Origin of the sequence: Methylobacillus caricis, from assembly GCF_020532705.1 — a bacterium.
GTDB lineage: Bacteria > Pseudomonadota > Gammaproteobacteria > Burkholderiales > Methylophilaceae > Methylobacillus > Methylobacillus caricis.
Genome location: NZ_JAJAVD010000003.1, coordinates 57,672 through 115,342, shown reverse-complemented (window position 1 = coordinate 115,342; position 57,671 = coordinate 57,672). Strand labels below are relative to the sequence as shown.

Here is a 57,671-nt window from a genome sequence, read left to right as displayed (position 1 = left end):
CTCGGAAACCGGCTGGCTGACTTGATGGAACTGGGCAAACTGGCCAAGCACACGGTTCACGTCTGCCAGGGTGATTTTCTCGCCTAATGAAGTCTGCACCAGATTGCGAATCACGCTATCCAGCTGAGCCAGGTTGCCGGGCCAATCCGCATTGCGTAAACCATTGAGCGCTGCAATATCAAACTCGCGATAGGCAGTCTCTCCGGTCTCCACCATCAATGTCACCATGGAGCGCGCAAGGTCAGGAATATCTTCACGATGATCTTCCAGGGCAGGGACGCTGACAGTTGTAACCGACAATGCCTGCAGCAGGCTGCCATCAAAACTGCCCTCCTGTACCAGTTGCGGCAATGCCCGCGCCGTACCACAGATCACCTTGGCATCATATTTCTCGGCCTTGGCAATCAGGAGCAACAAGCCCTTTTGTTCCGTTTTGCTGAGATCCGCCACTTCAGGCACAAACACCACGCCATCCGTCGCATGCTCCAACAGTTCCAGTGGCGCAATCGCCAGACGCTCGGTTTCGGTCACCACTGACCAAGGCGTACCCGGTTGATGGAGAAAACGGGCACAAAGCTCGACACCACTGCCTTTTGCCCCAATGATCAGCAGGGCGCTGTTCAACAGAGCAACCTGCTCCAGCCGCTGGCGCAATTCTGTAATGACTGCACTTTTGCCAAGATTGAAGAGATTGATATCGGAGCGTGGCAACTGTTCACCATGCTTGAGCGCCGCATTGACCGTCTTCAGCAGCTTCTGCAATGCAATGGGTTTTTCCAGGAAATCGAACGCGCCTATGCGGGTAGCCTCGACGGCAGTATCGATAGTGCCATGGCCCGACATCATGACCACCGGCATTGTCAGCAAGCCGGCATTGCCCCACTCTTTCAGCAGGCTGATGCCATCACAGTCAGGCATCCATATATCCAGCAATACCAGGTCCGGGCGTGCCTGCTGGCGCCAATTGCGTGCTTCGGCTGCATTTTCTGCAAGCCGCACCTGGTAGCCCTCATCCTGCAAAATATCCCTTAACAACTCACGGATGCCGATTTCGTCATCCACAACTAGGACCTGCCTTGCCGTCATTGCTTACGCTCCGCTATTGGTATGGTAACGGTGACAATTGCACCACCCTGTTCAAGGTTTTCAACCTTGATATTGCCTTTATGTTCTTCAATGATTTTCTTGACGATTGCCAGCCCGAGACCTGTGCCATGGCGCTTGGTCGTCATGTAAGGCTCAAAGGCATGCGAGAGGATTTCCATGGGGAACCCGTCTCCATTGTCCTTGACACACAACTTGACCCGATCATCCACCACAGAACAGGCAATAGTAATTGTCGGATCACTGGCGTCCACCAACGCATCCTGTGCATTTTGCAGCAGGTTGTGCAGCACCTGGCGCAACATGGTCGCATCGCCTTGCACCTTGGGCATATCCGGTGCCATATCCAGCCTGATCTCCACATTGCCTGCCTCATAAAGCGCCAGCACATCCTCAATCAATTGATTGAGGTCAACAATGCCCAGGTTCAAGGCGGGTGAACGTGCATACTCGCTGAACTCATTCACCATGGTTTTCATCGCGTTCACCTGGTTCACAATAGTTGCCGTGGCACGGCTCAACATTTCGGCATCGCTCGTATCCAGCTTGGAAGCCAATTTATGCTCCAGGCGTTCTGCAGAAAGCTGGATAGGTGTCAGCGGGTTCTTGATTTCATGGGCCAGTCGTCGCGCCACTTCAGCCCAGGCGGCATCGCGCTGGGCTTGGGCCATTTGGGTAATGTCATCAAACACCACGACAAAACCACCATCGGGGCCATCAGGCAAGCGTGTGCCGCGCACCAGCAATACCTGCTTGCCTTGCGTCGTGTTGACCTCCATCTGTTCCTGCCACTCGCCGGACGCATCTGCCTTGAAATAGACCTGGATGCGATTGACGAAGCCCGCCAGTGTTGCCTGCTGGTGTGCCAGCATATCCAGCGGCTGGTTCACGGTTTGCTCGTCCAGGCGTACACCCAGGATATGCGAAGCGGCATAATTGAATGTGCGCAATTGACCATGCTCACCAAGCACCAGCACGCCGGAAGACAAGTGCGCCAATATGGTTTCAAGGTATCCGCGAGCTGCTTCCAGCCTGGCTCTGTTACGGTCAGCGGCCTGGGTGGCATCATTCAGCTGTCGCGTCATGCTGTTAAAGGATTGCACCAGAATGCCCAGCTCATCCTTGCCATGAGCAGGCAGGGAAATGCTGTAATCGCCACGTTCAATCGCGCGTGTCCCCTCTGCCAGTATGCCCAGGGGCGCAGAAAGTCGCCGGCTCAGGACAAAAGCAATCGCAATGGATGACAACATGGCCAGCATCAGGACCAGCGTCAGTGTCAGCGCAAATACCTCTTTCAGCGATTCGCGACTGAATGAAAGCTCCTGGTAATCCTCATAGACATCCTGCACGGCTTCCGCCGTGGCGGATAGACTCTTGGGCACAGGTTGCAACAATTGCAATATGCGCGTTTCACCAGCCATATCCGTCATCGTGACGGGAGCCAGCACCCGCAGATAAAGACCTTTGCCCAGTATGGGCTCAATGACGCCATAGACATGCTGACGCCCTTGTCTCAATTGCGGCACGCTGGGCAGCTCCGGCAGAAAGCTGGAAGGATCACTGCTGGAAAAAGCCAATATGCGTCCCTGCAATGTCAGCAGCACAGCATCCCGTACGCCACTTTTTTCACGCAGGTCATTCAGCACACTCAAATGAGCATTGCCTGGTTGAAAAGCCAGTGACAATGCCATTGTCTCGCCCTTGTCTTCTAGGTCTGACAGCATGATATCCAGCGCACTCTGCCCTAGCCGGAGCCCTCCTTCAAGCGCAGCTTCCACCTTGACGTTGAACCATGACTCAATGGAGCGGGTCAGGAAATTGACAGATACCGCATATACCACGACTCCGGGAATCACCGCCATCAGGGCAAATCCCCCCAGCAGCCGCAATGTCAGGCGGCTTCCCATGACGCTGTTGCGCATCTGACGGTAAAGCCGCCAGAGCTGGACACCAATCAGCACTATCAAAACCAGTGCCAGTGCAACATTCAACACCAGCAAGACCGTGTAATAACTCCCGGATGCTGCTGTTGGCGTGCTGGCATGCGAAAGTAGGTACAGCAATACTGCACCCAGCGCCGCACTGATAAAAACAATGTATTTCATTTAGTTACCGAGTACAGGTGTCCAGCGGAAACGCTCGGAAATCATGTTCCAGTCTTCCGAGCTCAGGGTATCCACCTGCAAAGCCTTGGGCAGTTTGGACTGGTCAAGGCGCATACGCACTGCAGCCTGATAAGCCTCTTCCTTTTTCAGCAGGTCTTTTTCCAGGACTTGCCATCCCTTGATACTGGACAGCTCTTCCTTGGCCTCCTGAATACTGGTGAACGACAACTGGTGCCCATCCCGATTCACCAGATACTGGCGCGACAGGGCGTGATAACTCAAGGAAACTTTACTGGTCAAGCTGACAATCTCATCATCAAACCAGTAACGACGCGGAGAAACCACCTGGAACTCCACCAAAAAATTCAGCGGCATGCCTTTGTTGACCGCGTCTTCCACCGCAGGACTGAGAGTCAGCTCAAAATCGGCGTCCAGCAAATAGGCCTCTTCAATCGGCAACAATTCGGCAGACTTGATCTGCAAACTGCTTTGACCGGCCCATACTGCAATTGAGGCCAACCCGAGGCAGAGCAATGCAAATAAGCTAAACCTTTTGCAGCAAAGCATAAAAGAAGCCGTCATGTTCCTTACCGGGGTAAAGTTGTCCTTTGGTTAATTCCAGCTGTGCATGCCTGTAGGGTAGCAGTCTGGCATCTGCCTGAGTATGCAGAAACTGATCGATTTGCTGCTGGTTTTCTTCATGAAAAACCGAACATGTCACATAAAGCAATTTACCACCCTTTGCCAGCAACCGCCACAAACCCTGCAAGATAACGGCTTGTTGCCTGGTAAAGGAAGCAATATCCTGCTCTCGCCTCAGCCACTTGATATCCACATGACGGCGCACAATACCGGAAGCGGTGCAAGGAACATCGGCAAGAATGCGGTCATACGGCACCCCATTCCACCAGTTGTCAGGCGTAGCCGCATCCCCTGTAATCAAATCAGCCTGAAGGTGCAGCCTGTCCAGGTTTTCCCGTACTCGCTGCAAGCGCTGTGGATCATGATCGATGGCCGTCATGGAGACATCAGCAAGCTCCAGCACATGTCCTGTCTTGCCGCCGGGCGCGCAGCAGGCGTCCAGTACACGCATGCCATCACTCACATCAAGCTCTAGTGCAGCAAGCTGCGCACCAAAATCCTGGACCGAAACTCGTCCCTCGCTAAATCCTGGTATGCGGCCCACAGGCGTCGGCTGCTCAAGCACCACAGCCTCTTCACTCAACAATGTCGCAGACAGGCCAGCACCGTGCAGCTCCTCAAGATATCCGCTTGCATTGCCATGGCGGCGATTCACACGCAGCGTCATCGGAGGATGCTGGTTGCCAGCTTCCAGCATGGCTTGCCAATGTTGAGGATATTGCTGCCTCAGCTTGCTGATCCACCATCCGGGATAAGAATAAAGGGCAAGCTCATTGCCTTGCAGACGACCCTCAAGCTCGGACTGCTGACGCAGGAAATTGCGCAATACCGCATTGACCAGGCCCTTGGCCCATGATTTCTTGCTCTTGGCCGCAGCCAGCACTGCCTGATTCACTACAGTATGAGAAGCTGCACGGTCAAATGAAAGCTGATACAAGGCCACCAATAACAGGTGGTGAATATACTCGTCCGTCAGCGGCTTTTGTAACAGCATATCGAGTACGGCCTGCAAACGGCCGTAAAAACGTAACGTGCCGTAGCTCAAATCCTGCGCTACGGCACGCTGCTGTGGGGTGATAGCATGGTGTCTGCGAAAAGCATCTTCCAGCACAATGGAAAGATTACGTCCGGCCAGCACCTGTCCGACTGCTTGCGCGGCAAGCTGCTGCGATATATGCACGGGATCAGCTCGCCATCGCCATCAAGCGGGAAATACGTTCCTCTGTGTTGGGATGGGTACTGAACAATCCCTTGATCCCATCAGTCGACAAGGGATTGATGATCATCATCTGGGCTGTCTCGGGATGTTGCTCGGCGGTCTCCATGGGAATCTGGTGCGCATAACTGTGTATCTTCTTCAATGCCGCAGCAAGCGCTGTCGGGTCACGGGAAATCTCGGCGCCTGCACGGTCGGCTTCAAATTCGCGCGCACGGGAGATCGCCATCTGAATCAGCATGGCCGCAATCGGCGCCATGATCATGATCAGTATTGCCACGGCAGGATGCACACCGCGATCCCTCCCATGGGAAAACAGCATGCCAAATTGCGCAATCGATGAGATGGCCCCGGCAACCGTGGCAGAAATTGTCGAAATCAGCGTATCCCGGTGCTTCACGTGTGCCAACTCATGCGCCATCACCCCTCGCAGCTCACGCTGGCTCAGTATGCGCATTATGCCCGTGGTGGCAGCCACTGCGGCATGCTCGGGATCACGCCCGGTAGCAAATGCGTTCGGCTGTGCCTCATCAATAATATAAACCTTGGGCATGGGCAGCTGGGCGTTCTGTGCCAGCTCTTTCACCATGTTGTAAAACTCTGGGGCGCTGCTGGCATCCACTTCCCTTGCGTTGTACATCTTCAGCACAGCCTTGTCAGAGAACCAGTAAGCATACACATTCATTGCGGCAGCCAGGAGCAGCGCAATCATCATGCCGCCAGCACCACCAAGCGCAGCCCCGACCGTCCCGAAGAGCACGACGATCCCTGCCATCAGGATGGATGTTTTCAACCAATTACCTACCATGTGCCCCTCACTTAATACGGTTAATTATTCCCTACTTAGATAGTGCCTAAATAGAAAATTTCAAGTCCGGCAAAGATTGCGCACCAAACGCTTAAACACCAAACCGTTCACCTATGCTCAAAATACGGCCCGCCAGGAAATCCCTGGCTTTCAGGCGCTTGCCTCCCGGCATCTGCAACTCATCAATCCTGAGCAATCCACTACCACAACCAACTGTGATGCCGTCACCCACCGCCACGATCTCCCCTGGTGATGCACGACCGGGCAAAGCATGGGCCATCCATATCCTGCAGACTTCACCATGCAGCAGGCTCTGTGCTACCGGGAATGGATTGAACGCGCGCACCTGGCGTGAAAGCATTTCCGCGCTTTGATCCCAGTCAATGGCGGCCTCTGCCTTGCTCAGTTTTTCTGCATAGGTCACCAGTGACTCATCCTGCGGCACTGCAGCCAAACGGCCATTGGACTGCAGCTGATCCATCGCCTGCACCATCAGCGTCGCACCAATAGTGGCCAAGCCATCATGCAGGGTTTGGGCTGTGTCGCTCTCGGTAATGGGCAGCACACCACGCGAGATCATGGCTCCTGCATCCAGTGCCGGGACAACTTCCATAATGGTCACGCCAGTCTCACTGTCACCTGCCAGTAATGAACGTTGAATAGGCGCAGCACCACGCCAGCGCGGCAGTAGGGACGCATGAATATTGAAACAACCATGGAGAGGCATGCCAAGTACGCTGGTCGGAATAATCAACCCATAGGCGGCCACCACCATTGCATCTGCATTTTCTGCAGCAATTCGCGCCTGCACATCTTCATTTTTCAAGGTTTCGGGTTGGAAGACTGCTATCCCGTGCCGCAGGGCCAGCTCCTTGACGGGACTGGGCCTCAATTTCATGCCACGCCCGGCTGGCCTGTCAGGCTGAGTCAGCACCAGGCTGACTTCATGGGATGATGCAATCAATGCATCCAGAGCGGACACCGCAAACTCCGGGGTACCGGCAAATATGATTTTCATAGGGGTATCTTTGCTTCAACAGCGTTGCTCAGACCCGCTCACGCTGACGCTTTTTCAGCTTGTTCCTGATGCGGTTCTGTTTAAGGGGCGATAGGTATTCTACAAACACCTTGCCGAGCAAATGATCAATTTCATGTTGTATGCACACTGCCAGCAGACCCTCTGCCTCCAGGGTGAATCGCTTGCCATGCTCATCCAAGGCCTCCACTGTGACCTTCTCCGCACGCGTCACGGTATCGTAAACCCCCGGCACTGAGAGGCAGCCTTCCTCATAATCCTGGGTGCCGCAGCTGCTGAGTATCTTGGGGTTAATAAAGACCCTGAGCTCACTTTTGTCCTCGGACAAGTCCATGACGATCACCTGCTTGTGTACATCCACCTGTGTGGCGGCGAGACCAATGCCCGGCGCATCATACATGGTGTCTGCCATGTCACGTACCAACCGTCGGATGTCATCATTAACGTCATCCACAGGCTTGGCCACCTTGTACAGGCGGGGATCTGGGTAAATCAGAATGTCTAAAATTGCCATAAAAGCTTGATTGTTTAATAGATTAAATGCAGAATCCAGTGCAAGTTACAGAATATTAATATTAAATCTGCGCCCACCGGCTAAGGTTACCCTTATGTATAGACGCATTATAACGCCGCTGTTGCTTTGTTGCCTGATTTTGCCAGCCATGGCCGACGAAGTGAAGCTACAGGACCATCACCCAGACCGTTATGTCGTCGTCAAGGGAGACACCCTCTGGGGAATCTCCGGTCGCTTCCTCAAGGACCCATGGCAATGGCCCAAGGTCTGGAAAATGAACCAAGACCAGATCAAGAACCCCCACTGGATATATCCTGGTGACGTGGTGGTGCTGGATACCAGCAGCGGCTCCCCGGAACTGCGCCTGCTGCGTGAAACCATTGCTAGCCAGACCTTGACTCTGGAACCAGGCATCCGTACCGAGAACCTGGAAGGGGAAGCCATCCCGACCATTTCCCCTAACATCATCACGCCATTTCTCAGCCAGCCCCTCATCATCGAGAGCGAAGCCCTGAAAGACGCACCTAGTATCATTGCAGGCCCTGAAAACCGGGTAGTACTCAGCCCAGGTGCACGAGTCTACGTGGACAAAATCGCAGAGGGCGAAAGTGTATTGTGGAACATCTACCGCCCAGGAAAGACTTATGTGGATCCTGAAACCAAGGCGGTTCTGGGCACAGAAGCCATCTATCTCGGCGATGCACGGATTACCAAATATGGTGAACCTGCCAGTGGCACCATCGTCAGCGCCAAAGAAGAAATTTTTGCCAACGACAAATTGGTGGCAGCCCCAGACAATCCTCAAACCAACTTTATCCCACGTGCCCCTGAAACTGAAGTCAAAGGTCGCATCCTGTCGATTTATGGCGGAGTCGCCGAAGCTGGGAAAAACACTATCATTGCCATCAGCCGCGGGGAAACTGACAGCCTGGAAAAAGGTCACGTACTGGCCATCAACCGAACCGGGCGCGTGATCAAGAACCCCAAGTATGACAAGAAAAACAAGGATGCCTCCGCCGAACCTGAAAACATCAAGCTTCCCAGTGAGCGAATCGGATTGGCCATGGTGTTCCGTACCTTTGACAAGGTTTCCTATGCATTGATCATGCAGGCAACCGAACCAGTCAATGTTCTCGATATTGTGGAGACGCCATAAGCAGCACGGCAGACAACCAGGAAGCAGCTCTCTGGATCAGCCTAAGCCGGATTCCCGGCCTGGGCAGCCAGACGCTCTGCCAGTTGCTGGCCGCATTCGGAACCCCTGCCAGCATTTACGCGGCATCACTCAAACGCCTGCATGATATTGTCAGCGAAAAAATCGCGCAACACATCAGCACCGGACCAGACATTGAAGCCTGCACCAGCACCCTGGAATGGCTGCAGCAGCCCGGAAACCACCTGCTGACACTGGCAGACTCCAGCTATCCTCAAGCACTTCTGGAAATTCCCGATCCACCTGCCCTGCTCTATGCAAAAGGGGATCTATCACTGCTTCATATGCCAGCAATTGCCGTGGTTGGCAGCCGCAACGCAAGTCCACAAGGTGAAAAGAATGCAGAAGAGTTCTCTGCATCGCTCAGCCAGCATGGCTTATGCATTATCAGCGGCATGGCGCTTGGCATAGATGGTGCAGCACATCGCGGCGCACTTAGGACCGGTGGCAAGACTATCGCCGTAGTTGGCACCGGGCTTGATATCGTGTATCCGGCCAGGCATAGAGACCTAGCGCACCAGATCGCGCAGCATGGCCTGATTATTTCCGAGTTTGCCCTGGGCACGCCTTCAAAACCCCAGAATTTCCCGCGCAGGAACCGCATTATCAGCGGCCTCAGCCGCGGTTGCCTAGTGGTGGAGGCAAATGTCCAAAGCGGCTCCCTCATCACGGCAAGGCTGGCGGCAGAACAAGGACGCGAGGTATTTGCCATTCCCGGCTCCATACACTCCCCTTTGTCCAAAGGCTGTCACCAGTTGATCAAGCAAGGGGCAAAGCTAGTTGACCACACCAAGGATATCCTTGAAGAACTGCATGTTCACAGCCTCACTCAATTCAGCAGCCAAGCAGAGCGCAGTGAAGAAAGCCCATTGCTTGAGGCCATGGGTTATGATCCGGTCAGTATGGATATATTGGTTGAGCGAAGCGGCTTGACGAGTGATCGGCTTTCCGCCATGCTGTTGGTGCTGGAGTTGGAAAATCAAGTAACCTCTCTACCGGGAGGGCGTTTCCAGCGCATCGCCTAACTCTGTGAATAATATAAATAAAGACACGACGGCGATTCTATTGAAGTCATAGAACTTGCCTGAAGTCGAATTTATCCTTGCAGCAGGGTCACCCGGGTCATTATTGATTGGGGAATGTATGTTCGAAGTCCTGGTGTACATGTTTGAAAACTACTTTGAAGCAGATATCCATCCCGACCACGATACACTTTCAAAAGAACTCTTTGCCGCTGGTTTCGACCAGGATGATATAAACGGCGCTTTCGACTGGTTCAGTGCACTTGAAACCATGTCGGCAAAAACAGGTGAGCAAGTGACTGGTTTTGGCGTGGGGCTGAGGGTCTATAGTGATATCGAAATCAAGAAGTTAAGCAGCGAAAGTCTGAGTTTCATGATGTTCCTGGAACAGGCCAAGGTGCTGAGCCCTGCCCAGCGCGAGTTAGTGATTGATCGTGCCATGGCATTACCACAGACCGAAATAGGCATTGACGAGACTCGCTGGATTGTCTTGATGGCTTTATGGAACCAGGACAAGGCTAGCGACTACCTGTTTGTCGAGGATGCCATGTTCAGCGACAACCGGCCCACGCTGCATTAAAAACCAGACTATCAACCAAAAAAAGCACAGCCGGAAGGCTGTGCCTTTAGCACATCAATGCTTGTCCAAGCCCAGCTGATCCAGAATGCCGGAAATGATCCCCGCCTGGTTGAGGGTATAGAAATGCAAGCCCGGGGCGCCTCCCGCAAGCAACTGCTCACAAAGATCTACCATGACATCTGCACCAAATGCTCGCATGGAGGCCAAGTCATCGCCATAATCCTGCAACCTCAAACGTAGCCAGCGTGGAATTTCAGCCCCACAGACACTGGAAAAACGTGCCAATTGTGTGAAATTATAGATAGGCATGACGCCTGGCACGATAGGAATGCTGACCCCCAGTTTCTCAGCTTGATCCAGAAACTGGAAATAGGCATCTGCATTATAGAAATACTGAGTAATGGCTGCATTGGCACCTGCATCCACCTTGCGCTTGAAATATTTCAGGTCGGAAGTGGGTGAAGTGGATTCCGGATGAAATTCGGGGTAAGCCGCCACCTCGATCTGGAACCAGTCCCCGGTTTCAGCACGGATGAACTCCACCAGTTCGCTCGCATAACGAAAATCCCCTGCGCTCACTTCGCCCGATGGAATATCGCCACGCAAGGCCACCAGCCGCTTGATGCCTTTTTCCTGGTATTGCTTGAGCAGCTGGCGGATTTCTTCTTTATCCGCAGAAATGCAGGAAAGGTGCGGTGCTGCTTCATAGCCCTGCTCATGGATATCCAGCACGGTTTCCATGGTACGGTCACGAGTAGACCCACCGGCGCCAAAAGTCACGGAAAAGAACTTGGGAGCAAATACCGCCAGCTGTTCACGAGCAGCTCTCAGCTTGGCAATGCCTTCCGCCGTTTTTGGCGGAAAAAATTCGAAACTAATCACAGATGCAGCTTTCATTTTAATCTTTGTCACCCAGCACCAAGGCAATCAATACCCAGGAAATCAGGCTATACAATATGGCGCCCAGTATCCCGGCCAGGAGGCTCTGAACCTCAAAACCATTAAGCAGGTGACCGACAAAGAAGAAAAGCAGGCCATTAATCACCAGCAGGAACAGTCCTAGCGTCAGCACGGTTACTGGCAAGGTAAGTATCACCAGTATCGGCTTGATCAGGACATTGACCAGGCCGATCACAGCAGCTGCAATCAGCGCGCCACCAAGCCCAGATACATGAATTGAAGGCACCAGATAGGCAACAGCCAGCAGGGCCAGGGCGTTCAACAACCAGACAATCAGCAGCTTCATAGACCAATCTCCTTAAAAATGGCCCGACAAAGCGGGCCCTGTTTACTTGCGATCAATAGCGGTAGTGCTCGGGCTTGAACGGGCCATGCTTGTCCACGCCGATATAAGTCGCCTGTTCATCGGTCAGCACAGTCAGTTGTGCATTGAGTTTTTTCAACTGCAATACAGCCACCTTTTCATCCAGGTGTTTGGGCAAAGTATAAACGCCAACAGGATACTTGGTTGTATTGGTATAAAGCTCGATCTGCGCAATAGTCTGGTTGGCAAAGGAGGAACTCATGACATAGCTTGGGTGGCCGGTGCCACAACCCAGGTTGACCAGACGCCCCTTGGCCAAGAGGATAATGCGCTTGCCGTCTGGGAATATCACGTGATCCACTTGGGGCTTGATTTCATCCCACTGGTATTTCTCAATAGAGGCAACATCGATCTCGTTATCGAAGTGACCGATGTTACAGACAATGGCCTGATCTTTCATCCTGGCCATATGATCATGAGTGATCACATGGTAATTACCAGTCGCCGTTACGAAAATATCGCCATGCTCGGCAGCATAATCCATGGTCACTACCCGATAGCCTTCCATCGCCGCCTGCAGGGCGCAGATCGGATCGATTTCAGTGACCCAGACCTGGGCAGACAAGGCACGCAATGCCTGGGCAGATCCCTTGCCCACGTCACCATAACCTGCCACCACGGCAATCTTGCCAGCCACCATTACATCAGTGGCACGCTTGATACCATCCACCAGGGATTCACGACATCCATAGAGGTTATCGAACTTGGACTTGGTCACCGAGTCATTGACATTGATTGCGGGGAAGGCCAGCTTGCCTTCCTTGTGCATCTGGTAAAGCCTGTGCACACCGGTAGTAGTTTCCTCGGTCACGCCAAGGATCTTGGATAGGCGGGAGGAATACCACTTTCCGTCTTGCCCCAGCTTGGCCTTGATTGCCTTGAATAAACTCACTTCCTCTTCACTGGCAGGATGATTCAGGATAGTGGCGTCAGTTTCCGCACGGGTACCAAGGTGGAGCAGCAATGTGGCATCGCCACCGTCATCCAGGATCATGTTGCTATAACCACCATCAGTCCATTCGAAGATGCGGTGGGTATAGTCCCAGTATTCATCCAGGGTTTCTCCCTTCACAGCAAATACTGGAATATCCTGTGCTGCAATGGCAGCAGCAGCATGGTCTTGGGTGGAATAGATGTTGCATGAAGCCCAGCGTACTTCAGCACCAAGATCACGCAGTGTCTCGATCAGCACTGCAGTCTGGATGGTCATATGCAACGAACCAGTGATGCGCGCACCACGCAAGGGCTTGGTTGCTGCATACTCTTCACGAATCGCCATCAGGCCAGGCATTTCAGTCTCGGCAATGGCAATTTCCTTGCGGCCCCATTCAGCCAGACCGAGATCGGCAATTACATAATCTTTAGTTTCAGCCACAGTATTCATCCTTGAGAAAAGTTTGAGTGTGGCCGGCAGGGAGAGGGGTTGAAACGGTAGTCACGACATTTTCACCATCATCCCGTGTCCGGCACGAGTTAGTCTGGTGAACGCCGTTCTACGAAAGCCATGCTTTCGCCAACCGAGCCTGGGGATTGGGTTTCGTCCTTGCAACGTTCCTCGGTAGAGGCTGCATTATAGAGGTTTTATATCGCTTTGTAACCAGACAAGCATTCTCAGAGATAAGGTACGCCGTCCGACCACAACTGGTTGAAGTCCGGAAAGTTCCACTCTATGGGGTCTTCAATCGCAACGACTTTATCCGTGCTACCTGGTTGCGAAAGATCTATGACTTCAGGCAGTATCCGCGCATTCGATTTGGTAGAAAAGAATACCTTGACCTTGGGCTTCAGCAATGAAGACTGGTTCTTGTCCACGACAACCGCAAGCCGGCCTGACTCCAGACGCACCAGCGATCCAATGGGATAAATACCCAGACTTTTGACAAATGCCTGGAAAACCCCGGCATCCAGATGATCGCTGGTCCACTCTGTCATCTTGCGCAAGGCGTCTGCCGGATGCCAGCCTCTGCGGTAAGCGCGATCAGAAGTAATGGCATCGTAAACATCACAGATTGCGCCCATGCGGGCATACAGGCTGATCTGGTCGGCACTGAACTGATGCGGATAACCGGTACCGTCTATCTTTTCATGATGATGCAAACAGACATCCAGCACGATGGGATGGATGTGATGACTGGCAGACAGTAACGCATGTCCAGTTTCCGGATGACGCTTGATGGCCTCAAACTCTTTCTCCGTCAGGCTTCCTGGTTTATTGATAACGGTCATCGGGATATCCATCTTGCCAATGTCATGCAACAGGCCAGCCAGCCCACAATAGCGCACATCCTCTTCACTCATCCCCAGCTGCATGGCGAGTGCAATCATGAGTCCACATACCGCCACCGAGTGCATGTAAGTGTAGTCATCCTTGTTCTTCAACCTTGCCAGGCTGATGAGTGCACTGGGATTACGTGTCACAGAAGAGGAAATTTCGCTGACCAGGGCCATTGCCTGGTTACCATCCAGCGCCTTGCCCATGCGTGCCTGATGAAACATCAGCTCCACTTCGCGCTTGGCCTTAGTACATATTCTGGCAGCTTGCTCCAGCTCTTCAGTGATTTCGACTTTACGCGGTGCCTTGGGAACCGGGGCAGGAGGCGGTGGTGATGCCTTAACCTCGCGTACGACGTCAAGGCCTTTCTTGGTATCAATGGTGACTTCTGTCACCCCGCTACTGATCAAGTCATCAATCTCAGACTGTAAGCTAATGCGGAAAGCACTACGCCAGAATGGATGGTTAATCCAGGTAACGTCAAGCTTGTGCAGATACATGCCGATACGCAGCTGACCAATGGGTATTTTCTTGAGCATCCCTTAATCCGCTTCGTATCAGCCTGGCATTAAATACCTGCCGCCGCGCGCAATTGCGCCGCTTTGTCGGCGGCTTCCCAAGTGAACTCGGGCTCGTCACGTCCAAAGTGGCCGTAAGCAGCGGTCTTGGAATAAACCGGGCGCAACAGGTCCAGCATCTTGACGATACCCTTGGGACGCAGGTCAAAGTGGTCAAGCACCAACTGGGTCAACACTTCATTGGAAACCTTGCCAGTACCATAGGTTTCCACCATGACGCTGGTCGGTCTTGCCACGCCAATCGCGTAAGACACCTGTACCAGGCAACGTGAAGCCAGGCCCGCCGCCACGATATTCTTCGCGACATAGCGGCCAGCATAGGCAGCAGAACGATCCACTTTTGAAGGATCCTTGCCGGAGAACGCACCACCGCCATGAGGAGCGGCGCCGCCGTATGTATCCACAATGATCTTGCGACCAGTCAGTCCACAATCCCCTTGTGGACCGCCAATCACGAAACGGCCGGTCGGGTTCACCAGATACTTGATTTCACCCTTGATCAGTTCTTGCGGCAAAGTAGGCTTGATGATTTCCTCAATCACGGCTTCCCGGACAGAATCAAGTGTGACATCAGGCGCATGCTGGGTGGAAATCAGCACAGTATCAATCTTGTGTGGCGCGCCATCCACATATTGTATGGTGACCTGGCTCTTGGCATCGGGACGCAGCCATGGCAAACGGCCATCCTTGCGCAATTGCGACTGGCGCTCCATCAGGCGATGTGAAAGCCAGATTGGCAATGGCATCAATTGGGGCGTTTCATCACAAGCGTAGCCGAACATCAGGCCCTGGTCGCCAGCACCCTGGTCGAGAGGGTCATCATTGGCATTATCGACCCCCTGGGCAATATCTGGAGACTGCTTGTCATAAGCCACCAGCACTGCGCAACTCTTGTAGTCTATGCCGTAGTCGGCATTGTCGTAACCTATGCGCTTGACGGTATCACGCGCAACCTTGATGTAGTCCACATTGGCAGTCGTGGTGATTTCACCCGCCAATACGACCAAGCCAGTATTGGTCAGGGTTTCAGCCGCCACGCGGGCAGTTGGATCCTGCTCAAGAATGGCATCAAGAATGCTGTCCGAAATCTGGTCGGCTACCTTATCAGGATGGCCTTCGGATACGGACTCGGATGTAAACAGATATTCGCTCATTAGCTCCTGCCAATTCAATCGTGCAAAAAGATTGCTAGAATAACAAACTCATTGTGTTTCAAAAAGAAGTTCATGCTAAAAGCATTTCTACGTATCCTGGCCGAATTACCTTTGCCCTTCATTAACGGCATGGGGGTATTGACTGGCTGGATACTCTATTTCTTCTCCATCAAGACCATGCGCCGCACACGCAAGAACCTCACTATTGCGGCCATCAGCACCAGTACCAAGGACTATCAGCGCCTGGTCAGGCAAAGCATTATAGAAACCGGAAAAGGCCTGGTCGAAACTTTTGCCATCTGGTTTCGTCCCCAACAACGGGTATTGAAGTGGGTCAGGGAATGCAGGGGCTGGGAGCATGTGGAAGCAGCACACGCAAACAACCAGGGCATTATCTTCCTGACGCCGCACCTGGGCTGTTATGAAATCACTGCTCTTTATTATGCCGCCCGCCGACCCATCACCGTGCTATACCGGCCCGCGCGCCAGCAATGGTTGGCACCACTGATAGACGAAGGCCGCAACCGCAGCCGGATCAAGCAGGCCCCCACCAGCTTGCGAGGTGTACGCAGCCTGCTGAAAGCCTTGAAACAAGGTGAAGCCATCGGCATCCTGCCGGACCAGGTGCCCGAATTTGGTGAAGGCACATGGGCCAATTTTTTCGGCACCCCCGCCTATACCATGACCCTGGTCGGCAAGCTTGCTGAAACCACTGGAGCAACCGTTCTCCTGGCATTTGGCGAGCGGCTATCCTGGGGGCGGGGCTATGTGATTCATATTACCCCGTTATCCATGGAACCAACGGCTGAGAATATCAATCTCGGCATCGAGCAATTGGTTCGGCAATGCCCTACCCAATACCTCTGGAGCTACCGGCGTTTCAAGCGGCCGAAGCCACATGGCAAGACGGGGAGTGAGTAATCTCTTGCGGCTACCCATCCAACCGATGACTATCAAGCCGGTCATCAATGGCCTAAAATAGCCATATCACCAAGAGAACAACTTCAATGAAGCTGAAATTTACCAAGATGCAGGGTATAGGAAATGATTTCATCGTCATTGATGGCTATACCCATCCCGTCACTCTGAGCCCAGCGCAAATCTGCAAGCTGGCAGACCGTCATTTTGGCGTTGGTTTTGACCAGCTGTTACTGGTAGAACAGGCAAGCAATCCAGATGCCGACTTTCGCTACCGTATCTTCAACGCTGATGGCGGCGAGGTGGAACAATGTGGCAACGGCGCACGCTGCTTTGTACGTTTTGTGCATGACAAGGCATTGACTGAAAAAATGGAAATTAAAGTAGAGACAGCACGCGGGATTATCTTCCCACGCCTTGAGTCTAACGGACTGGTTACAGTCAATATGGGTGAGCCCCGATTTGCACCCAGCGAGATCCCATTTGCTGCGGAACAGGAAGCCACTACCTATACGCTACAGGCAGGGAGTGAGTCCTTGACAATTTCCGCAGTTTCCATGGGGAACCCCCATGCCGTCACTGTAGTCAGCGATGTAGATAGTGCGCCCGTGGGCGTTCTGGGACCGCTGGTGGAAACGCACACCCGGTTTCCGCAACGCGTCAATGCCGGCTTCATGCAGGTGGTCGACCCTCATCATATCCGCCTGCGCGTCTATGAGCGCGGCAGTGGAGAAACCCTGGCCTGTGGCACCGGCGCATGTGCTGCCGTCGTCAGCGGTATCCGGCGCGGATTATTGCAATCACCGGTCAAGGTGACCACTCGCGGCGGCGAACTCAACATCGCCTGGGATGGCGGTCATGCGCCGGTTTGGATGACCGGCCCAGCAGAAACAGTCTTTGAAGGCGAAATCGATATTTAACCGGCTTAACAACAAGCCCTAAAGGAATCATATGGACTTTAACAATCAGGATAGCGAACCCCAGGCCAGCGAATACCAGGTCACCAGTTATCTGCGTGCGCACCCCCAGTTTTTCGAGCATCACACCACCCTGCTTTCCGAGCTTTACCTCCCAAGCCCGCATGGTCATGGCACAGTCTCACTTGCAGAACGCCAACAACTGGCCCAGCGTGATCGCATACGCGTGATGGACGTCAAGCTTAACCAGTTGATAAAGCACGGTGAAGAAAATGATGTCATCAGCGACAAAGTGCATCGACTCAGCCTTGGATTGCTCGCAACCCAAGACTTGGAAGTCATGATTCGCCTACTGGAACACAGTTTGCGCGAAGATTTCCAGATTCCACACGTGGGCTTGCGCCTGTGGGGCACGCCCGCACATCAGGAGCATAGTACGTTAGCCACGTTCAACAGCGTTGATGACGAACTGAAACACTGGGCTCAAAGCCTGGCAACCCCTTACTGCGGAAGCAAACCAGGCTTGCCGCTGGAAAGCTGGTTTGGCGAAGGCGCGCAGCCTGCTTCATTTGCACTCATTGCCTTACGCAGCGAAAAGGTTTTCGGCCTGCTGGCCCTGGCCAGCGATGATGAGAAACGCTTCTACCCTGACATGGGCACGCTTTATCTCAAGCGTATTGGGGAGCTGGTCAGCGCTGCCCTATTGAAACACATTGCCTGACGCAGATGGTCGCGCGCCAGCCGGTAGATTATTGTCAGCAATACCTGGAATATCTCCAATTTGAACGCGGCCTGAGCCGACTGACGATAGAAAATTACCGCCGGGATATCAAGCTGCTGCTGGAGCTGTCATCTGAACAGGCGCTGGCAGCATTGCAACCCAGCCATATCCGCAGATTCATCGCTACCCTGCACGGCCGGGGCCTTGGCGGCAAAAGCATTGCGCGCCATCTTTCAGGCTGGCGCGGTTTTTTTGATTACCTTGCCCAACGTCACGGCTACAGTCACAACCCTTGTCATGACATGCGTGCCCCCAAGGCCCCCAAATCCTTGCCGCATGCGCTTTCGATAGACCAGGCAGTCAAGTTGGTTGATATCAAGAGCGAGGACACACTTGCACTGCGCGATCACGCCATACTTGAATTGTTCTATTCTTCCGGTCTTCGCCTCTCTGAACTGGTAGACCTCGACCTTCACGACCTGAACATGCAGGAAGGCACCGTCACCGTTACTGGCAAGGGCAGCAAGACGCGTATCGTCCCCATGGGCGGTCATGCCATCAAGGCCATCAATACATGGCTGCCAGCACGCACGGCATTGGCTTCTGAGGCCGAACAGGCCTTGTTCCTCAATCGCAATGGTCAGCGCATCAGCGGAAGGGCCATTCAATACCGCATCAAGCATTGGGCGCTCAAACAAGGTATCAGCAGCAATGTACATCCGCACATGCTGCGCCATAGCTTTGCCACCCATGTGCTGCAATCCAGCAGTGATTTAAGGGCGGTGCAGGAAATGCTAGGGCATGCCAATATCAGCACAACCCAAGTGTACACTCACCTGGACTTTCAACATCTGGCAAAAGTCTATGACGCTGCCCACCCCAGGGCGCGAAAGAAATAGCCTATTAAGTTACGGCTTGTCCCGCTCCATGCCCCAACTGGTTTTCAAATGATCTCGCTACTTCATAAAACTAGGATTTTGAACAACCTGATCAAGGATACAGAGTTCGAAAATGCCGCCCTGTAGGAAATCGTTTTCAAGCCTTCAGATAGTATTTTCAGCAATGCAGCAAGATAGGAAACCACTTATTCTGCTGGAATGGTTTCAAGCCAAATGGCGACAGCAAACCAACGGGTGAACTAACCAATGCAATTAACCAGGCTTTTGGATCGTTAACAACAGGACTTACAAGGGAGCACCTCTCACAATAGCTAGGACTTTTATAGTCCTGGCCGTTTCTTTTTTTCATCACTTGCTGGTAAAATTGCAACCATGTTGCGTAAATTCTTCCTGAGCTATGTGCTATCCATCTGCCTGCTGTTAAGCCAGCAAGGTGCATTGGCGCATCAGATTTCCCACCTTGAAGACTACGCTCCTTATTCAGAGCCGCAAAAACAATCCCCTCACAGCCCGTTCTGTGAGAAGTGCCTGAATTATGGCAGTCTCGATAGTGCCGTTACGGCCTTCCAGGCTGAACCGCCTGTTTTCATCGATAACTGTACCGCAGACAATCAGCAGGCGCATTCTCTGCCTCATGACTCTCTTGCCGCCTATTCCTCGCGTGCACCGCCTGTGGCCTGCATTGGCTGAATTCCTTTATGCATTGCCCTGCAGCCGTGCTGCATAGTCTTTGCATGATCGTATCGCCAAGCTTCCCATCCAGTCATGCCTATATGCAATGACCGGTAGCCAATCCACAGTATTCAAGCGAGACTCTTATGCAGAACCATCACGCGGTACATTCTTTAGTACCGAAAAAAACCTTTATGGCTGTTGCCCTGGCATGCGGCAGCTCTTTCCTGTTTGGTATCCCATCGGCGCACGCCGCAAGCCCCAGTCCTGATATTTCCCTGCCCACGATTGCCGTAACTGCCAACCCACTGGGCGTAGCCTCGGATGAATTGGTGGTACCGGTTTCCACGCTGAGTGGACGCGAGTTGTCATTGCAACGTGAAAGCACCCTGGGGGAAACCCTGAAGTCCATTCCTGGGGTATCGTCCACTTATTTCGGCCCTAACGCCTCGCGTCCGGTGATCCGTGGGATGGATGGAGAACGCGTGCGCATCATGCAAAATGGTGTTGGCATCCTGGATGCCTCCAGCCTGAGTTTTGATCATGCAGTGGCCATAGACCCCCTCGTCATTGAGCAGATCGACGTTGTGCGTGGACCAGCGGCGCTGCTTTATGGTGGTAGTGCCGTAGGCGGCGTGGTCAATGCCATCGATCACCGTATTCCCAAAGAAGCTATAGACGGCGTCACTGGCCGTGGGGAAGTACGGCTTGGAGGTGCAGAAAACCAGAAAAATGGCGCTATCGTCTTGGATGCAGGCAATGGTGTTTTAACCGTGCATGCCGATGCATACAAGCGCAAGACTGACGACCTTGATATTCCCGGTTATGCCGTTTCAAGCCGCAAGAGCGCCAGGGATGGCGACGCGCGAGAAAGCAAGGGCCGCCTGGTCAATAGCGGCTCGGATGCAGATGGCGGTGCCATCGGTGCCTCGATTGCGCTGGATAGCGGCTATGTTGGCCTGTCCTACTCCACCTTCAATAATAAATACGGTACCGTTGCCGAACCCGATGTGTTGATCGACATGAAGAGTGACCGCTGGGATTTTGCCTCAGAACTGCGAGACCTTGGCAATATCATCAACAAGGTCAAGGTGCGCATGGCTTATACCGATTACCAGCATCAGGAACTGGAAGACGGCGAAGTCAGCACCACCTTCAAGAATCAGGGTATAGAAGGCTCCATTGAAGCCTCGCATGGCAATATAGGTCCATTGAGCGGCGTGATCGGATTGCAGTTCCACAATTCAAAATTCCAGGCGCTGGGTGAAGAGGCGTTCGTTCCGAGTAACCGCACCAACACCCGGGCACTATACATATACGAGGAACTGCCACTCGATGCACTCAAGTTGACGTTTGGCGGACGGGTTGAACATGCCAAGATAGAGTCAAACGGCGGGGATGATTTTGGCCCTGCACAATCTCGCTCCTTCACACCGTACAGCTTGGCAACAGGTGCATTGTTCAATCTGGACAAGAACTGGTCGCTCACCGCCAACCTGTCGCACAATGAGCGTGCGCCCAGCTATTTCGAGCTTTATGCGGACGGTGTCCATGTTGCCACTGATCAATATGAAGTCGGCTCCGTTGACCTGCAGAAAGAACGCTCCAACGGTATAGACGCGCAGATCCGCTGGAAGGAAGGCCATAACTCATTCAGCTTTGGCACCTATTACACCCGCTTCAGCAGTTTTATTGGCCTTTTCAACAGCGGCACTTTGGTGAATGAAGAAGGAGAAGCGGGACAACTTGATTCCGATATTGCAGAAGCACAATTCCGCTCCGCCAAAGCCGTTTTCAAAGGTCTGGAAGCTGAGGGTAAATTCCGGGTTTATGACACCATAGGCTCGCTTGACCTCAACTTGCGCGGGGACTATGTACGCGCCACCAACCGCGACACGGGTGACTCGCTACCTCGCATTTCACCATTGAAGCTCGGATTTGGCCTGGACTACCGTTTCAATCGCTTTGGTTCCAGGCTGGATGTGCTCCGAGCCTTCAAGCAAAACCGTACCGATGAAAACGAGCTGGTCACCGATGGTTACACATTGGTCAATGCCACACTCACCTACAAGCTGCCGACTCCGGAAAAATTCCAGCTTGAAGCCTTTGCCAAGGCTTATAACCTGCTGGATCAGACCATACGTGACCACACTTCCATCCTCAAGGATATTGCCCCTATGGGTGGCAGGTCAGTACTGGTAGGGCTCAGAGGCGAGTTCTAACCAACAGACCGCATGCCTGCGGCGCGAGGTTATCGCGCCGCGGTGCAGCTTGCGCTATCATGACGTTCTTATCAGCAACTCTTTAAGATCCGATCATGGCACGTACCGTTTTTTGCATCAAACTTGGCCGCAATGCTGATGGCCTGGACTTCCCGCCCTATCCTGGCGAACTCGGCAAGCGTATTTTCGAAAACGTCTCCAAGGAAGCCTGGGCAGGTTGGCTCAAGCAGCAAACCATGCTAGTGAACGAAAACCGCCTCAGCCTGGCAGACCCGCAAGCGCGTAAATACCTATCGCAACAAACTGAAGCGTATTTTTTCGGTGAAGGGGCGGACACTGCTTCCGGCTACGTTCCGCCAAGCCCTTGAACAAATTTTTCATATAAATGTCACATTACGGGCATAGAGTGAGGTTTTTATCTTGTTGCCCGTAAAATTGAGTCCAGAATACTTCATCAACCGCGAGCTGGGCATTCTTGCCTTCAATCGCCGCGTTCTGGCCCAAGCTGAAGACGACCGCGTCCCACTGCTTGAGCGCCTGAAATTCCTCTGCATTTTCAGCAGCAACATGGACGAGTTTTTTGAAGTGCGCGTTGCAGGCCTCAAAAACCAGATCAAGTACAACTCACCACAGGTGGGCGCCGATGGCATGCTGCCTAAACAGGCTTTTGCCAAGGTCAGCAGTGTGGCGCATGAGCTGGTTGATCTCCAGTACAAAGTCCTGAATGAAGTAGTCCTGCCGCGGCTGGCTGAGCAAGAGATCCATTTCATCCGGCGCGGGCACTGGAATGAAATACAGCGCGAATGGATCGCGGCCTATTTCTTCCGTGAGCTGATGCCAATCCTTACCCCCATCGGTCTTGATCCCGCACACCCCTTTCCTCGCGTCCTCAACAAAAGTTTGAATTTTGCTGTTGAACTGGAAGGAAAGGATGCATTTGGCCGCAATTCTGGCGTGGCAATCGTGCAGGCACCCCGTGCACTTCCACGCGTTATCCGTCTGCCGCGTGAAATTGCCGGGTGCGATCATGGATTCGTTTTCCTGTCTTCCATCCTGCATGCCCACGTCAATGAGCTATTTTCAGGCATGCAGGTCAAAGGTTGTTACCAGTTCCGTGTTACACGCGACAGCGACTTGATTCTGGATGATGATGAAACCAAGGATTTGCGCCTGGCGCTTCAGGGTGAACTGACACACCGGCAGTATGGCGATGCCGTCCGGCTGGAAGTAGCAGACAGTTGCCCCGCAGAAATGTCCTCGTTCCTTCTGGGCCAGTTCGGCTTGACCCAGGACGATCTCTACCAAGTGAACGGCCTGGTGAATTTGGTACGCCTGATGCAGATTCCTGACAGCGTGGACCGGCCTGACCTGAAGTTTGCAAACTACACACCCAGCCTGCCCAAGGAGTTTGTCAAGGATGCGGATATTTTCAAGGCCATCCGCAAACAGGACATCCTGCTGCATCACCCTTTCCAGTCCTTCAATCCTGTCATTGAGTTTATCAAGCAGGCTGCAGAAGACCCTCAAGTACTCGCCATTAAGCAGACTTTCTACCGTACCAGCGCCGACTCCACTCTGATGAAATCGCTGATCGAGGCTGCCCAGCGAGGCAAGGAAGTTACCGTTGTGGTGGAGTTGCTGGCGCGTTTTGACGAAGAAGCCAATATCAACTGGGCTGCCCAGCTCGAAAATGCGGGCGCCCATGTGGTGTATGGAGTAGTAGGTCACAAGACCCATGCAAAAATGGCCATGGTGGTACGCCGTGATGAAGACAAACTGCGTCGTTATATCCATCTGGCCACTGGCAACTATCACCAGCGCACTGCCAGACTGTATACCGACTTCGGCCTGCTCACCTGCCAGGAAGAAATCAGTGAAGACGTGAATGATGTATTTGCCCAGTTGACCGGCCTTGGCCGCGCAAGCAAGCTGCGTCACCTATGGCAATCACCATTCACCCTGCATCAGCGCCTGGTCAAGGCCATACAACATGAAGCTGAAATTGCAAAATCCGGCAAGAAAGCACGCATCATCGCCAAGATGAATGCCTTGCTTGATCCGGACGTCATTCGTGCCTTGTACGACGCCTCGGTAGCCGGGGTACAGATTGATCTGATTATCCGTGGCGTCTGCGCCTTGCGCCCAGGCATTCCGGGAATCTCCGAGAATATAAAGGTCCGCTCGATTGTGGGACGCTTCCTTGAACATACCCGTATTTTTTACTTCTACGATAATGGTACCGAACAGACCTACCTCTCCAGTGCGGACTGGATGTACCGCAATTTCTTCCGCCGCATCGAGGTATGCTTCCCCATACTGGATGCCAAGGTAAAGAAGCGCGTGTTCAAGGAAGGCCTAGAACCTTACCTCAGGGATAATATCAACGCATGGGAAATGCTGGCCGATGGCACCTACGAGTCAAGGCCAAGTAAGCGCACAAGTTTCGGTGCGCAACAATTCCTCATGACCGAATTTGGGCAGGAAGTATTGCCAGAAGCGTGACCTCATCCTCATCATCCCAAGATGAAACAAAAGGGCCAAATATTGGCCCTTTTTCTATCAAGCAATAGTATCAGCATTCCCTAACCCCTGAAAAATCTCAGGATGAAAACGTAAGGCTAAGGCCGATCTCTTTCCAATACCCCACTTCATTCACCAACTCGGCCTCAGTCAAGGGGTTGTCGGCCAACCAGCCGCGCTCAATCAGGAGCCTGTATCCTGTTTTATCGGTGGCAAGCTTCAGTTCCGGCCGGTTATCAGGCAAACGGTTACGGTGGAACAAGACAGCCAGCCTGAGAATCAGAATAATCAGCAACCGGTCAGAACTGACAGGTAAACCGCCTTGCAGCTTGCTGAGTGATCGCCTGTGGGCCCTGACCAATATTCCCAGGGTTTCCTGTTCCATTTTGGAAAACCCCGGCATATCTGCATTTTCAACAATATAGGCAGAATGCTTATGATAGGCTCCATGAGCGATCGAAATTCCGATCTCATGCAATTTGGCCGCCCAGGTCAGATATTGCGTCGCACTTTCCTCATCCACTTGCTGCAGCCTGTCAGCAGTCTGTTCCAGCAGTATCAGCGCCATCTGACGTACTCGTTCTGCCTGATCCGCATCTACATGATAGCGCCGCATGAAGCTATTGACAGTGACCTCCCGGACGTCCTGGTCATGCAAACGGCCCAGCAACTCGTATAAGACTCCCTCACGCAGGGCACTACTGGCTGAGGTCATACGTTCTATCTTCAGCGCATCAAAAGCAGCAGTCATGATGGCAAGCCCGCCGGGCAGGACGGCTGCACGGTCAACGCTCAAGCCTGGCAACTCGATCTTCTTGATTTCCTTGGCCTTGAGCAATTGCTGTCGCAGGAACTCCAGTCCTTCCCGCGTAATTTCACCTTCACTGAGGCCACTCAGGCGTATGATCTCACCCAGCGCTTTGGCCGTGCCGGAAGAGCCTACGGCCTCATCCCAGCCTTCAGCAATAAAATGTTTCCGTATACTCTGGATTTCAGCGGCAGCCGCGATACGGGCGCGATCCATGGCTGTTTCCGTCAACTTGCCATCAGGAAAATACCGCATGCTGTAACTGACACAGCCCATATAGAGGCTTTCCATCTCGACAGGCTCCAGACCCTGGCCGATGATGAATTCTGTAGAGCCGCCCCCAATGTCAATCACAAGACGCTTATGTGTTGCAGGTGGTAGGCTGTGGCTGACGCCGACAAAGATCATGCGCGCTTCTTCCCGACCTGCAATGATCTCTATGGGAAAACCCAGGGCGTCCTGGGCTTCTCGCATCAATTCAGGCGCATTGCGCGCCACGCGAAAAGTATTGGTAGCCACGGCACGAACCGCTTGCGACGGCAAACCGCGCAAGCGCTCGCCAAAACGCTTCAGGCAGTCAATGGCTCGACGCTGGGCATCTGCATCAAGATTGTTTTTTTCATCCAACCCGGCACCGAGGCGTACCGCCTCGCGCAGGGAGTCGTGAAAGATCAGATGCCCATCCGACACGCGTGCCAACTGCAGCCTGAAGCTATTGGATCCCAGATCGACCGCTGCAATTTCGGGGAACTCCAGTTTTTTTGTAACCAACGTCGACCTTATGCCATGAATAATGAACTAAACCGCCATGACGGGATTAGGGCTCTTGAGCTTCGCGCTCCATCTCCTGCACCGTGGTATGACGCACGTCTTTGCCTTTTACCATGTAGATTACATATTCGGCAATATTCTTGGCATGGTCACCGATACGCTCAATCGCCTTGGCGACAAACAATACTTCCAGCGACATGGAAATCGTACGTGGATCTTCCAGCATGAAGGTGATCAACTGGCGCATAGCGGCGCGGAACTGCTCATCCACCTGCTCATCCTGGCGCGCCACATCCACTGTCTTGGTCACATCAAGACGTGCAAAGGCATCAAGCGCAGTACGCAGCATTTCGCGTACATGGCCCACCATGGTCTTGATCTCGTTGAAACGTGGTGTATAAAGACGTCCAGACTCGGATACCTTCTGTGCCACACGGGCAATCTTGGTCGCTTCATCACCAATCCGCTCAAGGTCGGTGATGGTCTTGACCACCATCATGATCATGCGCAAATCACCCGCCGCAGGCTGGCGACGCGCAATGATATGGCTGCAGTCTTCATCCACCTGGACTTCAAGCGCATTCACCTTGTGATCATTGGCGATCACTTTGTCCGCCAAGGTCAGGTTAACAGTCACCAGGGCTTCCAGCGCATTGACTATCTGCTGCTCTACCAGACCGCCCATTTCCAATACTTTTGCACGCACCGATTCCAGTTCGGCATCGTATTGCTTATACGTATGTTCAAATTGCATAACGCGATCCCTTCCGTGATTGATGCCGACCAGTCTGCGCGAAAACCGGCCAGGCTTATGAGTCAACTCTATAGCTTAATTGCCGATTGTGACAATTTAATGTTGGGTTCGCTTGCGTTACTGCCCTTACCTGGCGGTCAGTGTCTTGACGCCATCTGCGGTTGCCAGGAGCAGCACGTCTGCCGGACGGGCAGCGAACAAGCCATTAGTGACTACGCCGACGATCTGGTTGATCTTATTTTCCAGTTCAACCGGATTAAGGACTTCCAGGCCATGAACATCAAGAATGACATTACCATTATCCGTTGTAAAATCACGCAATTTTGGCTGGCCACCAAGCTTCACCAGTTCACGCGCCACATGGCTGCGTGCCATCGGAATCACTTCAACTGGCAACGGAAACTTGCCAATCACTGATACCAGCTTACTCTGATCGCAGATACAGATAAACTGCTTGGCACAGGCAGCAACAATTTTTTCACGGGTCAGGGCGCCACCGCCTCCTTTGAGCATATGCATGTGCTCGGTAATTTCATCAGCACCGTCCACATAAATTTCCATGCCATCGACATCGTTCAGGTCAAACACTTCAATCCCGTGACCACGCAAACGTTGTGCTGTTGCTTCAGAACTCGCCACTGCGCCATCGATACGTTGTTTAACCTTGGCAAGCTCATCAATGAAAAAATTGGCGGTTGAGCCAGTACCAACACCGATAATGCCACCCTTCACATACTCAACTGCCGCCTTGGCAACCTGTTGCTTCAATTCGTCTTGTGTAGCCATTTTTACTTTAACCCTTATGTTTTCTTTATAATTCAGGTTCATTAGAACCAAACCCTGAATAATACACTGCTGCATCACATACTGCAGCCTTGGACCGCATCACCCCAATGAAAATCAACTACCTGCAAAAAATTCAATCCGCCCGCGTATATGACGTAGCCAGCAAAACTCCGCTTGATCCGTTATCCAGCATTTCCAGCCGCATCCACAACACCGTGTTGCTGAAGCGCGAAGACATGCAGCCCGTGTTTTCATTCAAGCTGCGTGGCGCTTATAACAAGATGGCCAACCTATCCAAGGAAGCGCTCGCACGTGGCGTCATTACAGCCTCTGCCGGCAACCACGCTCAAGGCGTGGCACTAGCCGCCAAGAATGCTGGCTGCCGGGCTGTGATCGTGATGCCGGTGACCACCCCACAAATCAAGGTAGACGCCGTACGTAACCGCGGTGGCGAAGTAGTGCTGGCAGGTGAGTCTTATACGGATGCCTACAATCATGCGCTGCGCCTGGAACAGGAACAGCAGCTCACCTTTGTGCACCCGTTTGATGACCCGGATGTGATCGCCGGTCAAGGCACAGTTGCGGTAGAAATCCTGGAAGACCATCCCGAACCTATAGAAGCCATTTTCTGTCCAGTCGGTGGCGGCGGACTGATCGCAGGCATGGCCGCATATATCAAGCATGTACGCCCAGAGATCCGCATCATAGGAGTCGAGGTCAATGACGCCAATGCCATGACCATATCCCTGCAACAAGGCAAGCGAGTCACACTGGACCAGGTTGGACTGTTTGCAGATGGCAAGGCCGTTAAACTAGTGGGGGAGGAAACATTCCGCCTGTGCCAGGAATATGTAGACGAAATGATCCTGGTGGATAACGATGCCATATGTGCAGCCATCAAGGATGTATTTGAAGATACACGCGCTATCCTAGAACCTACTGGCGCTCTTGCACTTGCAGGGCTCAAGGCGTATGCGCAGGCACATCAGTTACAAGATAAAACGCTGATCGCGATTGCTTCTGGTGCCAATATGAGCTTTGACCGCCTGCGTTTTGTTGCGGAACGTGCCGAAATAGGTGAAAAACGTGAAGCTGTACTCGCGGTCACCATCCCTGAAAGCCCCGGCTCTTTCAAGCAGTTCTGCCGCCTGATCGGCAACCGCAATATCACCGAATTCAACTACCGCTACGCCGATGCCAGCGCTGCACACATCTATGTGGGCATAGCAATCCAGGACCCTAGCGAATCTGGCAAGCTGGTCGAGCAACTACAGCAACACGGGCTGCCAGCACTGGACTTGAGCGAGAATGAAGTCGCCAAGCTACATCTGCGCCACCTCGTAGGCGGCCATGCACCACAGGCCGAACATGAGCAGGTATACCGTTTTGAGTTCCCGGAGAAACCGGGCGCCTTGATGAACTTTCTTGATAGCATGCGCCATGACTGGAATATCAGCCTATTCCATTACCGCAACCATGGCGCTGATTTTGGCCGTGTGCTGGTTGGCATGCAGGTGCCGCCAGGAGAGGAAAGCGAATTCAGGAGATTCCTGGAGAATCTTGGCTATCCATACTGGGATGAGAGCAATAACCCTGCCTACAAACTGTTCCTGGGCTAACCAGAAACAGTAAAAGCAATGCCCGCCAACCGGCGGGCATTTTCATTGATACCAGCCAGGGTTACATCAACCCTTGGGCGTCGGTGTGCCATAGGCTGTAATATCGTAATCGGTCAGCTCGTAGCCCAGTTCGCGCACAATCACCTTGAGGCGCTCCTCTATGCCCTGGTCATAAAATTCACGGACTTCGCCAGTACTAGTGCTGACCAGGTGGCCATGGTGCTCTTCACCGTCATTCAATTCGTAGACGGCCTTGTTGTTACCAAGCTGGCTACGCTTCAGCAAACCAGTCTGCTCAAACTGGGCCAGCACGCGGTACACCGTTGCTAGGCCGAATTCTGAATGATCGGTGATCAGGATGCGGTAAACATCTTCTGCAGCAAGGTGGCGCTGTTCACTATTACGAAAAATATCCAGCACTTTTAGCCGTGGCAAAGTAATCTTGAGGCCACTATTCCTGAGATCCTGATGTGGATCGAGTGCCCCGTCCTCTTTTTTTATGCCCATAATCATCTCCTTTTAATTTGAGTCAGCGCTCGATAATTGAATCATATCATGCATAACATGCACGTTTGTTGCAGAGCTACGCCTGGAACTATGCCAGCAACTTCATGATGGTATCCCAGTCCCTCGGATCCACTGGTGTAATTGACAACCGGTTACCGCGCTGCAGAATCCGCAGATTCTCCAATGCCGGCATATCGCGCATCTCCTTCAGGCTCAACAAGCAAGTCTTGCGCACCAGCTTCACATCAACATTAAACCAGCGTGGACTCTCCGGCGTCGCTTTCGGGTCATAATACTTGTGCCCCTCAATGAACTGCAAACGATCGGGGTACGCCAGCTTACTCACTTCGGCAACGCCAACGATACCAGGTTCCGCACAATTTGAATGATAGAACAATACACCATCACCAACCTTCATCTGATCCCGCATGAAGTTACGCGCCTGATAATTGCGTACACCATACCAGTCCACAGTCTGATTGGGGAAGGCAGCCAGGTCATCTATCGATACATCGCCAGGCTCAGACTTCATTAACCAATAACGCATGAGTTTCTCAAATCAATCCAGATTCCGTATCATAACCCGACTTACATTTCATTTCAGAGCCCCCATGCCCCGCAACGTACTTGGAACCACTTTACAACCTTGCAGCATGGATCCCATCACCGGCTTTAGTCGTAGTGGATCCTGCGAAACCGGCCCGGAAGATATCGGCAGCCACACTGTGTGTGCGATGATGACAGAAGAGTTTCTCGTCTTTTCAAAAGCGAAGGGCAATGATCTCAGCACCCCTCGTCCTGAATACGGATTTGACGGGCTGGAACCGGGCGACCGTTGGTGCCTGTGCGCCTCCCGCTGGCATGAAGCTGCTGAAGAGGGCTTTGCGCCGCCGGTGATCCTGGAAGCCACACACGAACGTGCTTTGGAAATCATCAGCCTGGCAGACTTGAAATATCACGCCTTGCGATAGGGCATCAATAGGGAGTTCCCCGCAAATGCCATCCGAGCCGGCATCCTGAACCTGTACGGTTCAAGTGGTAACGATCTAAAGCCACATCAGGTACACCCGCATCGGAGCGCGCACACAGCTACTTAACAGACCGAAACCGAGGCCAAATTTATGGTTCAAGGAATCTATGGCTCAAACAGCACTGCAGGGAACAAAAGGGAGAAACCAGCAACGCTGATTCCTGTATAAATCTTGAGGGATACCGTACTTAGAAAAGCTGGTTAGGCTCACCCACTACGACATCAATCTGCTCCTGCATCTGGGAGATTCTACGCTTGAAATCGCCAATGTCAAAACCACCAACCTCAGCAGTCAGCAACTCATGTGTGATATTGAGCGCAGCCATGACCGCAATTCTTTCAACACCAATCACCTTGCCGGTATCGCGTATTTCACGCATTTTCTTGTCAAGATAATCAACCGAGCGCAGTAAACCTTCACGCTCCTCGTCAGTACAGGCAATCGTGAACTCACGCCCCATGATATTGACATCTACACCCTTTACCGCGCTCATAGCGTTCCTTCCGGCAAGCGCTCAATCAGGGCTTCCAGCCTGGTAGTGGCAAGCGCCATATTTTCCTTGAGATGCTTGTTATCATCTTGAGCACTCACAAGCTCCTGCCTTAGCTCAAGATTCTCAGCACGCAATAAATGACACAGCGAGATAAGCTGGCCGAGTTTTTCTTCCAAAGCGATCAAATCAGAATCCATGGCGCCACTATAATTGCAAAATCTGCAACCGGTCAACTAAAGTTCAGGATTTATGACGTGATTACAACGCCTTATACTTGAAACTTATTTTACCATCTAAGCAGTGAATCCATTATAATCCAGCCAAGTTTTCAGGTGCCAGATCCACAATTATGTGGTCAAGGTGAAACTGGGAAACAGGTGCTTTCTGGCTCAACAGCCGAACTATTCCTGTACTGCCCCCGCAACGGTAAGCAATTCAAACCATATCTTCATGCCACTGTGACATTCATCATGGGAAGGCGGTATGGTATATATGCAAGTCCGGAGACCGGCCTGGAAATGAAAAAGGATGTGCTGCGGGGATGCAGCCTGCCTGAGGATGACATACCCATTCATCCTGGCTATGCCGTGCACACTCCATTCGTATACCAGCAATTGCGGGGACGCTATTGCTTCAGGAGTTTGCAGTCATGTTTCGCTATTCAGTGGGCACCATCGCCCTCGCATCGATATTCTCAACCACCATTACCGCACAGGCTGCGGATACCAGGCTGGAAGACATCGTTGTCACGGCATCACGCACAGAACAAAAAGTCACAGATGTGATCGGCGATGTCTCTGTGATTACAGAAGACCAGATTCAAAAAGCCGGACAAACCACCCTGGTCGAGTTGCTGGGCATGCAACCAGGCATTGAAATTTCAAGCAATGGCGGAGTCGGGAAATCATCCGATATCTTCATCCGCGGCGCCAATGCCACTCACACATTGATACTGGTTGATGGCGTACGCATCAGCTCCGCCACCACTGGCGTTACCGCAATTCAACATATCCCTTTGAGCCAGATTGAGCACGTAGAAATACTGCGTGGTCCGGCAAGCGCCATGTATGGGGCCGATGCAGTAGGAGGTGTCATCCAGATTTTCACCAAATCCGGCAAAGGCAGCCCGAAGTTCAATGCATCGGCTGGCCTGGGCACCTATGGCACAGCAATAGGTGACGCAGGAGTCAGTGGCAGGATCAGCAACACAAGCTACAGCCTGCAGGGCGGCATGACTCATGTAAACGGTATCAGCACTATCAAGAATAAAACCAACAGGGCTTATAACCCTGATGCCGATGGATACCGTAACCAGAACATCTCGGCAAAGATTACCCAGCATCTCGATCAAGATCATGAAGTAGGGCTGAGTATTCTTGTCAGTGATAGCCGCAGCTTCAACGACTCCGGACGTACAATCACTGCAGCAAGATTTGATTATTTTCTTGAGCAAACGCTTTCAAGCTATACCTTACATAGCAAGAATAGATTTAATCAGTACTGGACCAGCGTCTTGAGCATTTCTAGAAGTATTGATGACTTAACCTCTTACACGAAACGCCCGACATTTACGACCAAGGACATTATCAAAACTACCCAGGACCAATACCTCTGGCAAAACAATATCACCACGCCAGCCGGTTTATTCAACCTTGGAATAGAAAGACGGGAACAAGAGGTTGAGACTAACTCCATGCCTCCGCTTCCCGTGACTCAGCGCGACATTCAGTCGTATCTGGCTGGCTGGCAAAAAAACTTTGATAAAAACAGTTTCCAGATCAACCTTCGTAATGACGACAACTCCCAATTTGGCAGCAAGGCCACTGGCAGCATCGCTTATGCTTACCAGCTCACGCCTGCCTGGAAGGCAAATGCAGCTTTTGGTACTGCTTTTGCAGCGCCCACATTTAACCAGCTGTATTACCCGAACTTTGGCAATGCCGACCTGAAACCGGAAAAGTCACGCAACAAAGAAATCGGCATCCACTACGATAAAGGCGCGCATCGCCTGGGAGCGACATACTATCTGAACGAAGTTGATGACCTGATCATCAACCCTACGACAAGCAGCAGCCCGACGAGCAATTTTACAGGTGTGACGCAAAATATCAGTGAAGCAAGACTTTCCGGCTTGACGCTCAGCTACCAAGGGAAACTGGCTGGCCTAGATATTCGCGCCAATGGCGACCTGCAACGCCCCGAAGATCGCGAAACCGGCAACCTGCTCCCACGAAGGGCCAGAGAACATGGAACGCTAGCGATCAGCAAAAGAATGGCCGACTGGGAAATCGGCAGCGAAATTGAAAGCTCCGGGCATAGGTATAACGATGCAGAAAACCAGGTAAGGATGAGTGGCTATACCCTAGTCAACCTCTATACAAACTACCGTATCAATGATGACTGGGCACTCAATGCACGGGTGAACAACTTGTTTGATCGCAATTATGAACTGACAAAAGACTATGGCACTTACGGTACCAACCTGTTTGTATCCGTAAGATTCACGCCATCGATGTAATGTGGATAACCATAGTGTGGCGGCCTGCAACAAACCAGATCATACACATACATTTAAGTTAAAATTCGGCGTTATTCATTATTTATCCGGCCTGGAGACAAACTAACATGCTGACACTCAACAAGAACCACCAGATATTGATCGGCTTGCTGCTTGCAGCATTGCTGATTTTGACGCGCGGCCACCACTTTGCTGCGATTAACCATTTGCCCAGTGCTTCGTGGGCAGTTTTCTTCCTGGCTGGCGTTTACCTGCGTCCAGTCTGGGTATTTCCTGCCTTGTTGGCAGTGGCTGCCGGCCTGGACTTTGCCGCCGTCACATGGGGTGGGGTCAGCAATTTCTGCACTACTCCGGCTTATGGCTTCCTGCTTCCTGCATATGGCTCATTGTGGCTGGGCGGTCGCTGGTTTGCCAAGCACTACCAGTTTGCATTCAAATCCGTTGCGACATTGGCCGCCAGTGTCGTAGCCAGCAGCTTTGTGTGTCATCTGTTCTCCAGCGGTGGCTTTTACTTCCTCTCCGGTCGCTATGCGGATCCAACATTGGCTGAATATTTGCCACGCATCGCAAAATATTATCCATCTTCCTTAGGCACACTGGCATTTTACGTCGCCACTGCCGCCATCATCCACATTGTGGTGAAGGCGCTGCGATCCGATGCCAAACAAACGGCATGACAGAGCAGAAAAACACTGACCTCAACCAGCGCCATTCAGAAAGAATGGCGCGCAAAAAAACAGTTGTCGATGCCAAGATCGACGCCGCCAAAATCGAACGCGGGCTGTTGCTGGTAAACACCGGCAATGGCAAGGGAAAATCCACCGCCGCGTTTGGGCTACTGGCGCGGGCTCTGGGCCATGGCATGAAGGCCGTGGTCGTACAGTTTGTCAAAGGCCGTTCAGATACGGGGGAAGAAGCTTTCTTCCGTGATCAGCCAGGTGTCACCTGGCATGTGATGGGTGAAGGCTTCACTTGGGAAACCCAGAACCGTGACCGCGACATCTCTGCAGCGCAACAAGGCTGGGCTGCTACCCAGGCAGCGCTAAAGGATCCTGATGTAGGCGTCGTCATTCTTGATGAGCTCAATATCGTGCTCAAGTACAAATACCTGGAACTGTCACAAGTGCTGGCAGATATCACGCAACGCCCACCCATGCAGCACGTAATCATCACCGGTCGTGCTGCACAGCCAGAACTGGTAGAACTTGCCGATACGGTGACCGACATGACCATGGTGAAGCATGCGTTCAAGAACGGTGTGCAGGCCATGCCTGGGGTTGAGTGGTAAACGGCATTGAGCAATCTCATGACGGTCAGTTGTCCCGCTCTATTGGTATCTGCTCCTGCCTCGAATCAGGGGAAAACCCTCATCACAGCAGCGCTGGCAAGAGCGTGGCGCAATCAGGGCCTGAAAGTACAGGCGTTTAAATGTGGGCCGGACTTCCTCGACCCCATGATCCTGCAGACCGCTACCGGCAGATCAGTCTACAACCTTGATCTGGCCATGTGCGGCGAAACGGATATCGCAGCCAGACTGCATGAAGCAGCACAGCAATCCGACATTATCATTGTCGAAGGTGTCATGGGGCTCTATGACGGCAATCCATCCAGCGCAGATATTGCCGTCAAATTCAACTTGCCGTTGGCACTCACTATTGATGCCAGTGGGATGGCACAAACCTTTGGCGCACTTTCTGCAGGATTATTTTCTCATTACCCTTCGCTAATTCCCGCCGGTGTCATTGCGAACCGCACAGGCAGTCCACATCATGCCAGCCTCTTGAAAGACAGCTTGCCAGCCCATATTGCCTGGATGGGCGCCTTACAAAAAAGGGATGAGCTCGCCTTGCCGGAGCGCCACCTGGGCCTGTTTCGCGCCACCGAGATCAATGACCTTGAAGCACGTATCGCCTCTGCGGCTAGCATGCTGGCTGAATCCGCCTCGCTGGCACTGCCACCCATTGTTGAGTTCAAAGCTCCTGAAACATCAGCCATTGAACCGCTGCTTGCTGGCAAGACCATTGCGATTGCGCGGGATGAATCGTTCTGTTTCATTTATGAAGCAAACCTGGAATGCCTGCAAACACTGGGAGCAAACATTGTGTTTTTCTCCCCCTTGCACGACCGGGCCCTGCCTGATGCCGATGCAGTCTGGCTGCCTGGCGGCTACCCCGAGCTACATCTTGAACAAATCTCCGCCAACCAGGCCATGCATAGTGCCTTACATGCCGCCTGGAAAAACGGCATGCCCATGCTGGCAGAATGCGGTGGCATGATGGCCGCCAGCCAATCCATCAATGAATCCCCCGCTTTTGGTCTATTGCCCGGCAATTCCGTCATGCAAGCACGCTTCCAGGGCTTGGGCGTACAGTTTGCAGAGCTGCCCGAAGGCCGCCTGCATGCTCACACTTTTCACTATTCCACCTTCGTCAGTGCCCTTGAACCATTGAGCATCGCTTCTTCACAGCGTGGAAAGGCTGGCGAGGCCATCTATCGCCATGGCTCATTGACCGCGAGCTACCTGCATTTTTATTTCCCATCCAACCCCAGCGCCATCGCCAGTCTTTTCTCATGATGAATCTTCGCTATACATCTTCCATGCTTTTTCTGGTGCTTGGCTTGAGCACATTGCCAGCCTCAGCTGCCACCATCTTCGGCGTAGTGTCAGACCGTACAGCGCCTGCAGCGGCAGCGGCGGCCCATACGGTGCTTGAGGCAAGCAAAGGCAAAGACCAGATTATCCTGCGTACGCAGTCCCAGGTATTAGCTGCAGACAGCCGCACATTCAGACGTTGGTTACAACAGGCAGATGCTGTATTCGCCGTCGCCGTCTATGCGGAAACCTCGCAACAATTACAGGCCCAGCTGGAACAACTTGGAGCAGGTAAACCGAAGAACTTCATAGCCTTCAATGGAGATAGCGCGCTGTCACTGCGTAGCCGTTGGCAAGACCAGCCAGTGAGCGATTTTTCACATGCCAAAAGCCTCACACTCACGCAAAACAATCTTTCCCCAAAAGTGGCAGAGCTAGCCCAGCAGCACAAGGCCGCCAACCAGTGGCTGGGATTGCATGATTTATGGCAGGCAGGAGGCAACGAAAACCTTTCGGCGTTCATGCGCCAGTTGCTGCATCCCGCTGCCAGCCTGCCCACAATCCAGCCTGAACAGACCCTGAGTCTGCGACGTGGCGGCAAGGAACTGGAGCATACCCTCAATACCCAGCCAGGGCCGATGCTGGCAGTGCTGGACTTGAGCACCAGCGACCCGCAACCAGCGGATGCCATCTGCGCTGCCAGCGAGCAACGCGGCATGCCATGTATCACCATGATGGCACGCTGGGGTGAAACTTCCCGCGATGCCATTGCCAACCTGAAAAAATTACTGGCACCCGCCACTCCCACCGGGCTGGTCGTACTGCAGGATTTTGTCGTCGGGGCTGCCGAGGGACGGGAAGCCGTTACCGAGCTGCTAAAAACATTGGATGTCCCCGTATACAAAGCCATGAGACTCACAGATCGCACGGCTTCCGCCTGGCAATTGTCCGAGGATGGATTGCCAATTAACTCCGTGCAGTACCGGGTAGCCATGCCTGAAATCCAAGGGAGTTCACAGCCTATCGTGGTGGCTGCCGCAGGCCCGGCCACGCTGGACAAATTAACGGGAGTGGAACTGAAGTTGCCGCAAATCCTGCCTGCCGAGGTCAAGTCACTGGTGACACGCATCCTTAACTGGCAAAAACTGCAAGCCAAGTCTAATGCAGACAAGAAAGTCGCCCTGATTTATTACAACCATCCTCCCGGTCGCCAGAATATCGGTGCCGACAACCTGGATGTTCCTGCTTCGCTGTTCGATATGCTGCAATCACTGAAAAAAGCAGGCTATAACACCGGTGAACTGCCTGCTTCTCCAGAAGCGCTGCTTGACCTCATGCAAGAGCGCGGCGTCAACTTGCCAGAGGACAATGGCGCCTTGGCGCAAATGAGTCAGCAAGTAAATAGCCTCGACCTGCCATCTTATATAAGCTGGTTTTCTACCCTGCCGCCGCAAGTGCGCGGTGAAATGGTGGAAGGTCCCTTGGGCAAACTGCATGCGGACCTGATAGCCGCGCAGAAAGCAGGCGAAATTGACATTGCCCGTAACCGATTGGACAAGGCGATGCACGAGCTGCGCCACCTGCTGGAAGGGGCTGATCATCCGGAACGCAACAATGCACTCAAGCAACTGGATGCGCTTAACAAAGGCTATCTGCAATGCCTGGAAAAGCACACGGACTGCAGCCAGCTCGCTGCGCAGAAAACCCGTTTGTCAGGTCTGGGTATAGAAGGACTGCGCGGCTGGGGCCAACCGCCAGGCAAGGTCATGGTGCATGACCGCAAGCTGCTGATTCCCGGCCTGCAGTTCGGCAACATCTTCATTGGGCCGCAGCCACCGCGTGGCTGGGAAGTAGATGAAGAATTGCTCCATGCCAACACCACCATCCCGCCGCCTCATCAGTACCTGGGGTTTTACCATTGGCTGCAAAGCAGCTTCAAGGCAGATGCATTGGTGCACATAGGCCGTCACTCCACCTATGAATTTCTGCCGGGCAAGGCTGTTGGGCTGGCCACGGATGATTATTCACGAATCATTGCCGGCGACCTGCCCGGCATTTATCCCTACATTGTCGATGGCGTGGGCGAAGGCACCCAGTCCAAACGCCGTGGCCTTGCAGTCATGGTTGACCACCTGACGCCACCCCTCACATCCACACCCCTCTATGACCGCCTGCTGGAATTACGGCAAATTGTGGAAACCTACGAATCATCAAGCTCTGAAACCATGAAAGTGGAAGCCGCACGTGAAATGCGCCGCCTGGTGGAAGCATTGCAATTGCGTGCAGAACTGGAAGCCAGCATGGCCGATGTGTTGGAAGTGCGTGGTATTGGATATGAGCAGACAGACGATGACCTGCTGGCCCATGAAATAGGCCATTACCTGACCAAGCTGCAAGAAAAATTCATGCCGCATGGGCTGCATGTCTTTGGACGACAGTGGTCTGATGAGTCATTGCAACTGATGCTGGACTCCATGGCACGTGGACAACCTGACAATGTGAGCCAAAAAACTCGTGATGCGCTAGCAGCCTCTCCTGCACTGGAAATGCAGGCCTTGCTGCATGCGCTGGATGGCGGCTTCATTGCCCCAGGCAAGGGCAATGACCCCTTGCGCTCGCCAGAATCGTTACCCACAGGACGCAATTTCCATGCACTGGATGGCGATGTCCTTCCGACCCGGATAGGCTTCCAGATTGGTGCCAGCATGGCTGCCAAGGTGCGTGAACGCGATAGCGTCAATGACAGTGAAGGCGTCATCCTCTGGGCATCGGATGCGGTACGTGATGAAGGCGTCATGGTCAGCTTTATCTTGAGCCTGATGGGCATAGAACCGGAGTGGAACGCGCGTGGCATTGTGCAGAAAATGCAGCTCAAGCCGGATACACCGCGCCACGATGTCATCGTGACCACCTCGGGCCTGTTCCGCGACCTTTACCCCAACCTCATGCAGTGGATAGACAATGGCGGACGCCTGGCGCTCGCCGCTTCCGCCCAACATATCCGGCGTGACTACCCACAACTGAACGATGCATTGACCACCGCCCTGGAGCCGCTGGCTGCAAGCTTGCAAGAAGACAGCGAACCCCTGGCGAACAACGGCATTGCGCTGCAATGGATCCGTCGCACCCAGGCCCACATGCAACAAGGCCAACCAGCACAACAAGCAGGGCGTGAAGCCGCATGGCGTATCTTCGGCGATGCACCTGGGGCCTATGGTACGGGAGTCAATCGCCTCACTGAACGTTCCGGCACCTGGAAAGACCGCAATGAACTTGGCGCCGCCTATCTAACCCGCATGGGCCACGCCTACGGCATGGATGCCCAAGGCCAGCCCGCGCAAGATGTACTCAAAACAGCGCTAGGCAACATTGCCAACACTTACCATGGCCGTGCATCCAATCTGTACGGCCTCATGGACAACAACGACGCCTTCGACTATCTCGGAGGCCTGTCACTAGCCACTGAAACCGTGACGGGTAAACGACCCACCGCACGTATCCTCAATCACACGGATGCAGACAACCTGAGTGACGACCCATTGGAAACAGCGCTGCTGATGGAATTGCGTGGACGCTACCTCAACCCTGCATGGATACGCCCATTGATGACTCACGGCTACGCCGGTGCGCGTACCATGGGCCAGGAGTTCCTGGAAAACCTCTGGGGCTGGCAAGTCACACGCCCTGACATCATCAAGGACTGGGCATGGGATGAAGTCAAACGAGTCTACATGGACGACGGGCTCAAGCTGGGCCTGGATAAATTCCTGGAAAAGGATCACAACGCCCAGGTCAAGGCACACATGTTGGCTATCATGATGGTGGCTGCCGAAAAAGGCTATTGGCACACGGACGAAACCACACTGCGACAACTCGGTGGCGATCTGGCCAAGCTTGTGAGTAAAAACGGGTTACCTGGCAGCGGCCACACCGCGCCTAACCACCCGATGTGGAACTGGCTGATGCCGTATCTGGACAATGCCGACCAGCAAACACTGCAACACACTTTGTCCAAGGCACGAGGGGATTCAGCACCCGCAACTTATGCCAGTCAGGCTGATACCACTGCTGCTGTAATAATTGAACAACCTCAGGCTCCCATTGTCGAGCAGGTGAAGCCCAAGGCAACGCCAGCAAAAACGGCCGCTGAAAATAGCAACAAACCAGAAACCAAACCAGCCGCACCCCGCGCTTATGAGATAGCCGTTAAGACGGTACAGGACAACTGGCAGTGGTTGCTGCTATTGCTCCCTATCTTCATCGCCGGGCTATGGCTTGGTACCCGCAAGCCCAAATTGTAACCAGCCATCTATACGGAAAAACTGATATGCCTTTTGACCTGGATAACTTGCACCGCGCCATTACCTGGCTGCTGAAACCCGTCATCATCATTCTGGTGATCTCCGTCATCATCGCTGTGCTTGAAGCTGGGCTCACGCTAGGTGAGCGCTTATTCGGACTGCGTCAGATGCGTGCCTCAGGCAGCATCGATGCCGTCACCAAGCTGGCACGACACCGTCTGGAACGTGCCGACCTGCTTTCCCGCATTCCGCCCATGCTGGGCCTGATGGCCACTATCATCCCGCTCGGGCCTGGCCTGGCAGCGCTTGGGCAGGGCGATCCGGCGCAATTGGCCAAGGCCGTGACCACCGCGTTTGATGCGACCGTGCTGGGCCTGATTGCAGGCATTATCGGCCTGGTGATCGGCAAACTGCGCCGCCGCTGGTATGAAGATGTGCTGGAAGGACTGGAAGCCAGATCATGAGCAAATTGCGCCTGAAAAGCCGCTTTGACCACGAGGATGAAGACCCGCGTGCAAGCCTGGTCAACCTGGTGGATGTGATGCTGGTGTTTGCCTGCGGCCTGCTGGCGGCTTTGAGCGCAGGAGGGCAGACCATGCTGGTCAAACCAAAGGAAATAGAGCAAGGCCAGGAAATCAAGGCCCCTGATATTGCCAGCTCAAGCTCAAACTTAGGCAATGGTTACCAGTCAGTGGGACAGGTCTATCGCGACCCTAAAACCGGCAAACTGGTATTGATAGAAAATACAGAAGGTAAAACGCCATCGCCCTGACTTGATAAGCCAGGGCGATGGCATGGGCATGAGTTCGTTAAGCGCTAAACTCTTCGTCCAACTGACGCTGTTCTTCTTCAGTCAATTCAGGACGGCCTGCCGTGATGGTGCGGGCTCGTACCGCTTTGGCTGATTGAGAAACCTGGATAGGTGATCGGTAACCACGCAGTGTAGTCCGCGTGCCCAGTGCCCCCACATAGGTCAAGTCATTCAGGTTGTCATATAGCTGACCGGTGCTGATCAAGCTGCCAGCTGTCAGGCTCAAGGTGGATACAGGGGTCGTGGTACTTGTCGCTGCATACACCAGGATCTGCTTGCCGCGCGCAAACCATATGCGGTCATTGTCAGCAGTATATTGTGCGGCCCAGAAGTAGCCGGGTGCACCAGCGCTAAAATCATTGATGGTGGTAAATGAGGTGAAATTGGTCGTGCTCACCAGCTTGCCCGCCAATTGCCAGCTACTGTTATAAGTGCCCATCAGGATATAGGCCGTGGTCCCCTTGAAACTGATGTCACGGAACTCGTAAGGGTAAGTGGCACTTGGACTCAGCACATCCGTCACTGTCGCCGTGGTCAGGTTAGCCAGAGTGTAATTAATTTTCTGCAACCGCGAAGCAGCGTTAGGCGTGCCTGAGGAGCCTTGCACACCACCAACCGCTGTCACATAAAGATCATTTCCACTATTCGCAAATGCAAATGCATTTTTCGCCAGATTGGCATTGTAGTCAGTAGCACCCACGCTGATTGCGCTACCGCCGGTAATGGTAAAACGCACCAGCAGGCTATTGGCATAAGTCGTCCAGCCGCTATTGGCAAAAGTGAACAAACCAAACAGCGTGCCACCTATATTGATGAGCGATTGACCATGCGCAACAAAGCCACTCGGCGTCAGGCTGGCAGGCAATGTGTAACTGACCCCCGTTTGTGCAAAGGTTGTCGCGTTGATCTCCACCACGCGTGCATTGTCGTAATCAATCGCATACAGATAACTGCCCACCTTCACCAGATCACCGAGGTTTTTTACATTTGACCAGGTGACAGTGGCCGGGCTTGGTGCGACCGTCGGAGAAACCGCGTTATAAATCGAGACCGGCCTGGAAACGCCATTAACGTAATCGGTCACTGCAATCCGCAAGACGTTCGTATTGTCTGCAAAGCCTTCCACCTTGGGGTCGCCATTGAGTCCACTCTTGAGGTTGGGTATTGCGACAATGGTTGAGCCGTTATCTACAATGCGCCCTGCCATACCGAACCCAACGCTGGAACTCGTATAGTAATAAACCCCATATGCCAGAAAAGTTGTTGCCATCCGTTTCTCCTTCAATTTAATTGATGAAACATTGCATTGCCCATTCTTACGATGTTTTCGTCTGGCAGCGTGCACACCAGTGGTAATGGCTTCCTTTAAAACTGATCAGAACGTATACGCCAAAGTGACATAGGCTGTCCGGCCTTGCTGTGGAAAATAGACATTCCGCGCAACCTGCGCATACTCAGTAGATTGCACGAAAGGTATCGTGAAACCGGAATCTATCCATGCCTGGAGATTATCTGTCTGATAGGGATGGTAACTGCTACCCCCTGGCGCCTCGGTTGTCTTCAGCTGTTGTTTGGGACCTCGATTAAACAGGTCTGTCAGGCCGGCTGACAACCTCCATCCCTTGGTGATTTTATAATGGGCTCCAATATCAAACGTGGTAAGTGACTCTTCCCAAGTTTGCACATCAACATAGTTACGCCCGGTATATTTACCTTCAACATAAGTAGTAAGTCGATCGTCTAGGAAATGTAAGTTAAGCCTGACGTGAGACACCATCAGCGGTGTATTCAGTGTCCTGACCGTCTGTCCCTCAAACCTTTGCCCGGTAGACGTATTCCCAAAGTAATACCAGCCTCCATTGGTGTAATGCCCTTGCTGCCAAGTGCTGGCAAACTGTATATCTGCCCTGTGACCAAAGCTGAGTTTGCCTTCCAGCTCAATCCCGTTAGTGTAGGTATCGCCTGAGTTAATGTACTGCTGCATCAGAGGATTTCTATACAAAGTAATGGCATCATTAGCCGTACGTTCAAATAAAGTCAGTCTTAAATCACCCGTCATGGACTCGTTCAACCTCCCAGCCCAACCAACTCCAACATCCCCGTTTCGGCCTGTTTCAGGCTTGAGCTGCATGGCTTGTCCACCACCTGGGATGATGCCAATCCCGTTACCATAAATTTCATAAAAATTAGGGTAGCGGATATAACTGCCATAATTGCCAAATACCTGCCAACCAGTCGCCCAACTCTTCTTCACACTGATGCTTCCAGTTGGCTCCCAACCCAAATCTCCTGATGGCCCAGCAACAGGATTCAAGCTGCTTCCAATAACCGGCCCATCTAATTTTTCCAATCGAACAATAGGCGTCACTTGGAGATTGCCCAGTGCAGGAATCGTCATAGTGTTTTGTACTTGCAGACGTGTCATATCCCTTCGGAATTTATCAATAAATTCCGAAGGTGGCCCGCTAATATCAGAATACAAAGTTTCACGATAGCGTTCGACATGCAGTTCCAGCATATGCTCGACCAGGCCTCCCTTTTCCAGCTCCCACGTCATGTCGCCCACGATGCCAAAACGCTTAGTGTTGTAATCAGTCCATCGCTGCCCCAGAAAATTCTGGTTAACGGGATAATCCCGATTGCGGAACTGCTGTTTTTTATCCAAATAGGTGAAGTTAACCCCTAGCCCGACACTCCCAAAAACATCATGCCAGCCCACCAACGCTTCCTGTTGCTTGATTTTTTGTTGTTCGCGTTGTCTATACTCAACATCCGCAGAGGGTAAATCCTGTAGATGTTGCAGATAGGCGGGATTGTCCGAGATTCCTTTGGGTAAATATCGCTCCATTTCCATGTAGGCCCACTTGGCTACCACATTCTGGTTTTGCCATTTAAACAGCGCATTGTTCTTCTCAAAACTATTGTTCATACGGCGGCGATTCACAGGAACCTCCTCACCAGAAGCGCCTATGGTATGCGTTGTCGTATCCCTGTAAGGAGTCCCATCACTGAAGACAAGCCGGTTGTTATCTGCAACGCTGTAATCCTTGTACCTGAAATCCCCCTCACTACTCTCACCATCAACCCCAATCAACAGATTCCCACCAAACAGCGGTGTGGTGATACTGGCACTCTCCTGCCTGCCATCATATGAACGTCGTCCGGCTGACACGCTGCCGCTTAGGCCTGTTGGCTTTTTAGTGACAATATTGATTGCACCACCCATGGGAGCGCCGGAAAAGCGTGCTGGTGTTACCCCGCGATAGACTTCAACGCGCTCGACATTGGACATGGAGATGGTGGAGAGATCAGCAGCGGTTTCACTGGAGGTGTTGACTGGAATGCCATCGATATAGACATTGACCTGGCTAGGTGCACTGCCGCGAATACTGGCGGTGGTATATTGCCCAGTCCCCGCCACCCGACGTACATAGACCCCCGGGATCTGGTCCAGCAGCTCCGGCAGGGATTTATGCTCACCCTTGACGTCATCCGGGTACACCACTGACACCACGCCGGGAGAGAGCACATCTCGCAGGGCTGTGCGACTGCCAGTGACATCAATGGCAGGCACTTCTGCGGTGGCAGTGGATGGCAGGCCTGATGAAGTTGCTGGAGTGGTTTCTGCGGCTAGCGCATGTGCGGCAAATAATGCCACCGCGGTTGCCAGCAGTGACAGTGTTGTTATATTCATTGCTTCCCCTAGACACCAATATTTGGCAGGGACAGCCCATTACGCACACGGATTCTTTAAACTCCAGAGCGAGCGGCAATGCGGCCCCCACCGCTTTCTTCGTCGCCCAGACGGAAGATTTCCGTGCCATTATCAATCCCTGAATAAGGCAAGAGCGACCAGTGCTGGCGGGTATCCTGGCTTGCGGGTCAACACTCAATGTACGCCTTCCCAGGTTGATCTATTCTCAACACCCAGTGACTAGAGCTTGGCATTGCCAGCTCGCAGCACATCTCACTCACCGCTCACAGTTGCAGGGACAGCTGCGGAATTGGATAAATCACCCTTACCGCATTCCCCATTAAGCCTTGTTACAAGGCGCCAGCACGATCTATCGATTACGCAACCACCGACAAAGTACAATGCTGGCAATGCTAACGAATATTAATTTCAGAAACAACTTCTTATCGTATAAATTTATAAAATTGCTTCAGCTTGCTCAAGAGCTAAACCCACAGTGTTATCATGACTATAATATTCATATAACCAGTCAATATTGTTAGTTTTGATGACACCCCCGGCTCAGATTAAGATATACCAGTACTTGGCTATTGCCGCCATGCTGGGACTTTTTATGCTGTTGACCCGTGGTAGCCATGTCCTGACACTCTTCTCACTCCCTGACGCCAGCCTTGCCATATTTCTATTAGGCGGAATATTGTTGCAGAGGATGTACTGGTTCATTTTCTTTTTCATGATGGCCACCGCCATTGATTTCGGCGCCGCAGCATTTAATCCTTATTTGGGGTTCTGCCTGACAGATGGTTATTGGGGCATGATTCCCACTTATGGTGTGATGTGGCTGGGAGGGCGCTGGCTAGCAACGCGGCATGATACCTTTGCCCTACTACCCTATGTCTTGGTCACTATCTCCACCACGTTTCTCGCCTTCATTATTTCCACCCAGACCTATTACCTTTTTTCCGGCCGCTTTCCCAACAATGGCCTCCAGGAAACCATATTGCATGGCTGGAACTACCTGCCAGAATACCTTGGATATGCCATGATGTACTTCGCCATGATTTGGGCAGGTGCGCATTTTGTCAGGCAAATCCGCACCCTGTGGGCCATGAGCGCCTGAAAACGATCCACAGTTCCTGAAACATGAAATCTCCTGAAAAAAATCATTACGCTTTTCCAGACAATCAACTTTCCGGTGTGTACCGCGCCATCCACGAGCGCCGCGATATGCGGCATTTCCGCCCTGGCGGGATAGATGCTGAAATACTGCACAAGCTGCTGGATGCGGCACACCATGCCCCAAGCGTAGGCTTGATGCAGCCCTGGCGCTTTATCCGCATTACAAGCGAACAATTGCGCCAGGACATATATGACGTGGTACAGGAAGAACGCCTGGAAACCGCCCATGCGCTGGGCGAGCGCGAATCAGAATTTTTGCGCCTCAAGGTCGAAGGCATCAAACAGTGCGGCGAATTACTGATTGCGAGCTTGTGCGACAAAAGGGAGCGCTTCATTTTTGGCCGCCGCACATTGCCCGAAATGGACCTGGCCTCGGTTGCCTGCGCTATCCAGAACCTGTGGCTGGCCGCGCGCGCTGAAGGCTTGGGCATGGGCTGGGTGTCTATTTTCGATCCTGAAAAGCTGGCCAGGCTGCTTCATATGCCCGCAGAGGCCAAACCGATTGCAATTCTTTGCCTGGGCTATGTGGAAGAGTTCTATAAATCCCCCATGCTGGTGGAAGAAGGCTGGGCGAAAGAGCGCCCGCTATCTGAGCTGATGATGGAAAACTACTGGGTGGGCGACTTAGAGTGAGTGTGCCGCAGCGCATCATCTGCCTGACTGCAGAAACCCCGGAAATACTTTACATGCTAGGCGAGCAGGATCGTATTGTAGGCATTTCAGGTTTTACCACACGGCCGGCCATTGCACGTAAAGAAAAACCGAAGATATCTGCGTTTACCAATGCCAATATCGACAAAATTCTCGCATTGGAACCAGACCTCGTATTAGGCTTTTCCAACCTGCAAGCAGACATTGCCGCCAGCCTGGTCAAAGCGGGAATTGAAGTGCACATATTCAACCAGCGCTCCATTCGGGAAATCCTGCGCATGATCACTACAGTGGGCGCACTCGTCGGCGCCGTGGATAAAGCTTCTTTATTGGTTGCCGAACTGGAACAGAAGATAGATCAAACCAGGGACACGGCCTCCTATTTGCCACGCAAGCCGCGGGTATACTTTGAGGAGTGGAACGATCCCATCATCAGCGGAATTAAATGGGTCAGCGAACTGATTGAGATTGCAGGTGGTGAGGACTGTTTTGCCGACCTTGCTGAATTCAGGTTGGCAAAAGATCGTGTCATTCATGATTCTGCAGAAATTATCCGCCGCCAGCCAGATATCATCATAGGCTCCTGGTGCGGCAAGAAGTTTCAACCTGAACAACTGTTGGCTAGGCCAGGCTGGCAGGAAATCCCTGCTGTGCAGAATGGCCAGATTCACGAAATCAAGTCTGCCGATATTTTGCAGCCAGGGCCGTCTGCCATTATCCATGGCCTCAAACAGCTGCAAGCCATCATCCAGCGATGGGGCGTGCAGCAGGCCCACAGCAAGCATTGGAGTTAACCATGAGTTCCAGCCAAAACCACAACCTGCATCTCATACTGGGCGGTGCACGCTCAGGAAAAAGTGCCTATGCAGAAAAACTTGCTACAGAAAGTCAGCTATCTGTCACCTACATTGCCACCGCCCAAGTCTATGATCCCGAGTTTGGCAACCGCGTGCAACAACACCAGCAACGTCGCCCCGATCATTGGCAAACGGTGGAAGTCCCACACAAGCTCGCAGACACCTTGCGCGAGCAAGCTGCCGAAAATCGCTGCCTGCTGGTGGATTGCCTGACGCTATGGCTGGCTCAATGCATATGCCCTGAATGCGCCCCGCCTGAAGGAGTAGATTGGCCATCCGAACGACAAGCCTTACTAGATTTACTGCCGCAGCTACCTGGGAAGATTTTATTGGTCAGCAATGAAGTGGGCATGGGCATCGTGCCTTTGGGCGAGATCAACCGCCAATTCCAGGATGAGGCAGGCCGCCTTAACCAGGCAGTGGCAGCGTTATGCCATCAAGTGACCTTTACAGCAGCGGGACTTCCATTAATGCTCAAGGGCTAGCAAACCAATGTACTCCGCTACATTCATCTTTGATAAAAAGCAATTTGATGAAACGTTTTATCAAATTGACCAGGAAATCGCCGAATTTGCCAGGAAAACCACAGGTTATATGGGTGAAGAAGCTTGGGAAAACCCGGAAACCGGGCGCGTGAGTAATGTGTATTATTGGGAGACCATGCAAGGTTTGCAGGAGCTGATGCAACACCCTAGGCACCTGGAAGCTAAAGCTGCGCAATCCAATTGGCTCAACGGTTACCAGGTCATTATTTCTGAAGTGCTGCGCGCTTACGGGGATGGCACCATTGCACATCCTACCGATGCATTGACTCGTCACTTCTCAAAATGAGTAACAAATGCAGCTTGCCTTACGATGAACGCGAGACCTTGAGACCAATCACCTTGGCACCGGTATATTGAGCAAACATATCGATGGCTTCCTTGATAATGACATCATGATGGGCTTGTAAGCGCTCATCAAGCTGAACCTCGCGCAAACGATACAGCGGAGGCTCATCCGAATTGGCCGATCCCAAGGCGCGGAATTGCAAACTGCCGGCAGCTTCCTGATTCATTGTGACCAACACCTTGTGCAACCCTATCCTGAGTACTACCTGCCCCACTGGCAAGGCAAGATGGCGCTCACGACGTGCGCTCACAACCAGCCTTCTTCCTGCATGACCTCCTGAATCAAGGGCACCAACGCTTGGGGCAAGTTGACCTTGGTCAATAACCCCTGATGCCCTTCTGGAGAGACTTTGCGCAGTGTCTTGCGCAAAATATCCTTCCATTTCGGCACATCATATTCTGGATGCTGCTCGACGAACTCTTCCAGGTAGTATTCAACAAACACCATCACAATCACGTCTTCCAGTGCCTGCATCTCCACGTCGGCCAATGATGCATCCTTGCTGACCAGCTGTGTGACGCGCCTGACCATTACCTCATCATAGCCAGCCTCCCGCATCAGCTCTCCCGCCAACTGGGCGTGGTAAGCCTTGAGATTTTTGCGCCACTGATGATACCCAGGGCGTGTCATGGGATATGAAGCCCGACTGATGGTCCAGCGCTCGATATGCTGACAACGTGCCGCTAACTGCAAAGCCTCGGAAGCCTCTGGCAAATAACGCGCCAGCATGGCGCTCATGCGCTGTGCATAAAGCAACTCCTTGGCGTGCTCCATTCCATCAACATCTACGCGATTCGGATCTTGCGCATTGCGAGCGTCAAACGCCGTCATTGCCTTGGAAAAAGCCGGGCCAAATTGGGAGGAATCTTGCATGTCAGTCTCTAGACGTCATTAAACAAAAAGGTAAGTCCATATTTTACGCTAAAGCCTCGTGCTTGAAGATTTACCTGCGCGCTGAAAACATGGTGTAATCCCTCTTCACCCATCTATTGCAGGCATCTCTCCCATGAATTTCACTCTCAAAGACGAATACGTCGAGCTTTGCAACTTGCTCAAACTGACAGGCATCGCAGACTCGGGCGGAAGAGGTAAAGCCATGGTGGCGGAAGGGCTGGTCAAGGTAGACGGCCAACCGGAAAACCGGAAGACTGCCAAGATACGCGCTGGCCAGGTGGTCGAGTGCATGGGGGAAACTATAGAGGTACTGGCTAAGCAATAGATACACACTTCCTGGATTGCTATTGATAGCAGCCAGTAAAAAGGGCCGGAAATCTCCGGCCCTTTTTACGAAAAACACGGTTAACGTTTAGCTGGCATACTTGATTGAGCAACCGTAAGGCTTGGTGCTGGCATGGGATACCTTCTTGCCGCTAGCCAGTTCGCCCAGGGCAAGCTTGACGTAATTGTCTGCCTTGGCAATGTCTTCCACCTTGGCAGTGGCAATGCTGTCTATGCCACCCTTGTAAACCAGCACACCTTCAGGATTGATAATAAAGATGTGTGGCGTCGTTTGCGCATCATATTGCTTGCCGATCTTGCCGTCATAGTCCAGCAATACCTTGCTTGGCGCGGCACCGCGCTCTGTATTCAGCTTGATCGCCGTTGGGCCGTCAACATGGCCCTGCGCGCCTTCAGCGGAAGAAATTACTTGCAACCAGACTATGCCCTTGGCAGTCGCTTCTTTCTGCAGGTTGGGAATATTCCCGCTGCCATAATGCTTCACAACATAAGGGCATTCATTGTTAGTCCACTCCAACACCACCGTCTTGCCCTTGAGCGAGTCCAGGCTCAGCGTTTCACCAGTGGCAGTCTTCACGGAGAAAGCCGGGGCAGCCTTGCCGATATCGGCAGCGGCCTGTGCCGCCATTGGCAGGAAAGCCAGGCTGGCACCGCAAATAGCAATATTCAGTAAGCGACGTAATAACATGATGAACTCCTTGGTTTAGTAGTTAGTTTTGACGAATAATCACAACTTCTGTACTGCATTCAATACAATCTCCGGCGTCAGAATCTGCGGCAACACTTGCGGCTTGGCGTCCTTGCTGGCCGGATAAAGAATATATAAAGGCACGCCACTGCGCCCAAACTGCTTGAGCAACTGGGTAATCTGCTGGTCCTGATTGGTCCAGTCCCCTTTGAGATAAGTCACGCCGGACTTACTGAAGGCCTCTACCACGCTACGCTGGCTCAAGGCCACCTGCTCATTGACCAGGCAAGTGATACACCAGGCCGCGGTCAGGTTGATGAATACCGGTTTTCCCTGACTGCGGAGATCGTCCAGCCGCTGCTCGCTGTATGCCTCCCAATTCCTCTCCGTCACAGCGCCCGCAGATGCCGCACTGGTCGCGCCGGCTCCGGCAAACAACTGGATACCGCTGTAACTTCCATAGAGCACCGCAAGCAAGCCCAGTGCGGAAAAAGTATTTGCCGCATGACGTGCCTTATTGCCGCTATGCCGGGTGATTTCATAAATCCAGGCCAGCAAGGCAATCAACACCATGCCCGCCAAGGCCAGGGCAACCGCATTAGGCCCAGCTTGCTGGGCCAGCACCCATACCAGCCAAACAGCGGCGGCATACATGGGAAAAGCCAGCACTTGCTTGAACCGTTCCATCCAGATACCCGGCTTGGGCAGGAAACGCTGCAGGCTAGGCCAGTGGCTGAGCAATAGATAAGGTAAGGCAAGCCCCAGCCCCAGGCTGAGAAATACTGCCAGCAACACTACCGCCGGCTGGGTAAGGGCATAGCCAAGCGCGCCGCCCATAAAGGGCGCAGTGCAAGGCGTGGCCACCACCGTTGCCAATACACCGGTAAAGAAGCTGCCGCTATAGCCTGGCTTTTCCGCCAATGAGGAGCCGACACCCGCAAAAGAGCTGCCTATAGTCAAGACACCAGAGAGGCTAAGCCCAACCGCAAACATCAGGTAGGCCACCAATACCACAAAAATTGGGGACTGGAACTGAAAACCCCAGCCAACCTGGCCACCTGCAGATTTCAGCACAATCAGGGCCACGCCCAGCAAAGTGAAGCTTGCCAACACCCCCCCGGTATACGCCCACCCATGGCGGCGGGTCTGGCTTTGCGACTGTTTGCTGTGATTCAGCAATGACAGGGCTTTAATCGACAGCACCGGGAATACGCACGGCATGAGGTTGAGAATGATGCCGCCCAGGAGTGCAAACAACAATGCAGAATAGAAACTGATGTCCTCACCTGCGGAAATACCCGCGCCATCAATCGGTACCGCTTCCTGGTCGGAAATGCTTTCGGCAATGCCGGGTTCCAGCTTCACGTCCAGCTGGTATCCCTGTGCCAGAGTGCCATTCCTTGTTTGCTTGCTGACAACCAGCACGCCCTTGAGTTGTTCTCCCTCAACCAGTGGATTATCGCCAGCGCTTAACTGCAGCAATAAAGCATCAGGATCTATACGTCTCGGTTGCTTGGACTTATGCGAAACCCGTCCCCATTCCTCCGGGAAAAACCAGACTTCAGCCTTGCTGCCTGGCTCCAGCACCTTGCCTGCTACCTTAAGCAAGGGCCCCTGCTTTTGCCCATAAGCACTGACCTGCCATGGACTGGCTAGCGGCAATTGCTGCCTGGCCTTGGCGATTAACTCGCTGCCTTTGCCTCCATCTGCACCGCCAGCAACAACAGGCAAAGACAGCGTTAGCTTCACCTCCTGCGGGATGCAGACGTCGTCGCATACCAGCCAATTGACCAGAGCCTTCACGGGGAAGGTGTCTCCAGGCTTCAGCGAGGTCGGTACGCGGATGTTGGTCAGCAGCGTTACTTCATCCGAATAACCGTAATTGGTAATCGGCCCCGTGGTGAACCTGTGCGGAATTGGCCACTGGATATCTCCTGCTTCTGCACCCGCAGGCAACGTCCAGTCAATGGAAGTCGCCATGCCGGAATCGCCCGGGTTGATCCAGTAGGTATGCCAATGCGGGATAATGCGCTGATTGACGCCTACAGTAATCTCATCCCCTGCGTGCACGGAATCCACAGATGCCACCAGCCTTGCCCTGACCTGTTCAGTCGCCGCCTCAGCAGCATCTGCGGCGTGAGCGTTGCCAGAGACGGCAAACAGGAGGAAAAGGACTGAAGCAATCCACTTGCACCGATACATGTCCCGGCCCTTCAATATTCCCTGTAAATATCTCATAACCTGGACTGGATTTTCTCCAGCCCCGCAAGCGCGCACTCTTCATCAATCTTAGCGCCGCCCACCCCGATAGCGCCAAGCAGCTGATCGCCAGACTGTATCAATACCCCGCCAGGACGGCTGTTGTAGCCAGGATTTCCCGCGACCTTTTCCGCGAGACTTTTATCCGTCTCCACCTGTTCATGCAATTTGCTGGTCGCCACCCCAAACGCAAGCGCGGTCCTGGCCTTGTCGGTGCTGGAGCTGACACCTCGTGGCGAAGTGCCATCCGCGGCCAGAAGCACTTTCAACACGCCAGCGCTATCGATAATACTGACACCTATTTTTCCTTCCTTGCGACCGCAGGCTTCAATACTGGCTTGTGTAGCCTCAAGCGCCAATTCCAATGGTATGCCCTTTGCCGCAGGCACAACTGCATCACGAGGTTTTTCCACTGCAGTTTCTGCAGCCACAGTGGTAGCCATCATACTTAATACAGCCAGGATAGAAGCCCCAGCCGTAGTTTTATTCCATCCCACCTGCATACTCCCGATCAAGCACGCAAATGCTGGTTGAAAAAGCTGATAGTGCGTTGCCATGCCAGCTTGGCAGCAGCCTCATCATAGCGCGGTGTCGTATCGTTATTGAACGCATGCTGCACGCCTGGATAAATGTAAACCTGATACTTCACATTGGCCGCTTTCAATGCAGTTTCATAAGCGGGCCACCCTGAGGTGATACGCTCATCCTGCTCTGCCAATTGGACCAGCAATGGTGCCTTGATCTTGGCGACGTCTTCCGCAGGTGGGTGAGCCCCGTAAAATGGCACTGCTGCTGCAAGATCGGGCAGGCGGGTCGCCAGGAAATTGGAAATGCCGCCTCCGTAGCAAAAACCTACTACGCCAACCTTGCCGTTACCGTCTGGCAGTGTCTTCAATGCAGTTGCCGCGGCAACAAAATCCTCACGTGTCTTGGCTTGATCCAATGTGGCGAACAGTTCACGCGCCTTGTCTTCATCGCCGGGATAACCACCCAATGGATTCAAGGCATCGGGAGCAAAGGCAATAAAATTATCTAGCGCCACGCGACGAGCAATATCCTGAATGTGAGGATTGAGGCCCCGGTTCTCATGGACCACCAGCACCACAGGCAATTTACCTTCAAACTTTGCTGGCTTGACTAGGTAACCCTTCACCTTGCCATTGCCGTTCGGGGAGGGAAACTCTACCCAAGTGGCGGTAATGCGCTTGTCATCGGGAGCTATTTGCTCAGCCTGTGCAAACTGGGGAGAAAGAGAAAGCAATAATGCCTCAGCCGAAAGACCCGCTACAGTGAACTTGGCTACATTTTTAAGAAAGCCACGACGACTGATCTCGCCATGCGTGTACTGATCGAAAGCCTTTAATACTTCTGGCGGAAAATCTTTTGCAGTTTTACGTACCATGCACAACTCCTGTTTAATGTCACTTTTAAGCCATACGCATCATATTGAAAGAACAAACCTTCAGCGTGACCCTATGTATACATCATGAAAGCTCTCATGAAACTTCCTGATCGAATAAGCCAGTGCTTTTATCCATGCAAACTGCTCGCGAAGAAACACAGCGTTCGCAACAGCAACAATGATCAACTTGGCAGTAACAGCAGATACCATGCCAGCAAGCTCGGCAATATTAACTTTTAAGAAAGGATATAAATGATGCTCTTACAACACTCTGAATAATAAAATAAAAACCATCTATCCTTTGAAACGACACTAACACACCTCATGTCTCACAGCACCGCAAAATGTTGTTTTAACAACACCTCCACCATCCTGAAGTGCTTTCAATCAAACAGTATGGATATCCACAGACATAAGCTGGAAATTTAATTTCTCCAGAATATGCCTGCAGATTAAAGGAAAGCTTAAAACCTCTTACTTCTGTGCAGTAGCAGGCTGGGGAGCTTCGATACGTGTCAACTTGCCTCCCTCTTCCTCATAATTCTGCGCACCAATAGCGCCAGCCACCTTAAACCCTTTATCAATGAGGATATCTCCTGTTTTCAATGCCCTGCCTGCATGGTTTGAAACAGTCACGATGGTACGATCCTTGGGGATATAAGCCAGGCTCTTCTCAAAATCAGCCAGCTGTATGCTCAAATAGACCGGGAAACCGCCAATTTTAGTCAGCTCGTCAGGGCGGCGCACATCAATTACCACCAACTTTTCCGGCTTGGCCAGCAATTGGTCGATTTCTGCTTTGCCCAATTTCTTGGTCTTGTAAACCGGGGTCGCAGGCTTTGCTTCGTCAGCAGCAGTTGCCAACCCAATGTTGAACACAGCAGCCAGGCATAGCACATTCAGTAACACTCTCATTGATTTTCCTTTGGAATACATTGTAGGTGCGGATGAATAGCAGTTAGCGTGCCAGATCCACGGCCGCACTCCACCCCATTGCCTACAGCATCAATTAATTGGTTAATAATCAGCCATATAAAAAGTTTCCATCCCACAGTCAGATTGGCAATCTATCAATAAAAACTCGCATTGCACCTGTTTGCAAACCAACAGTGTGTGCATGCGGCGATGTTGTAAAAACATCAGTTCGATATGCAACAGATGAGTATTTTGCAACAGTTGAACCACTCGCCTCTCCAAAAACATCACATCCCAAAAGAATGAAATTTATATAAAAATCAATAATTTAAAAATAAACCCAATACATTCCTCTATTTTTGGCACATATGTTGCCATGGGCTTAACACAAAAATATTTGTCAATTTCAAGGGAAATAACTTAGATGTCGAACAATTCCAAACTTGGGCGTTTGCATAAAAAGCCTGTAGCGACACTGTTATCACGCTTGGGTGCATCTTCTGCACCTGCATTCGTGGTAGCCGGTATCGCCATTGGTAGCTTTGGCCATTATGCAAATGCTGCAGAGAACGACCCAAAATCTGTGGAGTCTCTTCAAGAGGAGAACGCTAAACTGATCAGGGAACTTAACGAACTCAAACAGCGTTACAGCATTCCCACTGCCGAAACCAGCAACCAGGCAGAGCCTGTAGCAGCAGCCCCGGCTACTGCTATCAATGAACAAGAGCAAGCGGCCAGGGACAATGCGGCAGCACTAGGCGTTGTACTGGTAACCTCACGCAACCGTGAGGAAATTGCGCAGGATGTACCAATCCCTATTTCTGTTATTGGTGGACCAAGGTTAGATCGAGAGCGCATCTTCACTGTTGATGACATCACTCGTGTAACTCCAGGACTCACAGCCACCACACCAAATGCACGCCGTTCAGGTATTTCCATCCGTGGTATTGGCAAGTCCACGGGTGATGAGTCTATGGAAGCAGCTGTTGGCGCGATTGTTGACGATGTTTACCTCAGCTTGCCTGGTATGACTTATCAAGACTTCACAGATCTGGATCGTGTTGAAGTGCTACGTGGCCCCCAGGGAACACTAAAAGGCAAAAATACTACACTGGGTGCGATCAACTACGTCACCAAGGAACCGACCTTCACTCGCCAGACTTATCTGGAAACTGAAGTCGGTGCCAATCAGAACGGCAGTGATTTCCCTGGTGCATTACGTGCACGTGGCTCGATTTCCGATGCGTTAATCGATGATGTCATCGCATATCGGGCGTCGTTCTTTATTGATCGTCAACAAGGCGATATTGAGAACATTAACAACTCTCAAGAAGGTTCGATTGCTGATAAACGCTTCCACGAGCGCAATCGTTACGGTGGCAAATTCCAATTACTGATTACCCCGACAGAGAACTTCAGGGCAAAAATCAGCCTAGACTATTCCGAATCAAACGAAAACAGCAATACCAAGCCTTTCCAATACGACCCACTTACATTTGCAAATGGCTCGTCAAGGGGAACTACATATAGCTCTCGCTTAGCACGTGATTATTTTGGCGGGTATAGGCCCATTATTGGTTCTAAAGACAAGATTGATATTGGTCAAGCAGAACCCTTATTAACCAAAAACTACGGTGTATCTGCCAAATTAGATTGGAATATTGGTTCAAATACCCTGACCTCTATCACTGCATACAGAGGCTACAACTTTGACGCTACCAATGATCAGGAGCAAACTCGTTTTGACATTGCTCAAAGTGGAACGCTGGTTGATCACAAGCAATATTCTCAGGAAATCCGTTGGACATCAGACATCGGTGAGCTTTACGACTATCAAGTTGGCCTTTTCTACTTGCATACCGAAACCTCGCAAACCAATCGTGCATCTTACGGTTCAGATGCTGGGGCATTCTTTGCAAATGACGATCAATATAATGCTTTAATAGCCAATCGAAGCTTATTACAACAATCATTAAATGGTGTGCGGCTTAACACTCGTTTTACTCCTGAAACTGATAGCTATGCCGCATTTGGTCAAGTGAACTGGCACCTGACAGAAAAGGCCACCTTAACCACAGGCTTACGCAAAACCTATGAGTATAAGAATAACAGCGCACAAAGATGGACAACTGGTGGAGATGCACTGACAGATGCAAATGCTATCGCCATTCGCAATGGTCAAATAGGTAACTACGCAAAAAATACTGCGGATGAGCTTAATGACAATTCAATCTCCTGGCTGGTCAGCCCAAGTTATAAAGTCAATGACGATTTGATGTTCTATGCCTCTGCAGCTGGGGGTGAGAAGTCCCCAGCCATTTCATTTAACAATACTACTGGCACTGTCGTACCTCTTGATCCAGAAAAATCTGTCAGCTTTGAATTAGGCACAAAGGGCTTGTTCTTTGATCGTCGATTAATGTTCAACGCAAACATCTATCACACCATTGTTAAAGGCTATCAAGCA

At 52.4% G+C, this 57,671-nt stretch carries 55 protein-coding genes, 1 other RNA gene and 3 riboswitches (2 of these 59 cut by a window edge); of the genes, 27 read left to right on the top strand and 29 right to left on the bottom strand.

Annotated elements, in window-relative coordinates; translation table 11 throughout:
• From LG200_RS09810 to def, 7 genes are all read right to left on the bottom strand, one after another.
• Positions 1-1,086, bottom strand: the 5' portion of a protein-coding gene (locus LG200_RS09810; protein WP_226757449.1) for a sigma-54-dependent transcriptional regulator. 198 nt of this gene lie to the left of the window's left edge; the window shows 1,086 of its 1,284 coding nt (coding positions 1-1,086); it begins with the start codon at positions 1,084-1,086; its stop codon lies beyond the left edge, outside the window.
• Complete coding sequence (locus LG200_RS09805; RefSeq protein ID WP_226757448.1) at positions 1,083-3,209, bottom strand: sensor histidine kinase; 2,127 nt, start codon at positions 3,207-3,209, stop codon at positions 1,083-1,085. Before LG200_RS09805 ends, LG200_RS09810 begins: the two co-directional genes overlap by 4 nt.
• Positions 3,210-3,692, bottom strand: coding sequence for a DUF4390 domain-containing protein (locus LG200_RS09800; protein WP_264193878.1), 483 nt, complete (start codon positions 3,690-3,692; stop codon positions 3,210-3,212). It abuts the gene before it with no gap.
• Positions 3,693-3,753: 61 nt separating this feature from the next.
• The gene (gene rsmB / locus LG200_RS09795) at positions 3,754-5,031 is read right to left on the bottom strand and encodes a 16S rRNA (cytosine(967)-C(5))-methyltransferase RsmB (RefSeq protein WP_226757446.1); all 1,278 of its coding nucleotides are present in this window, start codon (positions 5,029-5,031) and stop codon (positions 3,754-3,756) included.
• Between the two features lie 4 nt (positions 5,032-5,035).
• Positions 5,036-5,875: a zinc metalloprotease HtpX gene (gene htpX, locus LG200_RS09790; protein WP_226757445.1), complete on the bottom strand. Its 840-nt coding sequence runs from the start codon at positions 5,873-5,875 to the stop codon at positions 5,036-5,038.
• Positions 5,876-5,966: 91 nt separating this feature from the next.
• On the bottom strand, positions 5,967-6,893 hold the full coding sequence (gene fmt / locus LG200_RS09785; RefSeq protein WP_226757444.1) for a methionyl-tRNA formyltransferase: 927 nt from the start codon (positions 6,891-6,893) through the stop codon (positions 5,967-5,969).
• 28 nt (positions 6,894-6,921) lie between these two features.
• The gene (def, locus tag LG200_RS09780; RefSeq protein ID WP_226757443.1) at positions 6,922-7,425 is read right to left on the bottom strand and encodes a peptide deformylase; all 504 of its coding nucleotides are present in this window, start codon (positions 7,423-7,425) and stop codon (positions 6,922-6,924) included.
• A gap of 94 nt (positions 7,426-7,519) precedes the next feature.
• Between def and LG200_RS09775 the strand changes: the two genes are divergently transcribed.
• From LG200_RS09775 to LG200_RS09765, 3 genes are all read left to right on the top strand, one after another.
• Entirely contained in the window at positions 7,520-8,581 is a 1,062-nt protein-coding gene (locus LG200_RS09775) for a LysM peptidoglycan-binding domain-containing protein (RefSeq protein WP_226757442.1), read from the top strand.
• Complete coding sequence (dprA, locus tag LG200_RS09770; RefSeq protein WP_226757562.1) at positions 8,578-9,663, top strand: DNA-processing protein DprA; 1,086 nt, start codon at positions 8,578-8,580, stop codon at positions 9,661-9,663. Before LG200_RS09775 ends, dprA begins: the two co-directional genes overlap by 4 nt.
• 118 nt (positions 9,664-9,781) lie before the next feature.
• Positions 9,782-10,240, top strand: coding sequence for a DUF494 domain-containing protein (locus LG200_RS09765; protein ID WP_226757441.1), 459 nt, complete (start codon positions 9,782-9,784; stop codon positions 10,238-10,240).
• Positions 10,241-10,294: 54 nt separating this feature from the next.
• Here LG200_RS09765 and metF read toward each other — a convergent pair whose 3' ends face one another.
• The 5 genes from metF to metK all read right to left on the bottom strand — a co-directional run bounded on the left by metF (position 10,295) and on the right by metK (position 15,568).
• Entirely contained in the window at positions 10,295-11,137 is an 843-nt protein-coding gene (metF, locus tag LG200_RS09760; RefSeq protein WP_226757440.1) for a methylenetetrahydrofolate reductase [NAD(P)H], read from the bottom strand.
• Position 11,138: 1 nt separating this feature from the next.
• Positions 11,139-11,486 carry a phage holin family protein gene (locus tag LG200_RS09755; RefSeq protein WP_226757439.1) on the bottom strand — a complete coding sequence of 116 codons (348 nt, stop codon included), beginning with the start codon at positions 11,484-11,486 and terminating at the stop codon, positions 11,139-11,141.
• 52 nt (positions 11,487-11,538) lie between these two features.
• The gene (gene ahcY, locus LG200_RS09750) at positions 11,539-12,948 is read right to left on the bottom strand and encodes an adenosylhomocysteinase (RefSeq protein ID WP_226757438.1); all 1,410 of its coding nucleotides are present in this window, start codon (positions 12,946-12,948) and stop codon (positions 11,539-11,541) included.
• Positions 12,949-13,040: 92 nt separating this feature from the next.
• A riboswitch (S-adenosyl-L-homocysteine riboswitch) is annotated at positions 13,041-13,127 on the bottom strand.
• Between the two features lie 48 nt (positions 13,128-13,175).
• Positions 13,176-14,375, bottom strand: a complete 1,200-nt coding sequence (locus LG200_RS09745) for an HD-GYP domain-containing protein (RefSeq protein WP_226757437.1) — start codon at positions 14,373-14,375, stop codon at positions 13,176-13,178.
• 29 nt (positions 14,376-14,404) lie between these two features.
• Positions 14,405-15,568 (bottom strand): methionine adenosyltransferase, encoded by a 1,164-nt coding sequence (gene metK / locus LG200_RS09740; RefSeq protein ID WP_226757436.1) that lies wholly within the window; start codon positions 15,566-15,568, stop codon positions 14,405-14,407.
• Positions 15,569-15,640: 72 nt separating this feature from the next.
• On the opposite strand from metK, the gene LG200_RS09735 reads away from it, so the two are divergent.
• The 8 genes from LG200_RS09735 (at position 15,641) to ppk1 (ending at position 24,419) form a co-directional block, all read left to right on the top strand.
• Positions 15,641-16,489 carry a lysophospholipid acyltransferase family protein gene (locus LG200_RS09735; protein ID WP_226757435.1) on the top strand — a complete coding sequence of 283 codons (849 nt, stop codon included), beginning with the start codon at positions 15,641-15,643 and terminating at the stop codon, positions 16,487-16,489.
• 86 nt (positions 16,490-16,575) lie between these two features.
• Positions 16,576-17,406: a diaminopimelate epimerase gene (gene dapF / locus LG200_RS09730; RefSeq protein WP_226757434.1), complete on the top strand. Its 831-nt coding sequence runs from the start codon at positions 16,576-16,578 to the stop codon at positions 17,404-17,406.
• Positions 17,407-17,437: 31 nt separating this feature from the next.
• Positions 17,438-18,124, top strand: coding sequence for a DUF484 family protein (locus LG200_RS09725; RefSeq protein ID WP_226757433.1), 687 nt, complete (start codon positions 17,438-17,440; stop codon positions 18,122-18,124).
• Between the two features lie 5 nt (positions 18,125-18,129).
• The gene (gene xerC / locus LG200_RS09720; RefSeq protein WP_226757432.1) at positions 18,130-19,023 is read left to right on the top strand and encodes a tyrosine recombinase XerC; all 894 of its coding nucleotides are present in this window, start codon (positions 18,130-18,132) and stop codon (positions 19,021-19,023) included.
• Between the two features lie 372 nt (positions 19,024-19,395).
• Positions 19,396-19,713, top strand: a complete 318-nt coding sequence (locus LG200_RS09715; protein ID WP_226757431.1) for a hypothetical protein — start codon at positions 19,396-19,398, stop codon at positions 19,711-19,713.
• Positions 19,714-19,889: 176 nt separating this feature from the next.
• Positions 19,890-21,917 carry a TonB-dependent receptor gene (locus tag LG200_RS09710; protein ID WP_226757430.1) on the top strand — a complete coding sequence of 676 codons (2,028 nt, stop codon included), beginning with the start codon at positions 19,890-19,892 and terminating at the stop codon, positions 21,915-21,917.
• Positions 21,918-22,012: 95 nt separating this feature from the next.
• Positions 22,013-22,285: an oxidative damage protection protein gene (locus tag LG200_RS09705; RefSeq protein ID WP_226757429.1), complete on the top strand. Its 273-nt coding sequence runs from the start codon at positions 22,013-22,015 to the stop codon at positions 22,283-22,285.
• Positions 22,286-22,337: 52 nt separating this feature from the next.
• The gene (gene ppk1, locus LG200_RS09700) at positions 22,338-24,419 is read left to right on the top strand and encodes a polyphosphate kinase 1 (protein WP_226757428.1); all 2,082 of its coding nucleotides are present in this window, start codon (positions 22,338-22,340) and stop codon (positions 24,417-24,419) included.
• Positions 24,420-24,516: 97 nt separating this feature from the next.
• Here the strand turns inward: ppk1 and ppx are convergent, their stop codons facing one another.
• The 3 genes from ppx to rpiA form a co-directional block, all read right to left on the bottom strand.
• Positions 24,517-26,016, bottom strand: a complete 1,500-nt coding sequence (gene ppx, locus LG200_RS09695) for an exopolyphosphatase (RefSeq protein ID WP_226757427.1) — start codon at positions 26,014-26,016, stop codon at positions 24,517-24,519.
• 46 nt (positions 26,017-26,062) lie between these two features.
• On the bottom strand, positions 26,063-26,770 hold the full coding sequence (gene phoU, locus LG200_RS09690) for a phosphate signaling complex protein PhoU (RefSeq protein WP_226757426.1): 708 nt from the start codon (positions 26,768-26,770) through the stop codon (positions 26,063-26,065).
• Positions 26,771-26,896: 126 nt separating this feature from the next.
• Entirely contained in the window at positions 26,897-27,556 is a 660-nt protein-coding gene (gene rpiA / locus LG200_RS09685) for a ribose-5-phosphate isomerase RpiA (protein WP_226757425.1), read from the bottom strand.
• 98 nt (positions 27,557-27,654) lie between these two features.
• Between rpiA and ilvA the strand changes: the two genes are divergently transcribed.
• The gene (ilvA, locus tag LG200_RS09680; RefSeq protein ID WP_319004556.1) at positions 27,655-29,175 is read left to right on the top strand and encodes a threonine ammonia-lyase, biosynthetic; all 1,521 of its coding nucleotides are present in this window, start codon (positions 27,655-27,657) and stop codon (positions 29,173-29,175) included.
• Positions 29,176-29,241: 66 nt separating this feature from the next.
• Here the strand turns inward: ilvA and LG200_RS09675 are convergent, their stop codons facing one another.
• Together LG200_RS09675 and LG200_RS09670 are read right to left on the bottom strand one after the other, a co-directional pair.
• Positions 29,242-29,682 (bottom strand): transcriptional repressor, encoded by a 441-nt coding sequence (locus LG200_RS09675; RefSeq protein WP_226757423.1) that lies wholly within the window; start codon positions 29,680-29,682, stop codon positions 29,242-29,244.
• A gap of 88 nt (positions 29,683-29,770) precedes the next feature.
• Positions 29,771-30,229 carry an EVE domain-containing protein gene (locus tag LG200_RS09670; RefSeq protein WP_226757422.1) on the bottom strand — a complete coding sequence of 153 codons (459 nt, stop codon included), beginning with the start codon at positions 30,227-30,229 and terminating at the stop codon, positions 29,771-29,773.
• A 64-nt stretch (positions 30,230-30,293) separates the two neighbouring features.
• On the opposite strand from LG200_RS09670, the gene LG200_RS09665 reads away from it, so the two are divergent.
• Positions 30,294-30,653, top strand: coding sequence for a DUF2237 family protein (locus LG200_RS09665; RefSeq protein WP_226757421.1), 360 nt, complete (start codon positions 30,294-30,296; stop codon positions 30,651-30,653).
• 12 nt (positions 30,654-30,665) lie between these two features.
• Here the strand turns inward: LG200_RS09665 and ssrS are convergent.
• The 3 genes from ssrS to LG200_RS09655 all read right to left on the bottom strand — a co-directional run bounded on the left by ssrS (position 30,666) and on the right by LG200_RS09655 (position 31,403).
• Positions 30,666-30,846, bottom strand: a non-coding RNA gene (gene ssrS, locus LG200_RS14230) — 6S RNA.
• Between the two features lie 54 nt (positions 30,847-30,900).
• Positions 30,901-31,206: a cell division protein ZapA gene (locus LG200_RS09660; RefSeq protein WP_226757420.1), complete on the bottom strand. Its 306-nt coding sequence runs from the start codon at positions 31,204-31,206 to the stop codon at positions 30,901-30,903.
• Positions 31,203-31,403, bottom strand: coding sequence for a hypothetical protein (locus LG200_RS09655; RefSeq protein WP_226757419.1), 201 nt, complete (start codon positions 31,401-31,403; stop codon positions 31,203-31,205). Before LG200_RS09655 ends, LG200_RS09660 begins: the two co-directional genes overlap by 4 nt.
• A 116-nt stretch (positions 31,404-31,519) precedes the next feature.
• Positions 31,520-31,736: riboswitch (cobalamin riboswitch) on the top strand.
• Positions 31,737-31,855: 119 nt separating this feature from the next.
• Between LG200_RS09655 and LG200_RS09650 the strand changes: the two genes are divergently transcribed.
• The 7 genes from LG200_RS09650 (at position 31,856) to LG200_RS09620 (ending at position 41,390) form a co-directional block, all read left to right on the top strand.
• The gene (locus LG200_RS09650) at positions 31,856-33,724 is read left to right on the top strand and encodes a TonB-dependent receptor domain-containing protein (protein ID WP_226757418.1); all 1,869 of its coding nucleotides are present in this window, start codon (positions 31,856-31,858) and stop codon (positions 33,722-33,724) included.
• 107 nt (positions 33,725-33,831) lie between these two features.
• Positions 33,832-34,401 carry a hypothetical protein gene (locus LG200_RS09645; RefSeq protein WP_226757417.1) on the top strand — a complete coding sequence of 190 codons (570 nt, stop codon included), beginning with the start codon at positions 33,832-33,834 and terminating at the stop codon, positions 34,399-34,401.
• Entirely contained in the window at positions 34,398-35,012 is a 615-nt protein-coding gene (gene cobO, locus LG200_RS09640) for a cob(I)yrinic acid a,c-diamide adenosyltransferase (protein WP_226757416.1), read from the top strand. Before LG200_RS09645 ends, cobO begins: the two co-directional genes overlap by 4 nt.
• Before the next feature lie 18 nt (positions 35,013-35,030).
• Positions 35,031-36,299, top strand: coding sequence for a cobyrinate a,c-diamide synthase (locus tag LG200_RS09635; protein WP_226757415.1), 1,269 nt, complete (start codon positions 35,031-35,033; stop codon positions 36,297-36,299).
• Positions 36,296-40,618: a cobaltochelatase subunit CobN gene (locus tag LG200_RS09630; RefSeq protein ID WP_226757414.1), complete on the top strand. Its 4,323-nt coding sequence runs from the start codon at positions 36,296-36,298 to the stop codon at positions 40,616-40,618. Before LG200_RS09635 ends, LG200_RS09630 begins: the two co-directional genes overlap by 4 nt.
• Before the next feature lie 26 nt (positions 40,619-40,644).
• Entirely contained in the window at positions 40,645-41,082 is a 438-nt protein-coding gene (locus tag LG200_RS09625) for a MotA/TolQ/ExbB proton channel family protein (protein ID WP_226757413.1), read from the top strand.
• Positions 41,079-41,390 (top strand): DUF2149 domain-containing protein, encoded by a 312-nt coding sequence (locus tag LG200_RS09620; protein WP_226757412.1) that lies wholly within the window; start codon positions 41,079-41,081, stop codon positions 41,388-41,390. The genes LG200_RS09625 and LG200_RS09620 overlap by 4 nt, the downstream gene beginning before the upstream one ends.
• Before the next feature lie 37 nt (positions 41,391-41,427).
• Here the strand turns inward: LG200_RS09620 and LG200_RS09615 are convergent, their stop codons facing one another.
• Together LG200_RS09615 and LG200_RS09610 are read right to left on the bottom strand one after the other, a co-directional pair.
• On the bottom strand, positions 41,428-42,699 hold the full coding sequence (locus LG200_RS09615) for a hypothetical protein (RefSeq protein ID WP_226757411.1): 1,272 nt from the start codon (positions 42,697-42,699) through the stop codon (positions 41,428-41,430).
• A 105-nt stretch (positions 42,700-42,804) separates the two neighbouring features.
• Positions 42,805-45,123 carry a TonB-dependent receptor gene (locus LG200_RS09610; protein ID WP_226757410.1) on the bottom strand — a complete coding sequence of 773 codons (2,319 nt, stop codon included), beginning with the start codon at positions 45,121-45,123 and terminating at the stop codon, positions 42,805-42,807.
• A 149-nt stretch (positions 45,124-45,272) separates the two neighbouring features.
• Positions 45,273-45,503: riboswitch (cobalamin riboswitch) on the bottom strand.
• A gap of 233 nt (positions 45,504-45,736) precedes the next feature.
• Here LG200_RS09610 and LG200_RS09605 point away from each other — a divergent pair.
• The 5 genes from LG200_RS09605 to LG200_RS09585 are packed head-to-tail and all read left to right on the top strand — an operon-like array spanning position 45,737 to position 48,641.
• A complete protein-coding gene (locus LG200_RS09605; RefSeq protein ID WP_226757409.1) occupies positions 45,737-46,243 on the top strand; it encodes a hypothetical protein in 507 nt (168 codons plus the stop codon).
• A gap of 23 nt (positions 46,244-46,266) precedes the next feature.
• Positions 46,267-46,935 carry a 5,6-dimethylbenzimidazole synthase gene (bluB, locus tag LG200_RS09600; protein WP_226757408.1) on the top strand — a complete coding sequence of 223 codons (669 nt, stop codon included), beginning with the start codon at positions 46,267-46,269 and terminating at the stop codon, positions 46,933-46,935.
• Entirely contained in the window at positions 46,932-47,747 is an 816-nt protein-coding gene (locus LG200_RS09595) for a cobalamin-binding protein (protein ID WP_226757407.1), read from the top strand. Before bluB ends, LG200_RS09595 begins: the two co-directional genes overlap by 4 nt.
• Before the next feature lie 2 nt (positions 47,748-47,749).
• Positions 47,750-48,295 (top strand): bifunctional adenosylcobinamide kinase/adenosylcobinamide-phosphate guanylyltransferase, encoded by a 546-nt coding sequence (gene cobU / locus LG200_RS09590; protein ID WP_226757406.1) that lies wholly within the window; start codon positions 47,750-47,752, stop codon positions 48,293-48,295.
• A 7-nt stretch (positions 48,296-48,302) separates the two neighbouring features.
• Positions 48,303-48,641 carry an antibiotic biosynthesis monooxygenase gene (locus tag LG200_RS09585; protein WP_226757405.1) on the top strand — a complete coding sequence of 113 codons (339 nt, stop codon included), beginning with the start codon at positions 48,303-48,305 and terminating at the stop codon, positions 48,639-48,641.
• 19 nt (positions 48,642-48,660) lie between these two features.
• Here the strand turns inward: LG200_RS09585 and LG200_RS09580 are convergent, their stop codons facing one another.
• Both LG200_RS09580 and LG200_RS09575 read right to left on the bottom strand, forming a co-directional pair.
• The gene (locus LG200_RS09580; RefSeq protein WP_226757404.1) at positions 48,661-48,951 is read right to left on the bottom strand and encodes a hypothetical protein; all 291 of its coding nucleotides are present in this window, start codon (positions 48,949-48,951) and stop codon (positions 48,661-48,663) included.
• Complete coding sequence (locus LG200_RS09575; protein WP_226757403.1) at positions 48,948-49,574, bottom strand: DUF4202 domain-containing protein; 627 nt, start codon at positions 49,572-49,574, stop codon at positions 48,948-48,950. Before LG200_RS09575 ends, LG200_RS09580 begins: the two co-directional genes overlap by 4 nt.
• Before the next feature lie 133 nt (positions 49,575-49,707).
• Here LG200_RS09575 and LG200_RS09570 point away from each other — a divergent pair, with 133 nt between their 5' ends.
• Positions 49,708-49,920: an RNA-binding S4 domain-containing protein gene (locus LG200_RS09570; RefSeq protein WP_226757402.1), complete on the top strand. Its 213-nt coding sequence runs from the start codon at positions 49,708-49,710 to the stop codon at positions 49,918-49,920.
• An 87-nt stretch (positions 49,921-50,007) separates the two neighbouring features.
• Here the strand turns inward: LG200_RS09570 and LG200_RS09565 are convergent, their stop codons facing one another.
• The 5 genes from LG200_RS09565 to LG200_RS09545 form a co-directional block, all read right to left on the bottom strand.
• Positions 50,008-50,628, bottom strand: coding sequence for a redoxin domain-containing protein (locus LG200_RS09565; RefSeq protein ID WP_226757401.1), 621 nt, complete (start codon positions 50,626-50,628; stop codon positions 50,008-50,010).
• A 39-nt stretch (positions 50,629-50,667) separates the two neighbouring features.
• Positions 50,668-52,830: a protein-disulfide reductase DsbD family protein gene (locus tag LG200_RS09560; RefSeq protein WP_226757400.1), complete on the bottom strand. Its 2,163-nt coding sequence runs from the start codon at positions 52,828-52,830 to the stop codon at positions 50,668-50,670.
• 32 nt (positions 52,831-52,862) lie between these two features.
• Entirely contained in the window at positions 52,863-53,384 is a 522-nt protein-coding gene (locus tag LG200_RS09555; RefSeq protein ID WP_226757399.1) for a GlcG/HbpS family heme-binding protein, read from the bottom strand.
• 14 nt (positions 53,385-53,398) lie between these two features.
• Positions 53,399-54,289 (bottom strand): dienelactone hydrolase family protein, encoded by an 891-nt coding sequence (locus LG200_RS09550; protein ID WP_226757398.1) that lies wholly within the window; start codon positions 54,287-54,289, stop codon positions 53,399-53,401.
• A gap of 474 nt (positions 54,290-54,763) precedes the next feature.
• On the bottom strand, positions 54,764-55,204 hold the full coding sequence (locus LG200_RS09545) for a rhodanese-like domain-containing protein (RefSeq protein WP_226757397.1): 441 nt from the start codon (positions 55,202-55,204) through the stop codon (positions 54,764-54,766).
• Between the two features lie 424 nt (positions 55,205-55,628).
• Between LG200_RS09545 and LG200_RS09540 the strand changes: the two genes are divergently transcribed.
• Positions 55,629-57,671: the 5' portion of a TonB-dependent receptor gene (locus LG200_RS09540; RefSeq protein WP_226757396.1), read on the top strand. The gene runs 591 nt beyond the window's last position; 2,043 of the gene's 2,634 nt are visible here — the first part of the coding sequence; its start codon is at positions 55,629-55,631; its stop codon lies off the right edge, out of view.

Bases quoted from the DNA above. Each gene is read 5' to 3' on its own strand.
- ahcY (WP_226757438.1), bottom strand. From the start codon at position 12,948: ATGAATACTGTGGCTGAAACTAAAGATTATGTAATTGCCGATCTCGGT.
- LG200_RS09765 (WP_226757441.1), top strand. From the start codon at position 9,782: ATGTTCGAAGTCCTGGTGTACATGTTTGAAAACTACTTTGAAGCAGAT.
- LG200_RS09575 (WP_226757403.1), bottom strand. From the start codon at position 49,574: ATGCAAGATTCCTCCCAATTTGGCCCGGCTTTTTCCAAGGCAATGACG.
- fmt (WP_226757444.1), bottom strand. From the start codon at position 6,893: ATGAAAATCATATTTGCCGGTACCCCGGAGTTTGCGGTGTCCGCTCTG.
- metF (WP_226757440.1), bottom strand. From the start codon at position 11,137: ATGAAAGCTGCATCTGTGATTAGTTTCGAATTTTTTCCGCCAAAAACG.
- xerC (WP_226757432.1), top strand. From the start codon at position 18,130: ATGGTCGCGCGCCAGCCGGTAGATTATTGTCAGCAATACCTGGAATAT.
- LG200_RS09805 (WP_226757448.1), bottom strand. From the start codon at position 3,209: ATGAAATACATTGTTTTTATCAGTGCGGCGCTGGGTGCAGTATTGCTG.
- LG200_RS09655 (WP_226757419.1), bottom strand. From the start codon at position 31,403: ATGGATTCTGATTTGATCGCTTTGGAAGAAAAACTCGGCCAGCTTATC.
- metK (WP_226757436.1), bottom strand. From the start codon at position 15,568: ATGAGCGAATATCTGTTTACATCCGAGTCCGTATCCGAAGGCCATCCT.
- LG200_RS09660 (WP_226757420.1), bottom strand. From the start codon at position 31,206: ATGAGCGCGGTAAAGGGTGTAGATGTCAATATCATGGGGCGTGAGTTC.
- LG200_RS09710 (WP_226757430.1), top strand. From the start codon at position 19,890: ATGGCTGTTGCCCTGGCATGCGGCAGCTCTTTCCTGTTTGGTATCCCA.
- LG200_RS09550 (WP_226757398.1), bottom strand. From the start codon at position 54,289: ATGGTACGTAAAACTGCAAAAGATTTTCCGCCAGAAGTATTAAAGGCT.
- LG200_RS09715 (WP_226757431.1), top strand. From the start codon at position 19,396: ATGTTGCGTAAATTCTTCCTGAGCTATGTGCTATCCATCTGCCTGCTG.
- dapF (WP_226757434.1), top strand. From the start codon at position 16,576: ATGAAGCTGAAATTTACCAAGATGCAGGGTATAGGAAATGATTTCATC.
- def (WP_226757443.1), bottom strand. From the start codon at position 7,425: ATGGCAATTTTAGACATTCTGATTTACCCAGATCCCCGCCTGTACAAG.
- htpX (WP_226757445.1), bottom strand. From the start codon at position 5,875: ATGGTAGGTAATTGGTTGAAAACATCCATCCTGATGGCAGGGATCGTC.
- LG200_RS09735 (WP_226757435.1), top strand. From the start codon at position 15,641: ATGCTAAAAGCATTTCTACGTATCCTGGCCGAATTACCTTTGCCCTTC.
- LG200_RS09665 (WP_226757421.1), top strand. From the start codon at position 30,294: ATGCCCCGCAACGTACTTGGAACCACTTTACAACCTTGCAGCATGGAT.
- rpiA (WP_226757425.1), bottom strand. From the start codon at position 27,556: ATGGCTACACAAGACGAATTGAAGCAACAGGTTGCCAAGGCGGCAGTT.
- LG200_RS09610 (WP_226757410.1), bottom strand. From the start codon at position 45,123: ATGAATATAACAACACTGTCACTGCTGGCAACCGCGGTGGCATTATTT.
- LG200_RS09650 (WP_226757418.1), top strand. From the start codon at position 31,856: ATGTTTCGCTATTCAGTGGGCACCATCGCCCTCGCATCGATATTCTCA.
- LG200_RS09605 (WP_226757409.1), top strand. From the start codon at position 45,737: ATGCTGTTGACCCGTGGTAGCCATGTCCTGACACTCTTCTCACTCCCT.
- LG200_RS09545 (WP_226757397.1), bottom strand. From the start codon at position 55,204: ATGAGAGTGTTACTGAATGTGCTATGCCTGGCTGCTGTGTTCAACATT.
- LG200_RS09615 (WP_226757411.1), bottom strand. From the start codon at position 42,699: ATGGCAACAACTTTTCTGGCATATGGGGTTTATTACTATACGAGTTCC.
- cobO (WP_226757416.1), top strand. From the start codon at position 34,398: ATGACAGAGCAGAAAAACACTGACCTCAACCAGCGCCATTCAGAAAGA.
- LG200_RS09625 (WP_226757413.1), top strand. From the start codon at position 40,645: ATGCCTTTTGACCTGGATAACTTGCACCGCGCCATTACCTGGCTGCTG.
- phoU (WP_226757426.1), bottom strand. From the start codon at position 26,770: ATGCAATTTGAACATACGTATAAGCAATACGATGCCGAACTGGAATCG.
- LG200_RS09670 (WP_226757422.1), bottom strand. From the start codon at position 30,229: ATGCGTTATTGGTTAATGAAGTCTGAGCCTGGCGATGTATCGATAGAT.
- LG200_RS09630 (WP_226757414.1), top strand. From the start codon at position 36,296: ATGATGAATCTTCGCTATACATCTTCCATGCTTTTTCTGGTGCTTGGC.
- LG200_RS09560 (WP_226757400.1), bottom strand. From the start codon at position 52,830: ATGTATCGGTGCAAGTGGATTGCTTCAGTCCTTTTCCTCCTGTTTGCC.
- bluB (WP_226757408.1), top strand. From the start codon at position 46,267: ATGAAATCTCCTGAAAAAAATCATTACGCTTTTCCAGACAATCAACTT.
- cobU (WP_226757406.1), top strand. From the start codon at position 47,750: ATGAGTTCCAGCCAAAACCACAACCTGCATCTCATACTGGGCGGTGCA.
- LG200_RS09705 (WP_226757429.1), top strand. From the start codon at position 22,013: ATGGCACGTACCGTTTTTTGCATCAAACTTGGCCGCAATGCTGATGGC.
- LG200_RS09585 (WP_226757405.1), top strand. From the start codon at position 48,303: ATGTACTCCGCTACATTCATCTTTGATAAAAAGCAATTTGATGAAACG.
- LG200_RS09775 (WP_226757442.1), top strand. From the start codon at position 7,520: ATGTATAGACGCATTATAACGCCGCTGTTGCTTTGTTGCCTGATTTTG.
- LG200_RS09745 (WP_226757437.1), bottom strand. From the start codon at position 14,375: ATGCTCAAGAAAATACCCATTGGTCAGCTGCGTATCGGCATGTATCTG.
- LG200_RS09725 (WP_226757433.1), top strand. From the start codon at position 17,438: ATGGACTTTAACAATCAGGATAGCGAACCCCAGGCCAGCGAATACCAG.
- LG200_RS09570 (WP_226757402.1), top strand. From the start codon at position 49,708: ATGAATTTCACTCTCAAAGACGAATACGTCGAGCTTTGCAACTTGCTC.
- LG200_RS09645 (WP_226757417.1), top strand. From the start codon at position 33,832: ATGCTGACACTCAACAAGAACCACCAGATATTGATCGGCTTGCTGCTT.
- LG200_RS09565 (WP_226757401.1), bottom strand. From the start codon at position 50,628: ATGTTATTACGTCGCTTACTGAATATTGCTATTTGCGGTGCCAGCCTG.
- LG200_RS09620 (WP_226757412.1), top strand. From the start codon at position 41,079: ATGAGCAAATTGCGCCTGAAAAGCCGCTTTGACCACGAGGATGAAGAC.
- LG200_RS09675 (WP_226757423.1), bottom strand. From the start codon at position 29,682: ATGGGCATAAAAAAAGAGGACGGGGCACTCGATCCACATCAGGATCTC.
- LG200_RS09755 (WP_226757439.1), bottom strand. From the start codon at position 11,486: ATGAAGCTGCTGATTGTCTGGTTGTTGAACGCCCTGGCCCTGCTGGCT.
- LG200_RS09635 (WP_226757415.1), top strand. From the start codon at position 35,031: ATGACGGTCAGTTGTCCCGCTCTATTGGTATCTGCTCCTGCCTCGAAT.